The sequence below is a fragment of the Aliivibrio salmonicida LFI1238 genome (genome assembly GCF_000196495.1).
Lineage (GTDB): Bacteria > Pseudomonadota > Gammaproteobacteria > Enterobacterales > Vibrionaceae > Aliivibrio > Aliivibrio salmonicida.
In genome coordinates this window covers 2,072,316-2,129,986 of the sequence record NC_011312.1, presented here as the reverse complement: position 1 = coordinate 2,129,986, position 57,671 = coordinate 2,072,316, and the positions used below count along the sequence as shown (strand labels likewise).

Here is a 57,671-nt window from a genome sequence, read left to right as displayed (position 1 = left end):
TGTTCCATCTCTGAAGCCGTTAAATAACGCCATTCACCAGACGCAAGTGTGCCTAAGTCAATATTCATAATTCGAACGCGTTTAAGTTTAAATACTTCATAATCTAAGTATTCACACATACGACGAATTTGACGATTTAAACCTTGCGTTAACGTAATTCGGAAAACAAAACGTGATTCTTGTTTAACCTGACAAGGTAGCGTTACGGTATCTAAAATAGGAACACCCGCCGCCATTTGTGCTAGAAAGTCATCAGTAATAGGTTTATCAACACGAACGACATATTCTTTTTCATGCGCATTGCCCGCACGAAGAATCTTATTAACGATATCTCCATCACTGGTTAAGAAAATCAAACCATCAGACGGCTTGTCCAATCGACCAATAGGAAAAATACGCTGTTCGTGGTTAATATAATCAATAATATTACCTTCGACATGACGTTCGCTTGTACAGGTAATACCGACTGGCTTATTGAATGCAATATAGATACGTTCTTGCTTTGCTTTCAATGGTTTTCCATCAACCAGAACATCATCACCTTCAGCTACTTTTGTACCCATTTCAGGAACGTTGCCATTAATAGTAATTCGCTGCTGATCAATCAATTTATCAGCTTCTCTTCGTGAGCAATAACCCGTATCACTAATGTATTTGTTTAAACGAGTTAGTTTAGGTTCTGGTGATGTCATGGTGTACCTCAAAAAAATGAACAGCCGGAGTGTATCAGAAACTTTAAAAAATAAATAAAAAAAGCGCTCTAGACCGTAGTTTAGAACGCTTAATTATAATGACTAATGATTATTTAACCACTTATTCAGAAACAATCACGCCTTCATTCGTTGTCTCTTCATTTACTGCTTTCACAGCGACAGCGGCTTTAACTGCTGCTTCTTGAGTTTTTGGCTTTGTTACGACAGGAACCACTGCCACCTCTTCCGTACTTTTCGCCTTCACTTCATCGGCAATAATCGCCGTTTTTTCAGACTCAACAACAGGAAGCTCCACCTTCTCTTCGGCCACTTTTTCAGTCGCTTGTTCTTTCTCTTTAAACGATGCAATCACATCATTCAGATTTTTAATTAAATTATCGTTACGCTCTAATTGCTGCGTTAGAACTAACACTTGTTTTTGCACACCAGAACGGTCTTCAGTTTGGTTCTCAATGGTAAGCGCTTGACTTTTAATTTGTGCATTGAGTTCTTGTATTTTTTTCTCTAACACAACGGTATTATTTGCTTCGTGCATTTGCTGCACCGAATCTAAAATAGACGTTGTTTGAGTTCTTAATGGTTGATCACGGTAATCGTTCCCGTTAATCGCCTGAGATATTGATAATAATTTATTTTCAAACTCTAATACTGGCTGTTCAAATTGACCATTTTTAACCGCCTGCAGTAATTTTACTGCAGCCGCCATATTTTTAAGATGATCTAATTGAAAAACAGTACGATTTACAGCACTGCTAATTAGCGCTTCATCGCGGTTATTCGCTTGAACTGCTTTCTGAGTTTTGTCTAATTCGGCTTTCGCTTGGCCGTAACTAATAGCCGCGATGGTTTTAAACCCTTTTTGAGAGAGTTGATTAAATTCTTTTTCAAGAGGATAAACATAAATCTTTAACGTTGTATCTATTTCAATCGCTTTTGCATTCGTTAAAAAAGAAGCTTGCTCAGTTTGAGCCTCTGCAATATCGTCTTCAATCACCGTAATAAATAACGTTTTATATTGCGAATTTAGAGATGCAAACTCAGCAGGATAATAAGTATTTACATCAATAGATGTCATGTAATCCATTTGTGATATCGCGTCTGAAAGAACAACATCGGCTTGCTCTTTATACCTTTTAAGCTTACTAAGCTCTGCATCTGCTTTCGTTATATATTCGCTGTATTTAGTGGCATAAGATCCAGAAGAAAACATCGAATATTCTTCATTAATTAATCCTGGTTCTTTTTCTACCTCTAAATAAATCTCTTTAGCATCATTCCATGATTCGGTCATTATGTTGTAAGTTGGCTCAGAGTAGAGTCTAAACTGCTCAACAGAATCAAACGTTGCTTTGTCTAAAGTGTATTGTTTTTGTAATACATCAAATGTTGATACTGATGATACGGCTCTGTTTTTTTCTACAGCTACCGAAGTCTCCGTATTATTCGTACTTTGACAACCAACCACACTAGACAATGCCGTAGCAATTATTGCCATCTTAAAATATTGTTTCATTCTGAACCTATTTTTATTATATGAATAGACAAAGTGCGTGTGCACTTTTTTCGAATCCTACTACATAACAACAATTAAATCAGTATTTACAATGAGTTCACGATTAATTATAACGACTGCATTATAGGTATAAAAAAAGCCGCTCAAATAAGAGCGGCTTTAACATTATCTTTTTTATCGATGATTAAACTAAAATCAATCACCAGCAAACATGTACCCTTCGCCATGAACAGTAACAAATATTTGAGGATTTTTTGGATCCACTTCCATTTTGGCACGCATTCGCCTGATCAAAACATCAATCATTCTGTCATTTGGCGCATCAACACGGTGGCTAATCATATTTAAAATACGTTCACGTGATAATACCGTGTTCGGATAAGACGACAAAGCAACTAATAGCTCATATTCGGCTTTCGTTAACTTAACTGGCTCACCATTGTTCGATAAAGCACGACGTTGAATATCAAACGTCCATTCCCCAAAACGAATTAAATTTGATTCATCTAATTCTACGGGTTCATTTGCTAATGACATACGCCAAAATAGATTTTTAACTCGGACTAAAAGCTCACGTAACTCCACAGGTTTTGTTACGTAATCATCCGCACCCATCTCTAAACCTACGATGCGGTCAATACTATCAGTTCGTCCTGTAACTAAAATAATACCAATATTAGACTGGCTGCGTAATTCACGCGCCAATAATAAACCATCCTCTCCTGGTAGGTTTATATCAAGCATAATTAAATCAACTTTTTGTTCAGCCAAAACAGTTCGCATTTCTGCGCCCGTTTCAGCCTCGCTCACTTGATATCCCTCGGCTTCAAAATAGCCTACAAGCTTAGAGCGAGTTACCACTTCGTCTTCAACAACTAAAATGTGATAGCTCATAATTTTCTCTTTTTTTTATGGTTATTAGGATGGTTCTTATTACATTCTATTCATATATTGTAATAATGCCAATTCTCAATTGATATTTCTGTATATTATTTGATTCAGAACAAATCTTGTCGCGTATTAATCTTTGCTAATATCTTTATACACCCTGTTAATGATAGGTGCTATTCCTTTTCACACTTATGCCGTACAATTATTTAGTCAATTTTTTGGAGCTTATTTTACATGAACGAACTAAATGCATTTAATGAACAACGTGCTGAAATTTATTGGTGGTTATCTAGCCTATTTGCACACGAGCTAACTAAAGAGCAATTAGAGCAGTATAACAGTTTTGAGATTCGTACCTTTTTAACGAACCTTTCTGAAACTCCAGAGCTAACCGACTCTATTTCTTCAATTGTAACAAAATTGAATGAATTACAAACACGCGAAGATGCACAGCTTGAACTATCGGCTGACTTCTGTGAAGCGTTCTTAGGCTCTGATAAGAACAGTGCGCTTCCTTATGCTTCAATGTATTTAGATAAATCACGCCTTCTTAATGCGAAACCAGCACAAGATATGCGTGATTTATTAGAAAAATACAACATCACTCAAAAAGCTGAATTCAATGAACCTGCGGATCACATTGCTATTGAGTTAGATTTCTTAGGCAATCTAATTGTCATGACGAATCAGCAAACAACGGAACCAGAATTCGAGCAATTCATGGCCGCACAACTGCAATTTATTAACGAACAGTTATTATCTTGGGCGCCACGTTTTAACCAACTTTGTTCTGAACGAGATACATTTGGCTTCTATGCTGCCGTTACTCACTTCCTTGTTACGTTCTTAGAATTGGATGTAAAATTCCTAGCGGGCGAATAACAAAAGCATGTACAACTGGTAAGATAAGTTAACAATAGTGTGATATATGTCAAAACGACTATTAAAATTTATTAAATCAGCAATTGTTTGCGCTACGCTTTATAGATAAAATGTGACCGCAAACGATAAAATTTGAATATCAATGAAAACCGCATTTATCGCGGTTTTTTTCATTTATACCACTTAGATTATTCTCTAATCTACTATTGGTAATATACTCACAGGGCCTATTTACCTTCCAACAATCTTTATTAAAAAATAAAGAGAGACTTTGACACTATTGTTGGAACATAAATAGCCCCTTAATAAATTAAGGCTTTTAATATGGCTACCATTAAAGACGTTGCGAAACTTGCTTCTGTTTCGACAACCACCGTTTCTCATGTAATTAACAAAACTCGATTTGTTGCAGAAGCAACTCAAAAAAGAGTATGGGAAGCCGTTGAAGAACTAAACTATGCACCGAGTGCCGTTGCTCGTAGTTTAAAGTGCAACACAACTCGAACTATCGGCATGCTAGTTACCCAGTCCTTTAATCCATTTTTTGCCGAAATGATGCACGGTGTTGAGAACTACTGTTACAAGCAAGGTTACACATTGTTTATGTGTAATACCGAAGGTGATCTAGACAAACAAAAGCACTACCTTCGTATGCTGGCAGAAAAACGTGTCGATGGCTTATTAGTTATGTGTTCTGATCTAAATGAACAGTTATTAGCACAACTTGAAAAAAACACAGAATTACCAATGGTAATCATGGACTGGGGCCCAGATAGTCCTCATACCGACAAAATTATTGATAATTCTGAAGAAGGTGGTTATTTAGCAACAAAACACCTGATTGAAAATGGACACACAAAAATTGGCTGTGTTACCGGTCAGCTTGATAAAGCAACCTGTAAAGAACGAATTCATGGTTTCTACAGAGCCTTATCTGAAGCAAATTTAACGTCAAATCCAGATTGGATATTTGAAGGTGATTTTGAATGTTCTTCTGCCTCTAAATCTGTTGAAAAAATGCTACAGATGGAAGATAAACCAACTGCATTATTTTGTTTTAACGACATTATGGCATTAGCGGCTATCAGCAAAATTCAACAAACTGGCTTACGCGTACCTGAAGATATCTCAATCATTGGTTACGATAACATTGAACTTTCTGCATATTTCTCTCCACCATTGACGACGATTCACCAACCTAAACGTCGCGTTGGTAAGACCGCCGTTGAAATATTGTTGGAACGAATTAAAGATAAGCACCATGAAAGACGCATTTTTGAAATGCATCCAGAAGTGGTTACTCGGAAAAGTGTCCATAAGTTGTAACAATGAGTGATGTATTAATCATAAATATGCAAGTGAAAAAATATTTATTTATTTAAAACTTGAACTGGCATAACAGAAAATCACTCCTATTTTCTGAACCAATGTCACATAACTTGCAAGTGGACAACATTTCATCTTATTGATTACTATATCATCTTAACTGTCACGAACAGGGCAAACTGTGCGAAAGCTCAGGACGCAAAGCTTCCGGCCTACGTATTTATATAAGGTAGCAGGGTTGCCGATGGCAAGTATTTATATCTGCACATTGTTAATTTTTACTTAGAAATAACAATGTGTGGTTTTGAACTTGCTACTATTTCCTCGGGCTCAGTTGTTTAGTGACATAGACTTACTAACCGAGAATTATTGCAATGGATAAACCAATACTAAAAGATTCACTTCGATTACTTTCCTCTCTAGGAAAAATCACTTCACGCTCCATGTTTGGCGGCTTTGGTGTTTTTATTGATGACACAATGTTTGCACTTGTTGTTCAGGACAGACTGCATTTGCGAGCAAGCGATAACACTATTAATTTATTTAAAGACCAAGGTTTTGAACCTTACGTTTATAAAAAACGTGGTTTCCCCGTGGTAACTAAATATTTTGCTATTTCACCTGAATGTTGGGATGAACCTGATTCAATCCTAATTCAAGCTGTTGTTGCTTTAGATGTTGCTAAAAAAGACAAAGAAAAACAAAAAACAGCAGGTCCCTCTCGAATTAAGGATTTACCCAATCTAAGATTAGCGACAGAGAGAATGCTGAAAAAAGCAGGAATAACGACCGTAAAAGAATTAATGGACACGGGATCTGTAAACGCTTATAAAGCGATTCAACAGACTCATTCAAGTTCTGTTAGTGACGAACTACTGTGGTCGCTTGAAGGAGCGATTAAAGGTACTCACTGGTCTGTTATCTCTACTGATATTAGAAATGAATTAAGAAAACAACTTTAAATACATTTTCCTACATTTATTTTACATTCGCCCTACTCTTATGTTGTCTTTACCTGTATAAATTAAAGACAACATAAGGCTAGGAAATGAATTATGAATAAAAAATTACTCTTATTAATCACTCTTCTTACAGCCTTTGCTGTTATCTTTTTTAACTTTGGTCATCTATTTACTCTAGAGCAGGCTAAGGCATACCATCAAGCCCTTCAAAGTGACATCCAAGAAAACCTTTTCTTTTATAGCGCCCTTTATTTCTTTGGTTACATTACCGTCACGGCATTATCAATACCAGGCGCCGCAGTAGTCACATTACTTGGCGCGGCCTTATTTGGTTTTTGGTGGAGCTTATTGTTGGTTTCTTTTGCCAGTTCCATTGGTGCTACTATTGCCTTCCTAAGCAGCCGTTATTTATTAAGAGAATGGGTTGATCGTAAATTTGGGGACAAATTAATTTCCATCAATCAAGGTATTGAAAAAGATGGCGCTTTTTACTTACTGACTCTTCGTTTAATTCCTATATTTCCATTCTTTCTTATTAATTTAGTCATGGGATTAACAAAACTAACCGCCGCTCGGTTTTACTTATTTAGTCAATTAGGCATGCTGCCCGGAACCATGGTATTTTTAAATGCCGGAACTCAATTAGCTGAAATAACCTCACTATCAGGGTTAATATCACCAAATATACTCGGCTCTCTTGCTCTTCTTGGTTTATTTCCAATCGTTGCAAAATTTATTATTAGTTATGTTCGGAAAAAACGCACCTCTTAAAATAACGAATAAGAGATAGACATTATTCTGTCTCTTATCCCTTCTCTCACTGATTACCTGCAGGATTCATTTTACGTTCATGTTTAATAATTTATACTGCCTGTAGTTTAATTTTTAGAGTGCGTATTTATGTTTACTCGTCAGCCATTAGCTATACTTATATTTAGCCTCTCAATGTGTTTATCGCCATTGAGCTTTGCTCAAGATCATGCAATTCCCGCAGTTCAAGATATTATCCTCCCTCTCAATACAACCATTGAGTTTGATGAAGACCGTGATGAAATTATCATGGCTGTAGAACAAGGCCTTATTAAGCCCTTCTCAGCTCTTTATCAGACAGTAAACCAAGACCTTTATGGCAGAATCATAAAAGTTGAGTTAGAAGAAGACGATGATGAATGGACTTATGAGCTAAAACTTATCTACGAAAATCAGATCATAAAAGTTGAATACAACGCGTCTTCTCTTCAAATGCTAGAGCTTAAAGGCCGTCATCTACAAAAGGTTATAAAATAATAATATGAAAATTTTAGTTGTTGAAGATGACCAACGCTTAGGTCAACAAATTATTGACGCTCTCGAAGCAAACAACTGGACACCAGAGCTTTCTCAAGATGGCATTGATGCATTATACCGTGCAACGTCAGAATCTTGGGATGCCATTGTTCTCGATCTAGGTTTACCTAAATTGGATGGATTGACGGTACTTAAAGGCTTAAGAGATGAATCAGTCAATATTCCTGTCATTATTTTAAGTGCTCGTGATACGTTAACTCAACGCATTGATGGCCTTAATGCAGGGGCTGACGATTATTTAACGAAACCCTTTGAATTACCAGAGTTAATCGCCCGCTTACGCGTTCAACTTCGTCGCGCTTCAGGCAGTGCCTCTTCGGTATTAAAAATCGGTAATTTAAGCTTAGATACGTGTTCTTCTAAAATTGTTTGGTATGGTGAAACTATCGAATTAACCGCATTAGAATATAAAGTCGTTGCTTACTTTATGCACAACAAAGAAAAAGTCATTTCTCGAACAGAGTTAGTCGAACATATCTACAAACAAGATTTTGATCGCGATTCAAATACTATTGAAGTGTTTATTGGGCGAATTCGAAGAAAGTTATCGCCTTCCGTAATAAAAACAGTGCGTGGACTTGGGTACCAACTTAATGCCGAATAACAAAAGTAATTTCAAGCATTTAAGTTTAAAAAATCGCTTATTGTTAACGACTACCTTATGGTTAAGCCTGATGCTTGTCAGTGCTGGATTATTGATCCCTTATTTAATAAATGACTACTTAACCACAGATATAAAAAAGACACTCAGTCATTCAATGGATGAAATCATTGCGAATTTAGAAGTCGACAATAACGGAAAATTAGTTCAGTCCGGTCAATTATCTGATCCTCGATTTAAGCGTCCCTACAGTGGACTCTATTGGTATGCCGAAAGTAAAAAGCAAACCTTACGATCTCGCTCTTTATGGGACAGTTCCTTACAAGAAAAAAAACACCATTACCTTGGGCCTAATAATGAAGAACTGATCACGATTAAAAAATCGATTTCTTTGTTTGATGTAAAAGGCCCGGTCTCCATCATTGTTGGTATTGATAAAGCCCCACTATCTTCAACCATTGAGCAGGTAATGCAACGAATATGGCTATTATTAAGCCTCTTATTTATTGGCGTATTTACCTTAATCAGTTTTCAGGTTAAATGGTCTTTAAAGCCTTTATCTAAGCTGCAAACCGAGTTGCAAAAACTTCGTGATGGAGAACAAAACGCTTTAAAGCAATATTACCCTAACGAGATCCAACCACTCGTGACTGATCTCAATGCACTCGTCTTCCACTATCAAGAATTATTAGATCGTGCTCGTCATCATGCAGGAAATCTTTCTCATGCTTTAAAAACACCACTGTCCATTCTAAAAAATGAAACAGAAACACTGCCAGAAGAAAAAAAGAAACACTTTGAGCCCGCGTTATATGACTTACAACATCATATTGATTACCACTTAAATCAAGCACGTATGGCTGGCTCAAAACACATTTTATCAGCCAATAGCTCTCCCTCTAAGCGTATAGATAGCATGTCTATTGCCTTTGATAAACTGTACAGCCAACACTCTATTCTCGTTATTAACGAAATAGACTACGATCTTTTAGTCAATATTGAACAAACGGATTTAGATGAAATTTTAGGAAACCTACTTGAAAACGGGTACAAATGGGCGACATCGATTATCCGTATCACGGCTAATATTGTGGACGATTTTGTTGAAATAAATATTGAAGATGATGGTCTTGGTATTCCCGAAAATAAATTCAAAGAAGTACTTAAAAGGGGCATACGATTAGATGAATCGGTAAAAGGGACAGGACTCGGTCTTAATATCGTACAAGAAGTCATTCATAGTTATCGCGGAAAACTCAACATTTCGAGATCACATTTAGGCGGTGCTAAAATTACGGTTTACCTTCCATTATTTAAACAAAATTAATATATCGAGTATCAACCCATTACCAAAATTAAAACTCTGGTCTGTATTTTGCTTTACAAAAGTATAATGTCAATTTATCTAATACGTTACTAACAAATAACACTATTAAATTTAATGGGCATCAGATACTCTTGCATTTACATCAAACAGAACAACAGACGATTAATTTTTGGCAGTCCAATGAAAAAAATACCATCAGTAAAAAATGGCTATACTTCCCGATAATTAGCATGGTTATTTCTATGTTTATTGGGCTTTTCGTTTTTAATTCAACACTTTCGGATTGGCTAGAAAAGAAAGTTGAAGGGGGATTATCAAATGAAATCACAAGAACCATCAAAGACATTAATGAAGACCAAATCTCTTTTGATGATCCTGTTCAGCTCGATATCTATTTCAAAACACAAGTTGAAGTAGCAAAAGAAGACCACATTACTCTAATAAAAGAAGACGGTACTCCAATTGCGGATAGCGATATTTCTTTAGCCTCTGTGTTAGCACTTGAAAACCATTTAAATCGACAAGAAATTATTGATGCCAAAGATGGTTCGTACGGCACAACGACTCGTTTTAGTACCTCTCGCTTTAAAAATTTACTCTATTCAGCAAAATCATTTGAATACCAAGGACAAACTTACATTCTTCGAGCGGCAACACCATTAACTCGAATAGATGCCATGGTTGAAGAGTTAATGAATATTCTCATTGTTTTGATGGGAATTAACATTGTATTGGTTATTGGCTCTTCTTTGTTAAGTAACAAACTGATTCATCAACAAGTTAAGAATGAGCAAGACCAACAAGAAGAACGCATCGAACAAAGCACGCAAGAAATTGAATTGCTTCATCGCCTTGCCAACATGCTTGCTGCTTGTAATTCAATTACTGAAGCTCAAATGGTGGTTGAAGATATTCTTCCTCGTATTTTAGGCGACGTAAATGGCGTTGTTTCTCTCATCCGCTCATCACGCAATCAATTATTAGTTAAATTGGATTGGGGTGGCTCATGGTCAGGAAGTAAAACCTATGCTCCTGAAGAGTGCTGGGCATTACGAAAAGGCAAATTCCACCTAGCTAATGATAAATACACCACACTTCCTTGTTCACATATGGCCGCCACCGGTACTGATCAAACCCTATGTATCCCATTGATTGCTCATGGTAATACAATAGGAATGATGCATATTTATCTTGGTCCAAATAAAGACATTGAAGAAAAAACTCAAAAACTGGCATTTACAGTCGCAGAACATTTGGGTCTTGCACTTGCTAATCTCAACTTACAAGAAAAGCTTCGTGAACAAGCAATCAGTGACCCATTAACAGGGCTATATAATCGCCGTTATTATGAAGAAACCATTAATCAAGAATTGATGCGATCTAATCGACACAAACAAGAAATGTCGTTATTAATGCTCGATTTAGACCATTTTAAACGATTTAATGATAATTACGGGCATGACGCTGGTGATTACGTGCTGAAAACCATTGGTTCCTTACTGCTTAGTACCATGCGTGGAGAAGATACAATTTGTCGTCTTGGTGGCGAAGAACTCGCGATTATCTTACCCAATACCAGTGCTGAAGCGGCAACCAAGGTGGCTAACAGCCTATGTCAATCGGTCAGTGATTTACATCTAGCCATCAAAGATTTATCTCTTGGCAAGTTAAGCGTCTCTATTGGTATCTCAACTTACCCTGCGAATGGCCTGCAAGCCGATGACTTAACTAAATTGGCTGATATTGCTCTTTATGAAGCAAAAGGAAGAGGGCGAGATCAATCTTGCCATTATGATGATTTAACCCAAAACGCAGAAAGCATCATTGAAAATACAGATAAAAATACGTGTAACAATGAAAATGTGACCGCGATAAAACAGTAAGTGGACACAATAAAAGAGGTTGATAATTCGGCCTCTTTCATTTCTATTACACCTTAAATATTGGCGACATCCCAAGCACTTGAGAGTTAAGTAACAGCAATCCAAAAATCATTAAGACAATCCCCCACTTAGCTGCAACAGTGAATGAATCCGAGTTACGCGTGGTGCACTTTCACTCGCTACTTTTAAATAACGCTGCACAACTTTCTTTCCTGTAATCGTCATCACAGCGATCGTTGATGTTGTCAGTGCAGTGCCTATCGCCATAACAAAAGCACTTATCACCCCAAGCCAATAAATATTAATCATATTAGCAAAAAGTAAGACCATTATAGCCCCAGTACAAGGCCGCATGCCGATGCTAATAATAATACCGACGTATTCTCTCATAGAAGAAGCACGGTTCATTTCGTCTGCAGTAGCAAAATGTTTATGACCGCATGAACAAGAAGAGACCGCGGTATTATTTATATTTTCATTGTTCAATAAAGAAGACGACCTGATCCTCACTGCCCCTTTTATTTTAAATCCCCCTTCTTTTTGGTTGTTCAAAGAACGCCATAATTGCTTTAATGATCGAATCACAATTAAGCCACCAAGAATCAACACAATATAAAAACTCAATCTAATGAATTGGTCTGCTTGCGCATTGACTTCATGCATTGACGCTTTAAATAAAACCAGAAGCACAGAGACTAAAGTAACCGCGACAAGCGCCTGCACCATTGAGGATAACAAGGTTAAAAGTAAACTGGTGTTCACCTTGGTTGGATGAGTGACCAGATAAGTCGTTACGATCATCTTTCCATGTCCAGGACCTAATGAATGAAACATCCCATATAAAAAACTTAAGCCAATTAACATCAACCCCGAAGCTACATTATCTGCCTTTGCTTCATAAAGAAGATCACTTAATTCAGCATAAATATCTCGCTGCATATGAATACTGGTTATCACCAAAGAAGGCCACTCCTGCCATAAAACATCCAGAGCAATAATACTTACCGTAATAAAAACTAAGATATTGATAACCGGTTTCATTGCCTGTTTGAACATTTTTGAACTTATCATTTTATTCACTCACTTCACCTTTTTGATTCATATCTGCTTTGCAATGAACAACCGCACGTTGTGTAAACAGTTGCCCCAATGCATTATCAGGGGCGGCATCTTGAGGCAATGACATCGCGTAAGCCATCTGTTTTGCGGTTGGATGAGGGGTTATGATTTCAACCCGACATTGTTGAGATAATGCTTTCGAAAGCGTAATTGATGTCTCATTTTTCCATGCCATATCAACATAAAAACTGGGCTCAAAAACCCTTAAGTTAAGCGACGATGATGTGATTTTTTGAGGTTTATCCAAGCGTAAATCAAAAGAAAGCGTTAGTTTCCCTTTCTTTTGAGTTAATCGCCCATGCTGATGCAGTGTAAATTTTATCGGTGTTTTATTCTCATCAAAATAGGTGTAATAATGTGAACCTGAAACATTATTTATCATTGAATCAGCCAATTTTCTCATCGTTTCCACTCTATTCTCAGAAGATAAATCCTCCCCATCAAGAGCATATGCAGATGTCATTGCATCAAACGTCCAATTCATTGCTAAACCAGTAATTGTATTTTCGGTACCTTCAATTGTTGTTGTCATATCAACCCAAGAATGAGGATGAGCAAACACAATACAAGGAAAAAACGCCGCCGCTATCAAGATCGTTTTTGCCCACTTAGGCATTTTATTACTTTCATTTTTTTCTGATTCTTTTACTTTACTCTCTCGGTTATCCATTAAATCTAATACCTCGTATTACCCTCTCTTATTACGTTTAATATAAATGAAGGCTTGCATTAATGTTATGTTATAACATAACATAACATAACATAACATCAAAAGCAACAGAACACTTATTCACTCATGGCCTTAAAATGAAAAAAAGAGTTCCAAAATTACAAAATAAATCGTGGTTATTTTCCAGTGCTATTCAACGATTAACCATCGTTATATTCATAATATCAATATGTTACTTTGTCTTAATTTCGTTGCTGTAGAGAGAAAATAATGATTAAAATTGACTCTTTAACGGTCTATTACAATGATAATCTCGCACTTGATTCTGTTTCTGTCGATATTCAGCCACAAGATTTCATCGCTATTATTGGTCCAAACGGCGCAGGTAAATCGACGTTATTAAAATCGATTATGCGCCAAATAAAGCCAGTTTCTGGCTCTATTAGTCACCCAAAAGAACACAAAAAAATAATGGCTTATCTACCGCAATCACATCAAATAGAACGTAACTTCCCAATTTCAGTAGAAGAATTTATTTCAGCGGGTGCTTGGTTACGAACCAGTTTCTGGCGTCATTTTTCTCACAAAGAACATACTCGCCTGCATGAGGTACTTAGGACAGTAAAGCTAATAGGAATGGAGAAACGACAAATAAGTGAATTATCTGGAGGACAATTTCAGCGCATGTTATTTGCAAGAATGCTAATGCAAGATGCGTCAATATTACTGCTTGATGAACCCTTTACCGCCATTGATAGCCAAACCGTTTTTGACTTAATGCAGGTTCTTCGTGACTGCCAGAAACAAGGTAAAACCATCATTGCAGTCGTTCATGATCTTTCTCTTGTTCAGCACTATTTTGATAAATCCATATTAATGGCCACTGCATTAATTAAAGCAGGTACCACAAGTGATGTTCTTCAACCCACTTGGCTCTCTAAGGCGGGCTATCAACATGGTTGTGGGGTAATCGAATAATGACGTCATATCACTTTTTAATTGACCCTTTTATCGAGTTTTCGTTTATGCAACGCGCATTATGGGGCTGTGTTGTTCTTAGTTTAAGCGCTACGCCTATCGGGGTATTTCTTACATTAAGAAAAATGAGCCTAACCGGAGATGCAATGTCTCACGCTATTCTTCCTGGAGCCGCTATCGGTTTTCTTATTTCAGGTGTATCGGTTATTGCTATGACGATTGGGGGGGTAGTTGCAGGATGTATTGTTGCCGGATTATCAGGTCTAGTCGCTCGCCATACGAAAATTGGAGAAGACTCCAGCATGGCAGCCTTTTATCTAATGTCACTCGCGTTAGGCGTTATTATTATTTCGTCTAAAGGCAGTAATTTAGATCTACTCCACGTTCTTTTTGGTTCGACACTTGCTCTTAATAACGATGCGCTGATTTTAATCACGATCATTGCTAGCGTCACATTGTGTATTCTTGCGATTCTCTATCGCCCTATCGTCCTTGAATGTGTTGATCCCGCTTTTTTTAAAACCATAAGTCGTTTGAGTAGTGTTGCTCATTTCAGTTTTTTATTTTTACTGGTCTTAAATCTTGTTGCCGGATTTCACGCATTAGGAACCTTAATGGCGGTAGGGCTGATGGTATTGCCGGCCACTATTGCTCAATTTTGGTCCAAACAATTACGATCAATGTTAATCATTGCTTTCATTATTGCCGCATTAAGTTGTTACCTCGGCTTAATTCTTTCTTATTACTTCAGTTTTGCCACCAGTCCCGCCATCGTTCTCGTTATGGGAGTATTTTATTTGCTCTCTTTATTCTTCGGTTCACAAAGCGGCTTTATTTCTAATCACGTACTCAAATTACAAACAGGGAAAAAACATGTCTAATACATTGTTCACAATACCAGTATTAGCCCTCACTCTAGGGCTTAGCCACTCAGCCATCGCGTCAGAGCAAATGCCAGTGATCACTAGCTTTTCTATTTTAGGCGATATCGTATCTCAAATAGGAGGAGACCATATTGCGATAACTAATCTAGTCAAAGCCAATGGGGATGCCCATGTTTATCAACCAACCCCTATTGATGCAAAAGAAATTTCACAGGCGAAATTAGTCATTATGAATGGCTTGGGATTTGAAGGTTGGATGCCTCGTTTAATCGAATCCTCCAATTTTAAAGGAATCGAAATCATTGCATCAAATGGAATAACGCCGTTAACAAGGGAGGAGGAAGATCATCATCATGAAACTGATCATCAACATGGAAACTACGACCCACATGCATGGAACAGTGTTAAAAATGTGAAAATTTACGTTAAAAATATAGAAGCGGGATTAATCAAAGCGGACCCTAAAAACAGCAATGATTATAAGAGAAATGCAGATAATTATTTACAAAAACTGGATAAGCTAGAGATCACCATTCATCAAGAATTGGATCAAATACCACAATCCAAAAGAACCATAATCACACCGCATGATGCATTTGGTTATTTTTCTCGCGATTACAATGTCACGTTCTATGCACCTCAAGGAACAAGTACCGAATCGGAAGCCAGCGCTGCGGATGTTGCAACCATAATTCGACAAATAAGAAAGGACGATATCCAAGCCGTCTTTATCGAAAATATTACTGATAACAGAATGATCGAACAAATAAGTAACGAAACACACGCTCACATTGGTGGAAAGCTGTATTCAGATGCACTTTCAGGCCCCGATGAGCCCGCAACAAGCTATATAAAACTAATGCAGCACAATGTAAATACCATTACTCAAGCCCTAAAATAACCATTAATCGATTATGTAACTAAAGGCCCTCAAAAAGCCTTTAGTTACATAAAGAACACTAATAAATAAGATTAAAGCCATTTAATCTGGCGTTTCTTCTTCATCGACTTGAAGCATGAAATCCGTAACCCAACCGATCAAAAGAATCATCACCCACGACACCATTATCGAATTGGGTACTTCAAATTGCGGTGAAATAATTAATGTTGCAAAACCTAGCACTGGCAATACCCAAGAAAGCATTGATAACCAACTGTGGTATTTTGAACGCCCTACACTTTGTAAACAAACAATCAATCCAGTGATCGATAATGCGACAAGTGCAGCATGCTGCAAACCACCAATCCATAAAGGAATAACAAGGACTATCGGCCACCATGCGTTCTTATTCACCGGTTTCCAACTTCTCGCGGCAACCCAAACTAAAATTACACTAATAATTTGAGTCAACGTCGCCCACGCACTTCCTAGTAATTTTCCTTCATACTGCAACGCCATGATCCCCGCTTCCATAGCAATAACCACTGACGCAACAAAAACAATCAAGTGAATACTTTTACGATGAGAAAAGATAACGATAAGAAGCGGAAACAAAGTCCAAACAGAAATAGACAAGGGAAAAGGTTGGTAACTTAACGTTAAACCAAATAAAGACAAACCCGCAATTAAAATCCAAGTCGCGACTCCTCCTTGTGGCAACAACCATAAAATAGGGATCGCTAAGGCTAATAATGGTAAATCGCCACCACTGACCCCAAAAGCCAATACACCAACAACAACAAGAACCAAACTTAACAAAATATTCAATACAAACAAAAACATCGCTTCCCCTCCATGGTTTAGCTTAAGGGTGTTACCCTTGTTATCGTTTTAGTTTAGCGGCAATATAGGGTTTTATCACTGATTCACCTCACTTTAATTAAAAGGTTGTTACGTCAATGAATGACTTTGTTCAAAGTATTTACACGAACCTTCTTCATGTCCCAAAAGGACAAGTGATAACCTATGGGCAACTTGCCAAACTTGCAGGGTACCCAAACCATTCAAGACAGGTAGGTAAATTACTCGCAAAACTGCCTAACGATACAAAACTGGCTTGGTATCGAGTGATCAATTCACAAGGAAAAATATCATTGACTGGAGAACGTTTTTTCGTACAAAAAGAGAAATTAGAAGAGGAAGGGATTAGCATTAAAGACGATGGAAGAATTGAACATTTTAAGAAAGTAATAATGCGCTAATCTAAAGCACATTATTACTTCATATCACTTATAATAACGACTTACTGACGTACACCTTTTAGCAATAGGTCTTGAGTCATTGTTTTTTCTTGGTCAGTAATCACCGCATAATTGGTATCCGTTGTAAAACGTAATTTACCATCAACCATAATCGTTGCTCGTACTGAATAACGGTGATTCGCTTTAATATCTGCTGTTTTGAAATCCAGAGCGTAATTAAATGGCGATGATTTGTCAGCCGCTTTAAATGTTTGCTCAGAAATCGTTTTCGATGGTGCATCAGCTAAAGATACATCCGCCAAAGTTACGGTAATAACAGCCGTTGGTGGCAATGCAATACGCTCACGATAGCCAACTGAACCCGTTACAGTCTGCGTAACTACCGCTTGAGGTTCTTCTACCTGAGTGGTATCAACTTGAACAGCCACTTCAGAAGCAACAGGCGCTTTCGCTGTTTTTTCTGTTGAATTACAACCAACCATAACAACACTCGTAACCACTGATAAAGCAATTAATAATGACTTTTTCATTGTTTTACTCTCTTTTAATTATAAATATGTGTCGATGTTCTGACGTACAACTCCATCCGACTAACAACAAATATAAACCCAATAATCGACGCTGTCTTCCTCCTTACTTCATCTTTGACAAAACGCTGACTCAGTATAAGATTTCATAACACAACCTTGATATAGATCTTCCTCCTATTAACACCCTATTTAACTTATTGAACTCAAACTGAATCTATTTCACAATAGAGCGATAACGTTAGAATTTAAAAGGCATTCTTGATGAACAAACCACTTAATGAATTATTAACCCTGTTGCAATTAGAGCAACTCGAACAAGGGCTATTTAGAGGACAAAGCGAGAACCTAGGCTTACCTCAAGTATATGGTGGTCAAGTCGTTGGACAGGCTTTATCGGCCGCTCGCTATACCGTTGATAACGCCAGAACAGTGCATTCTTTTCACAGCTATTTCCTTTATCCTGGCGATCCTGAAAAAGCCATCATCTACGATGTAGAAAACCTACGAGATGGCAGAAGTTTCAGCACTCGTCGAGTGAAAGCCATTCAAAATGGTCGCCCTATTTTCTATTTAACGGCGTCTTATCATGGTGATGAACCTGGATTTGAGCATCAATCAAAAATGCCAGAAATTGCGGGCCCTGAAAACTTCGCCTCTGAAACTCAACTTGCAGAAGCAATTAAGCACGTACTTCCACCTCAAATACAAAAAATATTCTGCAGCGAAAAACCGATCGAAGTTCGCCCAGTAAATATCATTAATCCATTAGCCCCTAAAAAAGCAGCGCCAACACAACATTTATGGATCAAAGCCAATGGTGATTTACCTGATATCCAGTTGATCCATCAATATATATTGGCTTATGCGTCTGATTGGGGATTCTTAACGACGGCACTTCACCCGCACGAAGTCAGCTTGCTCACTCCCAATTTTCAAGTGGCAACCATTGATCATTCAATGTGGTTCCACCGCCCATTCAAAATGGATGAATGGTTGCTTTACTCAATTGAAAGCACCAACGCCAGCGGTTCTCGTGGCTTAGTTCGTGGCGAGATATTCAACCAAAAAGGCGAACTTGTGGCATCTGCAATGCAAGAAGGCTTAATGAGAATGAAAAACAAATAAGTACTTAATCTGTTTAAAAACGCGTAAGGCGCATCAATTGCTCTTGCGCATTTTTGATCTCACTTTTATTACAGAGGTAATTCCGTTGTGTATTTCAATGGTTCCATAGCGAAGGTACTGGTCACATTGGATATACCATCTACACTATTAACCAATTTCTTATAGAAGCTATCGAAAGCTTTCATGTCTTCAGCTAAAACTTTCATCATATAATCATATTCACCAGCCATACGATAAAACTCCATGACCTCGGGAAAGTCAGACACCGTATCAACAAATTTTGAATACCATTCATGCGAATGATTTGATGTTTTTATTAATACAAACGCATTAAAACTCAGTCCCAATTTCTCAGGATTTAACAAGGCCACTTTTTTCTCAATAACCCCATCCTCTTCTAAGCGCTTTAATCGCTTCCAACAAGGGGTTGTCGTTAAGTTTACCGCCTCAGCAAGTTCACTCAGAGAAATCGTACTGTCTTTTTGTAGTAAAGAAAGTAAGGTAATATCCACTTTATCCAGTTCATGCTTTCCCATTCATTCCCACCTGTAGAATTTATTTCTCTTTAACTGCTAATATACAGTAAATATAGCAAAGTTTTTCTCAAGTAACAGAGGTAAATTATTCACATCGCCCATATTTAAGGAAAAGAATTATGTGTACAGATCATAACTGGATTAATAACGCTATTCGTAAAATTGAAGCGGACTACCAACGCTCTGCAGATACCCATCTCATTAAGCTTGATTTGCCAATGCTTAATGGTATTTATGTTTACCTAAAGGATGAAAGTACGCATCCAACAGGGTCACTTAAGCATCGCTTAGCCCGATCTCTTTTCCTTTATGCCATCTCAAATGGATGGATTGGCCCTAACACCCCGATTATTGAATCCTCATCAGGCAGTACTGCGGTATCTGAAGCCTATTTCGCACGTCTTTTAGGTCTTCCTTTTATTGCTGTCGTGCCTCGCTGTACCGCGAGTAAAAAAATAGAAATGATTCAGTTCTATGGCGGTAAAACGCATTTTGTCGAACGTTCTGATGAAATTTATGCAGAATCTCGCCGTTTAGCGCAAGAGTTAGATGGTCATTATATGGATCAATTTACTTACGCAGAGCGAGCAACGGATTGGCGTGGCAACAATAACATCGCTGACAGTATATTCAGTCAAATGAAATTAGAAGATCACCCTGAACCAACATGGATCGTAATGAATCCAGGGACTGGCGGAACGTCAGCAACCATTGGTCGCTTCATTCGATATCAAAAATACCACACGAAATTGTGTGTGGTTGATCCTGAAAATTCGGTATTCCATGATTTCTATAAAACAGGCAATAAAGACCTAACATTAGAATGTGGAAGTAAAATTGAAGGAATTGGGCGTCCGCGAGTGGAACCTAGCTTTATTCCGGGCGTCATTGATGAAATGCGCACCATTCCTGACGCAGCAAGTGTTGCAACAGCACGTTGGCTAGAAGGCATTCTAGGCAGAAAAGCAGGGGCTTCAACAGGAACCAATTTACATGGCGCATTACAATTGGCTTGTGAAATGGAGCAACGTGGTGAAAAAGGATCTATTGTGACTTTATTGTGTGACAGTGGTGACCGTTATTTGGATACATACTATAACGATGAATGGGTAGCTAAACATATTGGCGACCTAACACCTCATCTCTCTCAGTTAAAAAACTTCGAACGCACAGGTCAGCTGTAACCCTACGAGTAAACCCCATAATCAAAGCCATCATTAACGTGATGGCTTTTTTATCTATTCTTCCTTACTATGCTCACTAATTACAAAACTTGGAGTTAATGACCTATGTCTACAGCTATTGTTGTTTTTAGTGGCGGTCAAGATTCGACCACTTGTTTAATTCAAGCACTTACCCATTATGATCATGTTCATTGTATTACTTTTGATTATGGCCAACGTCATAATCAAGAAATTGAAGTAGCTAAATCTGTCGCTTTAGACTTAGGGGCAACCTCTCACAAAGTCATGGATGTGGGTTTATTAAATGAATTGGCCGTCAGTTCGTTAACTCGCGATAACATACCGGTTTCTCATGAACTGCAAGAGAATGGTTTACCGAATTCATTTGTTCCTGGTCGTAATATTTTATTTTTAACTCTTGCTGGTATTTATGCATACCAATTAGGTGCAGAAAGCGTTATCACGGGCGTATGTGAAACTGACTTTTCTGGTTACCCTGATTGTCGAGATGAATTTGTAAAATCGATTAATCAATCTCTTGTATTAGGAATGGATCGTAAACTAAAAATCGATACTCCTTTAATGTGGCTAAATAAAGCGGAAACGTGGGCATTAGCCGATAAGTACGGCAAGTTAGATTATGTTCGTAATCAAACATTAACGTGCTATAACGGCGTTATTGGTGATGGCTGTGGTGATTGCCCATCATGTGACTTACGCAAAAATGGTTTAGACGACTATTTAGCAAATAAAGAATCAGTAATGGCTGACTTAGAGTCAAAAATTTAATACTGATGTTTGCTTTATTCATGCATAAAAAAACCGCAAAGTAATCGTATTACTTTGCGGTTTTTTATATCAATCACATCTATGTACTTAGTGTGATATTCGTCCTTTGATGTCGTGATCTAATTCTCTATTCAACAACTCTTCTACATGACCTGGGGAATGTGTTTTACCTGAGATCAATCGATACATCGCAGGAATAACAAATAACGTCACCAAGGTGGCAAAGGCCATACCAAAGAAGATAACCGTACCTACAGCAACTCGACTTTCATAGCCTGCCCCTGTTGACATAATTAACGGTATAGCACCAGCTAGTGTTGTAAACGCCGTCATTAAAATAGGGCGTAAACGACGAGCAGAAGCATCAACAATTGCTTGCTCTAGCTCAACGCCTTTATCACGAAGTTGGTTGGCAAATTCAACAATCAAAATACCGTTCTTAGTCACCATGCCTATCAACATGATCATACCAATTTGACTGTAAATATTTAAACCTTGCCCCATAACCACTAAGCCTAAGAAGCCACCAAACACCCCCATAGGTACGGTAAACATAACGACCATTGGGTTAATAAAGCTTTCAAACTGAGCGGCAAGAACAAGATAAGCCACCAATAGCGCCAAGCCAAAAACAACTAAAATACTGGATTGATTCTCTTTAAAGTCTTTTGATTCCCCCGTATAAGCAACTGAAATATCACTTGGTAACATTTCAATGGCTTTCGCATCTAAATAATCCAATGCATCACCTAATGTTGATCCATCTTTTAAGTTTGCCGTTAACGTAATCGACTTTTGCTTATTGGTGTGAGACAAACGGATCGCTGAGGCGACTTCGTTTATCTTGGTAACCGTATCTAAGGTAACCAATTCACCACTGGAGGTTCTCATGTAAATTTGGCTAAGATCGGCCGCATTATTGAAGTTATTTTCATCGCCGCGTAAATACACATCGTATTCTTCACCACGCTCAATAAAGGTTGTTTCACTCTTACCGCCTAACATGATTTCAAGCGTATCTGAGATGTCTGAAATCTTAATACCTAATTCTGAGGCGCGATCACGATCAACTGAAACAACCAATTCAGGCGTTTTTTCAGAATAGTTAATATCCGCGCCTTCCATTAATGGGCTATTATTTGCTTCCGCTTTTAATATCTCACCCCATTGTTGTAACTCTTTATAATCAGAACCACCAAGTACAAATTGAACCGGTTCACTTGAACCACCACGAAAACCTGGCATCATTGGAAATACGCGCGCATCAGGAATATCAGCCAGTGCTTTTTTAATGACACCTAGCCCTTCTTGAGCCGTCAGTTCTCGATCCGCCCAATCTTCTAAGATCATGATAACAAAGCCCGTTTGATCCCCTGCATTACCACCAAAAGCAGGTGATTGAACGCTGAATGATTTTAAGAACCCTTTGCCTAGTAAAGGCATCAATCGTTCTTCAACAATATCCATGTTCGCACTCATGCGGTTATAACTGGTTGCATCAGCACCACGCACAAACGCAAACAACACACCGCGATCTTCTTGTGGGGTCAATTGTGATGGTACTTGCTGCATTAAGCCGTAACTACCGCCAATACACGCAAGAATAACCACAGGAGCAAGTAAACGCCATGCAACCGCTTTAGTGACAGACTTTCGATAACCACGCTCTAAAGAGGCAAACATCTTATCAACGAAAATATTAAAACGATTTGGTTTTACATTCGCTTTTAAAATCTTACTACCTAGAACAGGGGTTAGCGTCAATGCGATTAACGAGGAGAACAACACCGACATAGCCAGTAAGACTGAAAATTCAGTAAACAATAACCCCACCATTCCTTCCATAAAAGAAATGGGTAAGAACACCATCACCAACACTAACGTCGTTGCAATAACAGCAAAACCAACCTCTCTTGTGCCTTTGTATGCAGCAAGCAATGGCGACTCTCCCTTTTCTAAATGATGGAATATGTTCTCAACAACAACAATGGCATCATCAACCACCAAACCGATGGATAAAATTAACGCCATCAAGGTGATTAAGTTAATCGAAAATCCAAAATAGTAGGCCGCAATAAAAGAAGAGATTAAAGAAACAGGCACAGTAACCGCAGGGATCAACGTGGCACGAGCTTGCCCAATAAAGATATAAAGAACCAAAATAACCAAGCCGCCCGTAATAAAGAGCGTGCTATATACTTCTGAGATCGACCGTTCGATAAATACGGTAGAATCATAATCAATCGCTAATCGAGTCCCCTCAGGTAAAAACTGTTGGATCTTTTCGACTTCCTCATGAACTAGCGTTGCCATTTCTAGCGGGTTCGCATCAGATTGAGGAACAATGCCCATACTTACATTGACAATACCGTCACTTTTAAACGTCGAGTTTTCGTTCTCTGCACCAATATAAACATCAGCCACGTCTTTTAAATAAATAGGCGTACCATCACTCGCCGTTTTCACAACAAGATAGTTAAAATCATCCGCTTTGTTATAAAGACGCTCAGTTCGAACCGACATTACGATGGCATCATTTCGAACTTCCCCCCGGGGCTTTCATATTTTCAGAACGAAGCGCGGCAGTAATATCTGAAGCAATAACACCACGTCCAGCCATAAGCGCGGGCTTTAGTTTAACGTACATAACCTTGTACAAACCACCCGAGATATCAACCGAACTGACGCCATTAATTAAACTAAAACGGTCAATCAGCACACGCTCGGTATAATCCGTTAATTCAGTTCGATCCATTACGCTTGAACTTAAATTAATATAAACCGACGCTTCACCACTCCCATTGTTTTTAAATACAATCGGATCATCCGCTTCATCAGGTAATCCACTTTGAGCACGAGCAACGGCATCACGGACATCACTCACCCCTGTATTTAAGTCATACCCTAAATCAAACGTAATCGTAATACGTGACATGCCATTTCGAGTCGTTGATTCGATCTCATCAATGCCACTAATACCGGATAATTGATCTTCCAATAGTGAGGTAATTTGGTTTTCCATAATGGTCGCAGAAGCGCCATCATAAGTCGTGCTAACCGACACGACGGGACTTTCAATATCCGGCATTTCACGGACGGCTAACTTGCTAAAAGACACCGCACCAAACACACACAACAACAAACTTAGAACAATGGCAACTACCGGTCTTTTTACTGACGTATCAGATAACCACATTATTGAACCTCAGCTTTTATCGTCTCAGCATCTGTTGAGATCATTTTAACCGTTACACCATCACGCATATTGACAAGACCTTGAACAACAATGTCTTGGCCTATATCCAAGCCTTTTTCAATAACCACTCGGTTTTCTACACGAGCACCTAAAACCACTTCCGTACGAATCACTTTATTATCATCACCAATGACATACACATAACGTTTTGTACCTGAATACTCAAGTGCTTGAACAGGAATAATCGGTGCATTAATAGCAGGAAAATCCAACGTTGCGGCCATTAACATACCCGGCTTCATTTTTAGTTCTTTATTAGGAAAATCAATTCGAATGCGTAAATTAAGTGTTTCTGCATTTATACGAGAATCAATACCAACCACTTCACCAGAGAACTCAAGATCTCCCCATGCTTGGCTCTTAGCCTCGACTTTCATCCTTGTTGATAGCATTGATAAATAACGCTCAGGCACTTGTAAATCCAATTGCATTAAAGAAAGGTTGTCCAATGTAAGTAATTCACTACCAACACTGACCATTTTACCTAAGCTAAAATCAATAAAACCAACCGTTCCGGCAAAAGGCGCTGAGATATGTAAGTCACGTAATTCAGCATTTGCGGCTTCTAAACGTGCCTGTGCAATATTTACACTGGCTTTTTGCCCATCAATCTCAGTTTGAGTAATCGCATTCTTTTTCGACAAACGCTGAAACTCTTTTAATTTACGTTGTTCATCATGTAAATACGCTTGAGCCTCTTTTATTACCGCTTTTGCTTTATCATCATTTAACTGAATCAATAGCTGACCTTTTTTCACCGTTTGATTGGCCTTAATCGCAATACGATCGACTTTTCCTGAAACTTCAGGTGAAATAATGACGGATTCTGCGGCTTCAAGCTTTCCAATTAACGATAAAGACTGAGATATCTCATGAGTTGCTACTTCTTCAGCAACAACAGCAACAGATTCATTACTGGTTGGTCTTTTAGCATAAGAAAGTGTAGATAAAGTACATGCTAATAAAACGGCAAGGGCGATAGACTTTGTTTGATTCATACTGTGACTTATTTTAATTATGGAATTCAGTGAGTGAACATAGTTTACCAAGTGAAAAGGCATTTGTTCGTCAATGAATGTAAAGATGACGCAATAAACTGTAAAAACAATCACTTCAATCTATCTACTATTCACTCATTTAGTTCATAAATGGTGATTTTTAACCCTTTATGACGAAAAAGTCAGCATTCAAATCAAAAAACACATAAAAGTGCTTTACAGAAAAACGAAGTTTGCTATTATTCGCTCCGAACTTGGCAAGGTCGTTGGGAAAACTCTTGTTAAGTATAAAAATCTCTCGTTGGGGGGGTTCCCGAGTGGCCAAAGGGAGCAGACTGTAAATCTGCCGCGTAAGCTTCGATGGTTCGAATCCGTCCCCCCCCACCATATTTTTCTTAATTGTTTGAATTAACGATTAGGATAACTTGATTGCTCCGTTGGGAAACGAGTTAATTAAGTATAAAAATCCCCGTTGGAGGGGTTCCCGAGTGGCCAAAGGGAGCAGACTGTAAATCTGCCGCGTAAGCTTCGATGGTTCGAATCCGTCCCCCTCCACCATTATTCTTCTTGATTGTTTGAATTAACGATTAAGATAACTTGATTACTCCGTTGGGAAACGAGTTAATTAAGTATAAAAATCCCCGTTGGGGGGGTTCCCGAGTGGCCAAAGGGAGCAGACTGTAAATCTGCCGCGTAAGCTTCGATGGTTCGAATCCGTCCCCCCCCACCATTATTTATCTCGTAAGAGATCGAAAAGTCAATTCAGAAATGAGTTGGCTTTTTTTGTGCTTGTTAAAAAAATAAATCATATTCTCCTCTTTTTAGCCTTGCCAAAAGAACTGTATAAATATACAGTTAATAATATATTTCATATTACCGCCCCATTAATTAGATTCTCAAGCCAATTAATGCCGTTGGTATACATAGAGACCATTGAAATGCACATTGCAGAAGTACAAAAAAATCAAGAACAACCTTCACAATGGAAAACATGCAGTTTATGTAATAAAGAAGCGTTTTGTTCTCCTTCCACAAGTGTAACAATGGCGTGGATCAAAGCAGGATTAGGGCAACAAAAATGCACATGGCGTTGTGAAACTTGCCAACCGACAGCCCGGTTAATGAATTAAACTTTATCGTAAATTAGTGGTAATATCATTGTATTAAAAGATCCTCGCTCAACTAGGATTATAAGAAAAACAAGGACTTTAACCACTATGAAAGTAATTAGCTTCAATATAAATGGCCTTCGTGCTCGTCTTCATCAATTACAAGCTATCATTGATAAACACAACCCTGATGTTATTGGTCTTCAAGAGATCAAAGTACATAACGACATGTTTCCAGTCGAAGCCGTTGAAGCCATGGGTTATAACGTGTATTTCCACGGCCAAAAAGCGCACTACGGCGTGGCAATGCTTTGTAAAAAAGAACCAATTTCTGTTCAATATGGGTTTGATACCGATACTGAAGAGCATCAAAAACGCATGATCATGACAACACATGAACGCGATGATGGCTCAAAAGTAACCGTGATGAATGGCTATTTCCCACAAGGTGATAGCATTAAGCACGAAACTAAATTTCCATATAAACGTCAATTTTATAAAGATTTAATGATTCATCTGAATACTCATCATACTAATGATGAAGAATTGATCATTATGGGTGATATTAATATTAGCCCAATAGATGCAGATATCGGTATTGGCGAGCCCAACGCAAAACGTTGGTTGAGAACTGGGAAATGTTCTTTCCAACCTGAAGAGCGTGAATGGCTACAAGCGCTAAAAGATTGGGGATTTGAAGATACTTTCCGCAATCTTCATCCTGAAGTAACCGATCAATTCTCTTGGTTTGATTATCGTTCAAAAGGCTTTGTTGATAATCGTGGCCTTCGTATTGATGTTGTAATGGCTACCCCCTCATTAGCAGGTAAGTGTACTGAAGCGGGTATTGACTACGAATTACGTGCAATTGAAAAACCGTCTGACCACGCACCAATCTGGTCTACTTTTAAATAGTATTAAGCTCTCACCTTTTTAAGGGGGAGCTTTTTTATTGCGTTGCTGTTACGAGTAAAAATAAGCTAGCCCAAAATATTCATTCGCTCCCTATTTAATGATTTTGGTTATAGAACCATCGCTTATTTAAACGAGTATTATTGAGGAAATACAATGAAATTATTCATCTTTGATCACTGTCCGTTTTGCATGAAAGCAAAAATGGTCGCAGGAATAAAAAATCTTCCTGTTGAATTTACTTACCTTCAAAATGATGATGTCGATACGCGTATCGAAATGGTGGGGGCAAATATGGTACCTATTTTAGAGAAAGACGACGGCACCTACATGGCTGAAAGCCTTGATATTGCAAAATACCTCGACGAAAACGACCATTATCCGGTCATTGAACAAGGTACTTGTGCTGATGATATTTCAGAATGGTTAAGTAACGTTCGTCCTTTATTTAATAAATTGACCTTTCCTCGTTGGACTAAATTTGATTTACCAGAGTTCGAACGTCCTGAAGCCGTTACTTGGTTTACGGACAAAAAAGAAGCATTTATTGGGATGAGTTTTGACGACGCTTTTGCCCAAAGCGATAAGTTTATTAATGAATTAACACCTTTATTGGTTGATGTTAACTTCATCACTTTACCTTCAGAGAAAGGAAATAAGATCACTTGGGATGACATCAATTTTTTCCCATTCCTGCGTAATCTGACGGTAGTAAAAGGATTGGACTTCCCTCCTCATCTAAAAAACTATTTAGAAGAGATCAGTGAGCTTACCGGTGTGAATCTATACTTAGATATTGCGGTATAGCATTAATGCTAATCAGTAATTATAGGATCAAAAAAGAGCACATAAAAAGTGCTCTTTTCTTATCATTACGACTACAACCAGCGTTGATACCAAAGAATTTTACCATATTCAATGAAATCAAAAACACTCAAAAATAATGCACAAATCAGTGCGAATTTAACTAGCCTTACTAATAAAAATGATAAGCCCATAACGACCTCCTCAAAGAGTATAATCTGGCTATACTACATTAAAAAAAAAGAGCACAGTTCTGTGCTCTTTTTGATTATAACTTAAAATACAATTAACTTAATGGTCTCATAAATCTAAGCATTCGTGTTTCTAACTGTTTAAATACAAAAATAATAATGAACGTTAGACACATGTAAAACAAACCTGCCGCAATATATGACTCAAAAGGTGCGTAGTAACGAGAATTCACTAATCGTGCTGCGCCAGTCAAATCCATCAAAGTTACAATGCCTGCAATCGCAGAACCATGTAACATGAAAATCACTTCATTACTGTATGCTGGCAACGCTCTGCGTAATGCACTCGGTAAAATAATGCGTTTATAAGTTTGAAATTGACTCATGCCATACGCTTTTGCCGCTTCAATTTCACCTTGAGGTAAGCCATTAATAGAGCCTCGAACGATCTCCGAAGTATAAGCGCCTGTATTTAATGCAAACGCAACCAATGCACAAAATGATGCATGTTCCCATACCGTGTCTTTCACGGGATAAAACTGATCCATTCCGTAATAAATCAGATACAGTTGGATCAGTAATGGTGTACCGCGAAAGAAATAAATATAGGCCCACGCAGGAACCCAAATTAATGGATTATTGCTGTTTCTAGCAATCGCGGTAGGGACGGCAATGCACAACCCAATAATAAGAGATAAAGCGACTAACCAAACAGTAGTCCAAAGGCCATCCAAATAAACGGGTAGGCTCTCAATAATAATTGAAAAATCCATGCTTACCTCGTATGAATACTAAATTTACGCTCAACCAGTTTTAAAGCACCAGTCGACACGGCAGTGAATAATAAGAAAATACAAGCAACGGTCATATAAAAAGTAAACGGCATTTTGGTTGTACCAGCTGCCATAGAACTAACACGAACCATGTCTTCTAATCCAATGATTGAAACTAAAGCGGTCGTTTTTAATAACACTAACCAGTTATTACCAAAACCCGGTAACGCATGCCTAATCATCTGTGGAAACAAAATACGACGGAAGGCCATTGGACCACTCATACCATAGGCTTTGGCTGCTTCCATTTCGCCTCGGTCAACAGCCATAATCGCCCCACGAAACGTCTCTGCCATATAAGCACCAAAAATGAAACCTATCGTAAGAACACCAGCAATAAATGGACTAATTTCTATATAATCAGGAAGATAGGCAACCCATTCATGATTTGGGTCTGAACTTGTCATCCATTCGTTGATCCATTCATTTGACTCATACAGGCCATTATTCAATAGCATCTGTCCGCCAAAAAATAGCAACATCATTAAGACAAGATCAGGAATACCACGAACAACGGTAGTGTAGACTGTCGCAATAGATCGAGCCCAGCGATACGGCGCTAATTTAGCTAACGCACCTAACATCCCTAAAAACACGGCTAAAATGAGTGATAGCAGTGCGACTTGTAACGTAACTAATGCCCCATCTAAAATCGAGGACTCATATCCTTGCAAATCTAACATACTGCTTCCAAGCTTTCGCTTTAACTATTAGAAAATTGAAAGAGGCTATAGACTACGGCCTCTTTCATATGAATTAGTACTTTTTGTACTTATTCACCATATACATCATAGTTGAAGTATTTTGCTGCAATTTCTTGATAAACACCTTTTTCACGAAGTGAATCAATTGCGGCATTCAATTGTTTTGTTAAATCTTTATCTTGTTTGCGAGTTGCGATACCAAACCCATCACCAAACCATTTTGGATCCGTTAGCGAAGGACCAACAAATTCGTATTCTTTACCGCCAGGTTTGTTTAGTAACCCTTCTTCTAATGCTGATGCATCACCAAGAACAGTATCAATACGACCCGCTTTAAGATCTAGATATGCTTCATCAAATGAGCCATAACGCTTAAGCTCAACACCAGAACCAAAGTTGTCTGTCAAATATTTATCGTGTGTTGTCGCGCGTTGAACACCAACGGTTACCCCTTTTAGACCTTCTTTAGTCATGACTAATTCTGTGCCTTTTTTAGCAACAAATTTATTCGGGATCAGTGCGTATTTCTCAGTGAAATCGATTTTTTTCTTGCGCTCTTCTGTAATAGACATTGCTGCAATAATCGCATCATATTTACGAGCCAATAGTGATGGGATAATACCATCCCAATCTTGAGCAACGATCTTACAACGAGCTTCCATCTCTTTACATAGTGCGTTAGCGATATCGACATCAAACCCTTTCAGTTCACCTGATGGTTCAGTCCAACTAAATGGAGGATATGCCCCTTCAATACCAAATCGAATTTGCTTCCATTCTTTTGCTTGAGCTGCGCCAGTAACGGCTGTAGATGCAACAATTGCTGCTAATAACCACTTCTTCATTTCCTTGCTCCTGTAACTAACTTCATTTTTATTGATTTAATACACTGCGTTATTTCGGTATTGCTTAAAACATCAATAAACCAATCAGTATATTGACGAAATAAATTGCTGTAATCGTTCGGATTCTGGTTCAGTAAAGAGTTTCTTTGGATCCCCCTGCTCTTCGACCAAACCTTGATGTAAAAACATGACATGATTTGATACATCACGAGCAAAAGCCATTTCATGGGTGACAACTAACATGGTTCGTCCTTCTTCTGCCAAGTCACGCATTACGCCTAAAACCTCACCAACCAATTCAGGATCTAAGGCTGAGGTTGGTTCATCAAATAACATGACTTCAGGATCAACGGCGAGTGCTCGGGCAATGGCTGCACGTTGTTGTTGGCCACCAGATAGATGTCCTGGGTAATAATCGCGACGCTCATATAACCCAACTTGCTTTAAAATTTGTTCTGCTTTCTCAATCGCTTCTGCTTTTGGTACACCAAGAACATGTATTGGTGCCTCTATTACATTTTGTAAAACCGTCATATGAGACCAAAGGTTAAATCCTTGAAATACCATAGCGAGGCGTGAGCGAATTCGTTGGACTTGTTTTTCGTTAACTGGGATGGATTCACCAAGGCGGTTATTCTTCATCTCAATCAATTCACCATTAACCCAAATTTCGCCTTTGGTCGGTGTTTCTAATAAATTAATACAACGTAGGAAGGTACTTTTACCTGAGCCAGATGAACCAATAATAGAGATTACGTCACCTTTGTTGGCTTCCAGTGATATCCCTTTTAATACTTCATTTTTCCCAAAGTGTTTATGTAAATCTTTCACTTCTAGCGCGACAACATCCTTCATGCGCCATAACTCCTAATTTGTCAGTATTGTTATTATATTGAGATCTTTAATACAAACAAAACATAACACCGAGCAACCAAAGTAGCAACAAATCATCAACCAAATATGACATGTGAAACACTTAATTATAAAAATTAGAACCTTCAAATCGATTACTCTAATTTGATTTTAATGAAATTAAATTACAGCTTTTTATCTAATCACAGAAAAAAATACAGGAAACTGTCATTTTATTTCACTAAATAACATAAAATGATCGAGATCAATCACCTTTGAAACATATCTGATAAGCTTCAATCGTTAGTTAAATACAAGACAAATCATTACCTATTTTTGCAATTCAGGTAATAAATGTATCGTGATTTGTGACGACATATAAAGGCATACTGTGACCTCGCTAACGTTAATTGATTAACGATTTCTCCATGCTCAAAATTTATGTCACAAATAAATTATATTCGTATAATGATAAACAGACCCTAAAACTGAATGGTTTTATATTTCATATCATTACAAAGGACATCTGCTCGTGAAAAAAGAATACAACCAATTCGATGCTATCGTTCCACCAGATATGGCTAAAAAAGCCGAAGATGTTGGTACTTATAAAGCCACTAAAGCCCCTTTCCAATCTTTTTACCTTGCAATAACTGCTGGTGTATTTATTTCTATCGCCTTTGTATTCTATATTACCGTAACAACGGGTGCTGGCGATGCACCTTGGGGCATGGTTAAACTGGTTGGCGGTCTTGCCTTTAGCTTAGGTCTTATTCTTGTTGTTATCTGTGGTGGTGAACTATTTACCTCATCAGTATTAACTACCGTTGCAAGAGCAAGTAATAAAATCACAACGAGCCAATTATTAAAAAACTGGTGCATTGTGTATTTTGGTAACTTCATTGGTGCTATGTTTTTTGTTGCAATGATTTGGTTTGCTAAAATGCATTTACTGGATAATGGACAATGGGGTCTTACTGCAATGAAAGTAGCGCAACACAAGCTACACCATACTTTTGGTCAAGCAGTCGCTTTAGGTACATTGTGTAATCTGATGGTTTGTTTAGCGACTTGGATGACTTTCTCTTGTCGTAGTAACTCTGATAAAGTACTTGTGATGCTATTACCAGTTGCAATGTTTGTTGCGGCAGGCTTTGAGCACAGTATTGCAAACATGTTTATGGTTCCACTAGGCATCGCAATTCATGCTTTTGCTAGTCCTGAATTCTGGACAGTAATCAATATTGACCCATCAGCATTTGCTGATTTGACAATAAGTAATTTTGTAGTAAATAATTTAATTCCAGTCACCATTGGTAATATTCTTGGTGGCGGACTTTTAGTCGGTATTACTTATTGGAATATTTATTTAAAACCAGACGCACGTCATTAATTCTTAATACAGAGATCAATGACTGAGCCTATTGTGATTGTTGTTTATTTCATCACAATAGATGTTATAGGAATGCTTGAAACCCAGTACGGCATCCCTTCTTTACTTTAACAAGTAAGCGTCAGTATAATACTTCTTGGGTAGCGTCAACCGCTACCCAAACTTTATTAAAAAAATTGAAGATTTATTGATTTAGTTTAAGGTTTACAAAAAAAGTTTAAGCTATGATTGAAAAATCGAAACGTTAGTCGCAATATGAATGCTTATAGACTCGTTTTTATAACCATTCATATTGTTATTAAATATAGAGTGTACTATTTGCCCATACGGGTTGTGGTCTATTCATAACACCACTGAAAATAGTACGTATTTTTTCTACTAAAAAGGTAGGTATATCATGGCAGAGCAATTTGCTAAAGCTTGGACAGGTTTTGCAGACGGTGAGTGGCAAAACGAAGTTAACGTTCGCGATTTCATCCAAAAGAACTATGCACCTTATGAAGGTGATGAAGAATTCTTAGTTTCTGAAGGTACTGAAGCAACTAACAAGCTTTGGGCTAAAGTAATGGAAGGCATCAAGCAGGAAAACGCAACTCATGCGCCTGTTGATTTTGATACTTCTCTTATCTCTACCATCACATCTCACGATGCGGGCTACATCAACCAAGACCTAGAAACAATCGTTGGTCTTCAAACTGATGCTCCTCTAAAACGTGCAATCATCCCTAATGGTGGTGTACGTATGGTAGAAGGTTCTTGTAAAGCATACGATCGCGTTCTTGATCCTATGGTTTCAAAAATCTATTCTGAATACCGTAAAACACACAATGCTGGTGTTTTCGATATCTACACTAAAGACATTTTAAACTGTCGTAAATCAGGTGTTCTAACAGGTCTTCCTGATGCTTACGGCCGTGGTCGTATCATTGGTGATTACCGTCGTGTTGCACTTTACGGTATTGATTTCCTTATCACAGACAAACTGGCTCAATTCGCTTCTTTACAAGAACGTTTTGAAAAAGGCGAAGACCTAACAGCAACAATGCAACTTCGTGAAGAAATTGCTGAGCAACACCGCGCTCTAGGTCAAATCAAAGTGATGGCAGCTAAATACGGCTGTGATATTTCAGGTCCTGCTACAACTGCTCAAGAAGCAATTCAGTGGACTTACTTCGGTTACCTAGCTGCTGTTAAATCTCAAAACGGTGCTGCAATGTCTCTAGGTCGTACTTCGACTTTCCTAGACATATACATCCAACGTGATATCGAAGCAGGTCTTCTAACTGAAGAGCTAGCTCAAGAAATGATCGATCACTTCGTAATGAAGCTACGTATGGTTCGTTTCCTACGTACTCCTGAATACGATGAATTGTTCTCTGGTGACCCAATCTGGGCAACAGAATCTATGGGTGGTATGGGTCTTGACGGTCGTACACTAGTTACACGTACTAACTTCCGTTTCCTAAACAGCCTATACACAATGGGTCCTTCTCCAGAGCCAAACATCACTGTTCTTTGGTCTGAGCAACTGCCTGTAGGCTTCAAACGTTTCTGTGCGAAGGTATCTATCGATACATCTTCTATCCAGTACGAAAATGATGACCTAATGCGTCCTGACCTAGGTTCTGATGATTACGCAATCGCTTGTTGTGTATCTCCAATGATCGTTGGTAAGCAAATGCAGTTCTTCGGTGCTCGTGCTAACCTTGCGAAAACAATGCTTTACTCTATCAACGGCGGCGTTGATGAGAAACTGAAAATCCAAATTGGTCCTAAAGAAGCACCAATGACAGATGAAGTTCTTGATTACGCTAAAGTAATGGATCGCCTAGATCACTTCATGGATTGGTTAGCAACTCAATACGTTACAGCATTGAACTCTATCCACTACATGCACGACAAATACAGCTACGAAGCGTCTCTAATGGCTCTTCATGACCGTGACGTTCGTCGTACAATGGCGTGTGGTATTGCTGGTCTATCTGTTGCAGCCGATTCACTATCTGCAATCAAATACGCGACAGTTAAACCAATTCGTGACGAAAACGGCATTGCTATCGATTTCGACATCGAAGGTGACTACCCTAAATTTGGTAACAATGACGCTCGCGTTGATGATATCGCATGTGAACTAGTTTCTACGTTCATGGGTAAAATCCGTAAGCTTACTATGTACCGTAATGCTATCCCTACTCAATCAATCCTTACTATTACATCTAACGTTGTATACGGTAAGAAAACGGGTAACACACCAGATGGTCGTCAAGCAGGTGCTCCTTTTGCTCCTGGTGCTAACCCAATGCACGGCCGTGATGAGAAAGGTGCAGTAGCATCACTTACATCAGTAGGTAAACTACCGTTTGCTGATGCTCAAGATGGTATCTCTTACACATTCTCTATCGTACCTAACGCACTAGGTAAAGACGATGACAACCGTCGTTCTAACCTTGCTGGCCTAATGGATGGTTACTTCCACCATGAAGCTAACGTAGAAGGTGGTCAACACCTTAACGTTAACGTTCTTAACCGTGAAACTCTAGAAGACGCAGTTAAGCACCCAGAGAACTACCCACAACTGACTATCCGTGTATCGGGTTATGCTGTGCGTTTTAACTCTCTAACGACAGAGCAACAAGCTGATGTAATCGCACGTACTTTCACTGCGACTCTATAATTCAGCACTAAGTAAGTCATATTTAAGCCCTGCCATTTGGTGTAATGCCGATCATTTAAGGTAAATATGATCGGTTGACCGATCCTTTTTAGATGTCAAAATCCAAGTGTATTTTATGCACTTGGATTTTTTTATGGATGTTTCTCAAGCTCTAAACATAATCAATGACTGGAAACCTAGCAACGTAGAGACTCTCGCTGATTTACTTCCAATCCATCTGATTGATGAGGCTTATTCTCTCACTGATACGGTGACGATGAGGAAGCGAAAGCTTACTCTTGAATCAATGGTATGGTTACTTGTTGGTATGGCTATCTATAACAATAAATCCATGAAGGATTTAGTTAATCAGCTTGATATTGTAGACCGTACAGGTAAAGCTTTTGTCGCTCCTAGTGCCCTTACTCAGCGCCGAAAAAATCTAGGTGAAGCAGCAATGAAAGCAGTCTTTGAGCGAATGACAAGTTCCTGGCTTAAGAGTGCTAATCTTCCTAAATGGAATGGACTAACTCTCTTAGGCGTTGATGGTGTTGTATGGAGAGCACCTGATAACCAGAAAAATGAAGAGGCTTTTTCTCGCCAAAAAGGAACTCAATATCCACAGGTAAGAATGGTTTGCCAAATGGAGCTAAGCAGTCATCTTATTACAGCGAGCGCTTTCGATAATTACAATACAAATGAAATGATATTGGCAGAGAAGTTAATAGATAGTACACCTGACCATAGCGTAACTATGTTCGATAAGGGGTTCTATTCATTAGGATTACTACATAAATGGCAGATGACAGGCTCAGAGCGTCACTGGCTTATTCCCCTTAAAAAAAATACTCAATATGAAATAATTCGATCGCTAGGTCGTAATGACAAACTTGTTATTCTTCGGAGTAACCCAAGAGCAAGAAAACTGTTTTCTAATTTACCTGAAACGATGACTGCTCGTCTCGTGACTCGAAAAATTAAAGGAAAAGATTATCAAGTTCTGACGTCAATGATTGACCCATTACGTTACCCATTGAAAGATATAGTCGGTCTTTATGAGCATCGTTGGGAAATAGAATTGGGTTACCGAGAGCAGAAACAATACATGTTAGGAAATCGCTTAACACTACGAAGCCGTCTGCCTGAATTAGTGAAACAAGAACTATGGGGTATCTTGTTGACTTATAATTTAATTCGCTACCAAATGGTAGAGCTTTGCTTTAATTTAAAAGGAAATTATCTCCCTTATCAATTGAGTTTTAATGGGACACTTGCTCATGTATCTGCATTATTAGTTGGTTTACCATACTCAACGCCAGGAGCGATCCCTCGACAATTAAAAGGCTTCCACCAGATGGCTGAAAGCTTAATACTTGATAGGCGAAGGGAAAGAACATTCCCTCGAATGGTAAAACCAAGACCTCAACGATATGCCAGAAACAAGAATGCCATTCACCCTTAAGTGAACGGCATTACTGCCATTTGGTGGGGCTTTTTTATTTCCACAAATCCCCTCTTAAATCCCCTAATTTCTCTGTGGTTTGCCCTACTTAATTATCCGAAAGTGTAATAAAATGGCCTCATAATTATAGTTCGGAGAAATGTCGTCATGTCTGTAGGTCGTATTCACTCTTTTGAATCTTGTGGTACCGTTGATGGTCCTGGTATTCGCTTTATCATTTTTTTACAAGGCTGCTTAATGCGTTGTATGTATTGCCATAATCGCGATACTTGGGATACACATGAAGGCAAAGAAGTCTCTGTGACTGAATTAATCGAAGAAGCCAAAAGCTACCGTCACTTTATGAAAGCGTCAGGTGGCGGCATTACCTGTTCTGGTGGTGAAGCCATGCTTCAACCAGAATTCGTACGTGATTTCTTTCAAGCAGCACAAGCCGAAGGCATGCACACGTGTTTAGATACCAATGGCTATATTCGTAAGCATACTGATGTCGTTGATGAAGTTCTTGCTGCTTCTGATCTTGTTATGCTTGATATTAAGCACATGAAAGATGAAATCCACCACGATTTTATTGGTGTATCAAATAGACGAACATTGGACTTTGCTCGTTACCTGCATAAGATCGGTAAAAAAACATGGATCCGTTACGTAATTGTTCCTGGCTACACTGATGATGAAGAATCAGCACACATGCTAGGTGATTTCATTAAAGATATGGATAACATAGAGAAAGTAGAATTACTTCCATACCACCAACTTGGTGCCCATAAATGGGAAGCAATGGGTTTAAAATATCCGCTTGATGGTGTTAATCCTCCTTCAAAAGAGACAATGGAAAAAATGGTTGCTATCCTAAGCCAATATCACGATAACGTTAGATACTGATCGTCGTCTCACCCCTAAATTTATACAAAATGCCCGACGACGGGCATTTTTATTGGAATAAATAATGTATCAATTAAGCTTTTCACTACAAGAATTTCTCTCGGAATATTGGCAGAAAAAACCCGTCATCATCAAAGGTGGTTTTGAGAACTTTCAAGATCCAGTCACACCTGAAGAATTAGCAGGTTTAACACTAGAAAACGAAGTGGACTCAGGCTTTGTTTCTAACTTAAATGGCGAATGGAAAGCAGAACACGGCCCATTAACTGAAGAACTATTTGATACACTGGGCGAAACTAACTGGTCTATTATCGTTCAAGCCGCTAACCATTGGCATGAAGGTGCAGCTGAGTTGTTTAAACCATTTAAACAAATGCCAAATTGGTTATTTGATGATGTAATGATCAGCTATTCAGTACCCGATGGTGGCGTAGGCCCGCACATTGATCAATATGATGTTTTTATTATTCAAGGCCAAGGTAAGCGTCATTGGCGTGTGGGTGATATCGGCGAATACGAAGAAGAACATCGTCATGGTACATTAAAGCAAATTACAGGTTTTGATCCGATCATTGATCAAATCTTAGAACCGGGTGATATTCTTTATATTCCACCAGGCTTTCCACACGATGGCTACGCACTAGAGCCATCAATGAGTTACTCTGCCGGCTTCCGCTCTCCAAAAGAACAAGAGCTAGTGAGTAATTTTGCGGATTTCATTATTGAAAATGAAAAAAATGATGTGCATTACCATAATCCAGATCTTAAAGCGCAAACACATGGCACAGAGATCACCACACAAAGTTTTGAAGATTTAAAAGCCATGATGCTAAATGCGTTGTCGGATGAACAGAGCCTTAAGCAATTTATGGGAGAGTATTTAAGTAACTCTCGCCATCATTTGAACATTTTGCCTGATACTGAGAAGTGGACAACAGAAGAGTTATTGGCTTATCTACAATCAGGTCAAGCTCTGATTAAAGTGGCCGGTGTTCGTGCTTTCTATCATGAAGAAGAAGCATGTGAAGACAACATGACACTTTATATTGATGGTGAGAGCTATGTGTTCCCACTAACAGTAAAAGAGGATGTGATTGCTTTATGTGAATCATCAGAATTTACACTACTTGATATTGAGAACTTACTGCAAGATCCGCACTCAGTGGCTAACCTGCTGCAATTTGTCAACACAGGTTACTGGTTCGTAGAATCAGACGAAGACGAAGACGAAGAATAAACGATCATATAATCAATACAATCACAATGAATTGTACGGATTAAATAATAACGCCCATAGGTTTCATCCCATGGGCGTTTTTTATTTACACCGTTTCGACAGTTAAACTTTAAATTGGGACATCAATTGTTTTTGTTGCGTTGATAACGATGAAAGCTCTAAACCTACCGCTTCACCAGAATTGGCTTGTTCTAACATCTTATGGCTTGAATCTCGGATATTACTGACACTTTGATTCACTTCATTAGAAACGGCTTGCTGCTCTTCTGCGGCTCTCACAATTTGCATATTCATGTCCTGTATTGTCACAACAGCCGCACTGATTTGTTGCAGGCTTTCTACCGACAATTTAATCGTCGATGCGCCATCCAGTGCAATCGTATTTCCCTCAGTGATTGCAGTTACAACCGATTTAGTTCCTGATTGTAACTTCTCAATCACTATGCGAATTTCATCCACAGAATCTCCGGTACGTCTTGCTAACTGACGAACTTCATCAGCCACAACAGCAAATCCTCTTCCTTGCTCCCCCGCTCTCGCTGCTTCAATCGCCGCATTCAATGCAAGTAAGTTAGTCTGTTCAGATATTCCCTCAATAACCGATAATATGGCGGTTATATTTGAGCTATTACACTCTAATTCCTGAGCAACAGGGACCGCTTTTTCCATATTACTGACTAAAAATTGAATAACGGACTCAGTCGTCAATATTAATTCTTTTCCTTCATTAGAAGCCGATTCTGCTTGCTTTGCAGCATCAGCGGCGAGTGTTGAATGATCAACCACTAAGCTTGCCGTTTGTGTTAACTCTTCCACCGCAGTAGCAACCATATCGACTTCTCGAAATTGAACATCGCTGCCTTCTTTAGATTGGCTCGCAATAGAACTTGATCGCGCAGCTACATTCGATAATTCATCACTGCTTTGAGCCACATCTTTAATTGTTAATTGAAGTTTTTCTAAAAAAGCATTAAACCAATGCGCCAATTGCCCTACTTCATCTTTACTTTGTACAGCCAAGCGTTGGGTTAAATCCCCTTCACCAGAAGCGATATCTTTTAAACGTAAAGCCACTAATGAAATAGGTTTTACAATCTGTTTCGTGGCAAACCATAAAGCAGTTAACACTAAAACGGTTAAGACTAAACCAACCATTCCTTGCATTAATAAAGATTCACTCCCATGTTCAATAAGTAAACGGTCTAATTTATTGACATCTGCAAACACCGTTTCTCTATCGACTTCAATAATGACTCCCCAACGCTGTGTTTTTAAATTGATTGGCACAAACACAAACAACTTATTTTTATTATCAGACCATATTAATTGTGAGTTTCCAGCAGAGACCCACGAAGGTACCATTGATAATGTATTATTATGTGAATCTAAAGATTGGCCAAAAGAGGTGTTTTTCTGATCTGATAATATGAGTTTTCCTTTTCCATTGACGACATAAATCGCACCATCACCATTGAAAATAGCGTTATCAGCTTGAGTGACTAGGTCAGAAAGACGACCTATATCAAGGTCAATACCAATAATTCCTATTGTTTGTCCTTCTTTTATCAAAGGAGTGGTAATAGAACTGATAAGTGTCGTTACCCCATTATTTTCATAATAATAAGGATCAATAATGCACAAACGGCTTTCTTTTAAACTACACGTAAACCAGTAATTCGACGCATCTCCGCTCGCTTCTCTTTCTGTGTTACTCAGCTCTTTTTCTGTAAAGACACGCATTTCAGCTTCTTTGGTTGCTGATTTAAACCAATAAGGAGCAAAGCGCCCTATTTTATTTGAACTCGCATAACCTGCATCATGATAATTAAAATCTTCTCCATCTAACATATCTGGTTGATATACGCTGTATGCACCATAAATATTAGGGTATTTCTGTACTGGTCTCTTCATCATGTCACTTAAAGACTGGCGTAAGTCACCACTGTCCATAAAGGTATCTTCAGCACTTTGTTGAAAAAACAGCGCACTTTCAGCAAGCATTTCAGCTCGATAAATCGCTTCATCTAAGTAAGTTTGAATTTGTTTTGATTGATTTTTTGCTTCTGCCATTAATAGCGTTTGAGTTTGCTTAATAACAGAATCTGACGTCTGCTTTTGAACAACCACTTGATTTTCAATCGAGGAATAAATGGAAAAACCAATGAGCGAAGAAGCAAGAGTAATAAGCCCAATGGCTGCCGCGATGGTTATTTTCCACTGAAGAGAAAGTGACTGCATACAATATCCTTCTATATATGAGTTCATTAAAATCTATTTATTTTTTAACTAAAATAGCCAATTAAAATACTTACCTTTCTTTATCGACAGTTTGCTAATAATATTTAACCAAATTTAAACATTTAGATTTTAGGTATAAAAAAAGCGCGATATAAAAAATTATCGCGCTTAAGCCTGTCACAGGCTGAATTACTTTATATAGGAAACTTAGCTAGTTACCGCTAAACAAGAGACAGCATGAACATCAGTGCCTTTAAGCTCAGGTTTTGTTTGTGCACATATTTCCGTTGCTTGTGGGCAACGCGTTCTAAACACGCACCCTGATGGCGGATTGATTGGAGAAGGAAGATCCCCTTCTAGCATATCAATCACCTTTGCTCTTTCAAGTTTAGGATCTGGGATTGGTACCGCTGACATTAATGCTTTTGTGTACGGGTGTTTAGGATCGCTAAACAAAGCATCAGATTCACCTAACTCAACTTCGTTACCTAAATACATAACAAGTACGCGATCAGAAATGTGCTTAACCACAGAAAGGTCATGAGCAATAAAAACTAAGCTTAAACCTAATTCTTTTTGTAACTCTTTAAGTAAGTTAACAACTTGAGCTTGAATAGAAACATCAAGCGCCGATACTGGCTCATCACAGATGATCATTTTTGGTTTAAGTATCAAGGCTCGTGCAATTCCGATGCGCTGACATTGACCACCAGAGAATTCATGTGGATAACGGTTAATGACGTTTGGTAACAAACCAACCTTCATCATCATCTCTTTTACTCGATCCTTCACCTCTTCTTTCGTAAGTTTAGGATAAAACGTTTGCAGAGGTTCAGCAATGATATCACCAACAGTCATTCTAGGATTCAAAGACGCCAGCGGATCCTGGAAGATCATTTGAATCTCTTTTCGTTTTTGGCGTAAAGGCTCATCATCCAACTTCGTCAAATCTTGACCAAGCCAAAGAACTTCACCCTCGGTGGCTTCAACTAAACCGATAATCGCTCGAGCAAAAGTAGATTTACCACAACCAGATTCACCAACAACACCTAGAGTCTCACCTTCATACAAGCGAACATTCACCCCATCAACCGCTTTTAAGTTGGCTGGTTTTACCCATGGCCACACTGATTTAGATGCAATACTAAAATGAACTTTTAAGTTTTTGACTTCCAAAAGAAGTTTTTTATCTGCTGACATTACCACGCCCCCTGATCAGAAAAACAAGCACGTAAGCGACCATCACCAAATGGCAGAAGAATCGGCGCTTCTTGCTTACAACGGTCCATAACACGATGGCAGCGCTCTTGATAAGGGCAGCCAGTAGGTAAACGCAGTAAGTTCGGTGGATTACCAGGAATCGTTGGTAGTATATCGCCAACTTGATCTAAACGAGGGATCGCTTTTAGCAAACCTTCCGCATATGGATGACTTGGTTCGTAAAATATTTCATTAACGGTACCGTACTCCATCGTGCGTCCAGCATACATCACTAATACTTTGTCACAAGAACCAGCAACAACACCTAAGTCATGAGTAATCATGATAATTGCCGTATTAAATTCGCTTTTCAACTCATTCAACAACTGCATGATTTGAGCTTGAATAGTTACATCCAAAGCCGTTGTTGGTTCATCTGCAATCAATAATTTTGGTCTGCATAATAAGGCCATTGCAATCATTACTCGTTGGCGCATACCGCCGGAGAACTCATGTGGGTACATCGTTATACGCTTACGAGCTTCAGGGATTTTAACCGCTTCTAACATTCGAACTGATTCTTCAAATGCCTCTGCTTTTCCCATGCCTTTGTGAAGCATTAATACTTCCATTAACTGAGCACTGACTTTCATGTAAGGATTTAATGATGTCATCGGGTCTTGGAAAATCATTGCCATTTGTTCTGCACGAATTTTATTCAATTCATGTTCTGGTAAATTTAAAACTTCTTTACCTTCAAATTTAGCACTGCCCGTAATAATACCGTTTTTTGCTAATAGACCCATTAATGCGAAAACAGTTTGAGATTTACCCGAACCAGATTCGCCAACAATGCCTAATGTCTCACCTTGCTCTAGTGAAAAATTTAAATCATTTACTGCGGTGACATTGCCATCTTGAGTTGTAAACTCGACACGCAGATCTTTTACATCTAATAAACTCATAATTCTTTCCTGCTTAAATCCGTTAAATAATTAGCTGTCCATACAGAGGATTATCTGTCTTTTGGATCCAGCGCATCACGTAAACCATCACCTACATAGTTAAAACAGAACAAGGTAACAACCATAAATAACGCAGGGAAAATGAGCTGCCAAATAGCCACTTCCATGGTTTGAGAGCCTTCTTGGAGTAAAGCCCCCCAACTCGTCATTGGCTCTTGCACCCCTAAGCCAAGGAAAGATAGGAATGATTCAGTTAAGATCATGCTTGGGATAAGTAACGTTGAATATACCGCAACAATACCCAGTACATTAGGCACGATATGACGAGTAATAATTCCCCACTTACTCACACCACAAACGTGTGCCGCTTCAATGAACTCTTTACTTCGTAAACTCAATGTTTGTCCACGAACTATACGTGCCATATCAAGCCAAGCAATGGCACCGATCGCAACAAAGATCAGGATAATATTTCGACCAAAAAACGTCACTAGTACAATAACTAAGAACATGAATGGAACCGCGTATAGGATCTCAATAAAACGCATCATAACTCGGTCGATTTTACCACCGACAAAACCAGAAGTTGCGCCATAAAGCGTACCGATAACTACCGCTACCAGTGCTCCTAAAATACCCACCATCAAGGAGATTCGACCACCAACCAAGGTACGTACAAAAAGGTCACGCCCTAAACTATCGGTGCCAAAAAGATGCGTAAGGCTTGGTGCTTCGTGCAATGCATACCAATCCGTATCATCATAAGCGTATTGACTAAACATCGGTAAAAAGACAACAGCAAGTGTCATTATAGTTAATACACATAAGCTGATCATCGCGGCTTTATTTCTCATAAAGCGTAAACGGGCATCCTGCCATAAACTACGACCTTCTATTTCTAGATTTTCAGAGAAACTCTCGATCGCTTCTAAATTTGCTTTTTTCGTTAACATGCGTCCGTTCCCCTATTAATAACGAATTTTCGGGTCAATTATTGCTAGCAATACATCAACGATGGCGTTGAAAAGAATGAATAGAAAACCAATCAAAATGGTGATCCCCATTACTAGTGAATAATCACGGTTAAACGCAGCATTCACAAACAATTTACCAATACCCGGTAAACCAAAAATGGTTTCAATAACTACCGAGCCTGTAATAATGCCCACAAATGCAGGTCCCATATAAGAAACAACCGGAAGTAATGCAGGCTTAAGTGCGTGCTTTAACACAATGTAACGGTAGCTTAATCCTTTCGCACGAGCGGTGCGGATAAAGTTACTGTTCAATGTTTCAATCATACTGCCGCGAGTAATACGAGCAAACGTCGCTATATATAAGAATGACATACCGAGAATAGGCAATAGCATGTATTTAAACGAGCCATCATGCCACCCACCAGCAGGGAACCAACCGAGTTCAATAGAGAATAAATAAATTAGTGCGGGGGCGAGTACAAAGGAAGGCATCACCACCCCAATCATCGCGGTGGACATAATACTGTAATCAAGCCAAGTATTTTGCTTCAATGCCGCTAAAGTACCAATTGAGACACCAAATACCACCGTAAAAATAAAAGCAAAAAAGCCGATCTTAGCCGATACAGGTAACGCTGCCTCAACCAGTTCGTTTACGGTGTAATCTTGATATTTAAATGATGGACCAAAATCGCCTTGAATAATATTTCCAAGGTAAGTCGTATATTGCTCAAAAACAGGTTTGTCTAAACCATATTTAGCATTGATGTTCGCCATGACTTCCGGAGGAAGTGGACGTTCTGTGGAAAATGGGTTGCCGGGAGCAAATCTCATTTAAAAAAATGAGATAGTGATCAATACCAACATTGTTGGAATGGCTTCAAGTATCCGTTTGATAATGAATTGAAACATAATTCATACTTCCAGTGTCTGTGACAAAAATAATTAAAAGGTGGATCTAACCACTACATACATGAACTGTATGCAGTGGCTTATACTTATAGTTTTTATTTGCTAAGTTTATTTAGCTTTTATGTATAGGTCTTTCGAGTAGATTTTTTCTTCCGCATTTTCAACAGGGAAGCCACCTACTTGTGGAGATAATAGACGAGATTTTACATACTGATAGATAGGAGCAATTGGCATATCTTTCGCCAATAGCTGTTCAGCTTGTAGGTAGATAGCTGTACGTTCTTCTTCTGATGTTGATGCTAATGCTTTTTCAATCAATGCATCATATTCAGCACTTCCGTAATGTTGACCACCCGTGGTGTTTTTACTCACCATTAATGTCAAGAAAGCAGACGCTTCATTATAATCGCCACACCATCCAGCACGCGCTACTTCAAATTGACCTTGGTCTTTTGAATCTAGGTACGTTTTCCATTCTTGATTTTCTAGTACCACTTCTAGTCCTAGTGTTTTTTTCCACATAGAACCCGCTGCAACCGCAATTTTCTTATGGTTTTCAGACGTGTTGTATAAAAGGGTAAATTTCAGTGGGTTTTCAGGACCAAATCCGGCTTCAACAAGTAAGCGTTTCGCTTCAGCATTACGCTCATCTTGAGTCATTTTACCGTAAGCTGGTAGCTCAGGATTAAAGCCAGCCGTGATCTCTGGTGTTAAGAAATACGCAGGTTTTTGGCCTTGACCTAAAATAATGTCAGATATAATTGGGCGGTCAATTGCGTAAGAAATCGCTTTACGAACTCGAACATCATCAAAGGGTGCTTTCTTCGTATTAAATGAATAATAGTAAGTACATAGACTACCCACTACCGACACTGATTCTGGTTCTTCTTTTTTCAAGCGCTTAAAGTGTTCAACTGGTAATTCATTAGTAAAGTCGAGTTCACCAGAAAGAAAACGGTTCATTTCCGACACTTGGTTTTCAATCGGTAAGAACGTCACTTTCGTTAATTTTGTATCGGCATTATCCCAATATTGCTCGTTACGAGTTAATTCTAAACGTTCGTTCACAACCCATTTATTTACAACAAATGCACCGTTACCAACGAAATTACCCGGCTTAGTCCACTGATCACCAAATTCTTCGATTGTGGCTTTATGAACAGGCATCATTGTTGTATGACCCATCATCATCACAAAATAAGGAACGGCAGTATCAAGTTGAACTTCTAATGTATTTGCATCAATCGCTTTAACACCTAGCTCACTTTTGTCTTTTTTACCTGCAACGATGTCTTTTGCGTTCGCCATCTTAGTATATTCCATATACCAAGAGTATGGAGAAGCGGTTGCTGGATCCACTGCACGTTGGAAGCTGTATACAAAATCATCCGCAGTGACAGGATCACCATTTGACCACTTAGCGTCTTTACGTAAATGGAAAGTGAATTTTTTATTATCGGTCGTTTCCCAACTCTCAGCAACGCCAGGAATGGTATTACCTGCCGCATCTTGATTAACAAGACCTTCAAGTAAATCACGAATAACGTGAGACTCAGGGACACCTTGAGATTTGTGGGGGTCAAGAGTGGCTACTTCTGTTCCATTACCACGAGTCAGTTCTTGAACGTCGGCATAAACAGAGTCAGTTGATACTGCTTTTTCAGCAGGTTTTGTTTCTTTTACTGGTTGCTCTGCGGTTTTATCTCCACAGCCAACAAGTGTTAGTGACAAGCCACCAAGCAAAATTGCTTGTGTAATTTTATTTTTATACATGCATTAACTCCAATACATTTTTTGCATCCATGACAATCTTCGGACAAAGCGATTTGCCAATCATTTTAATGTTCTAAAAAACGTTAAATACGTCTAAAAAACATAAAATCCTTCGAAGAATCGTGGGCAACATTATCAATCATCGAAGTAATTTGCCACATTTTTGTCACAAAATGCCCGATAATTTTTAATATCATCACAATTAGCAGAATAAAACTCCAATAAAGGAAGAGTAATTGATGGCTTAATATACAAAAACTAAATAAGCGAGCATTAATTATCTATTCAACTGTTTTTTAATGAAAAATTAGAGTTTAACTCCAATTAACCACACAAAAAGTAAACATATAGCCACATAAAAAAGAATAAAATTAGCTTTTATTAGCTTTAGTTCCTACGCGTATACCACTCTACATTTTATAAATCAATATTCAATATATAAAAATTCGCGTCACTATTAAGTTCACTCGACCTCATTTCATACAACTATCAATATTGTTTTAGTTTGCTGCAAAACTCAGAAAATCGAATTGAACTATCAAAAACTTCAGTAACACTGGGGGTAATGCTGATATTTACAGCAGATATTTATATCCATTTATGGATAATTTAATCAAGGATGTTACTTTATGTTTAAAACTAAACTTGGGTTTTGCACTGCGGCAATCACACTTGCCCTCTCCGCCCCTACGTATGCAGCCGTTCCTGGCCAAGCCATTATTTCTTGGATGGAAACGGATTTTTCAATCATCGATGTAGATCAAGCCGCCACTTCTTATAAAAATCTCGTTACCGTTAAAGAGTTTGCTGAAGTTCCTGTTACTTGGGATCGCTGGTCTGGTGAATCCGCTGAAACATGGAAAGTCTTATTGAATGGACAAATCGTCCATGAAGAATCTATTTCTGCTACTGCCTCTCAAAAAGCCTCTACTGTCCTTCAAGTCAGACAAGGCGGCCAATACTCAATGACAGTTCAGCTGTGTAACGGCACTGGTGCAGTAGAAGAATGTAGTACAAGTGCGCCAAAAGACATTGTTGTCGCTGATACTGATGGCAGTCATTTAGATCCATTACCAATGAATATCGATCCTGCAAATGGTAATTACACAACCCCTGAAGGTATGGTCTCTGGTGCTTACTTTGTTGAATGGGGCGTTTACGGTCGTAAATTTGCCGTAGACCAAATACCTGCACAAAATCTAACTCATATTCTTTATGGCTTTATTCCTATTTGTGGTCCTAATCCCTCTTTAGGTGAAATCGAAAACGGAAACAGTTTAGCGGCTCTAAACCGTGCGTGTGCTGGCACTCCTGATTATGAAGTTGTTATTCATGACCCATGGGCTGCGGTTCAAATGCCTCAGCCGCAATCAGGTCATGTACATAGCACGCCATATAAAGGAACCTATGGTCAAATGATGGCTCTTAAACAACGCTATCCTGATCTGAAAATTGTTCCATCAATTGGCGGTTGGACTTTATCTGACCCTTTCTATGACTTTGTTGATAAATCTAAACGTGACATTTTCGTTACTTCGGTTAAGAAATTTCTTAAAACATGGAAATTCTATGACGGCGTTGATATTGATTGGGAATTCCCAGGCGGTGATGGCGCAAGCTCGACCGGTGGTGACCCTGTAAATGATGGCCCAGCTTATGTTGCTTTAATGCAAGAGCTAAGAGCAATGCTTGATGAGTTAAGTGCGGAAACAGGAAAAACTTATGAACTAACCTCTGCGATTGGTGCTGGTTACGATAAAATTGAAGATGTTGACTATGCAGCAGCCTCTCAATACATGGACTACATTTTTGCCATGACTTATGATTTCTTCGGTGGCTGGAATAACGTCGTTGGACATCAAACTGCGGTTTACTGTGGCTCACATATGTCACAAGGTGAGTGTGATGGCACAGGGTTAGACGATAAAGGCGAACCTAGAAAAGGCCCAGCTTATACCATATCTAATGCTATCGATTTACTGCTAGCGCAGGGTGTTGATGCTAAGAAACTGGTTGTTGGTGCTGGTATGTATGCTCGTGGTTGGACTGGCGTGACACGTGAAAGCATGACTGATCCAACAAACCCAATGACAGGCGTTGGTAATGGTAAAGTTGCGGGTTCTTGGGAAGCTGGCGTTATTGATTACAAAGATGTCGTCACTAATTACGTAAATAAAGCAGGCGTAGAAGTAGGTTACGATGATGTCGCACAAGCAGCTTTTGCTTATGACCCAAGTAATGGCGATCTAATTACTTATGATAATAAACAATCTGTATTAGCAAAAGGGGAATACGTTCGCTCTTTAGGCTTAGGGGGGTTATTCGCATGGGAAATAGATGCTGATAACGGTGATATTCTTAATGCAATGCAAGAAGGCCTTGCTGGTGGAACGGTAACCCCTCCGGCGAATAAAAAACCAATTGCTAATGCTGGCGTCGATATTGCGGTAACCGCTCCAGCAACAGCTCAACTTGATGGTTCATTATCATCAGACAGTGATGGAACAATCACATCTTATGCTTGGACTCAAGTCTCTGGACCAGCTGTAGTGTTAAGTAATCAAAACACGGTTAATGCTAGTTTTGTAACTGATGGTTTTATTCAATCTGAAACTCTTCAATTCACCTTAACGGTAACGGATGATAAAGGCGCAACAGCTTCTGATTCAGTCTCTGTAGTCGTAACGGTTAAAGGAACTGATCCTGTTAATACCCCACCAGTAGCCGTGATTATTGCACCAAGCTCGGTTAATAAAGGGGATATAGTGACGCTAGACGCCTCTTCTTCGTAAGCGTGCGGGGAACTACACCTTGTCTTTTACATTCCAAGGTAAAAGTGAATCGATATCTGGCGATCCAACACATAAACGATCTAGACAATACCTAATATAATCGTAAGGGATTAATCCGTTTGCCTTTGCTGTTTCTACAATGCTGTAAAGCATTGCACTTGAATCTGCACCAGCCGTTGAACCCGAAAATAACCAGTTTTTCCGGCCGATAACAAACGGTTTAACCGCTCGCTCTGCTCGATTGTTATCAATAGATAACAATCCATCATCAATATAACGAACTAATTTATCCCATTGATTTAATGTATAGCTAATCGCCTCACCTAATTTTGTTTTAGGTGATACTCGACTAACTGCGCTATCAAGCCAATCACGGAGCTCTTTAAGTAAATCGCGGGCTTCTGTCTGCCTAGCAACATACTTGGCTTCAGGGGAAGCCTCTTTTAATAACGATTCGATCCGGTATAGCTTTTGGATTTTACTCAATACCCAATCTGCACTCCCTGTTTTCCCTTTTACTTGAACACGTTGAGCCTCAATAAATCGTCGACGTGCGTGTGCCCAACAGCCAACTAAAATCGCTTCAGTTTGTTCATAACCTTGGTAACCATCGGTATGTAAATACCCGTTATAACCTTTTAAAAAGTTAACTGGATGGTAGCCATGCCTGCTAGATTGATAATCATAAAATACAATTCCAGGCAAAACACCAGAGCCTGGAGAATCATAGCCAGAGCAGTAGACCCACATATAACATTTTGCTTTTTCAACATCCAACACATTTACCGTTGTTTCATCACAATGCAGAGTGGGTTGTTCAAGCAAAATACGATGTAACTCGTTATTAAGAGGGGTAAATAGTACCGAGCATTTTATTAACCAATCCGCCATCGTTCGCCGTCCAATAATGATACCCCATTGCTGAAATAACGTTTCTTGACGATAAAGTGGAAGACTGTATTGAAATTTAGCCGTAATAATTTGAGCAAGTAAACTTGCGGTCGCAATCCCTTTAGGGATTGGTGACGCTGGCATTGGGGCTTATTTAATGTCTACTGAAGTATTGTTTTTTTCACAATTTCGGCAAGCATATTTAGGACGAACATGTTGAATAACTTCCACTTTAGCTGGTACAAATTCCAACTTTTCACTGATGTCTTTACCCATCGCATGCATCTCTAGACCGCAACACTTACAAGTTTTATCTTTTATGTCGTGGATAATAACAGTACGCGGTAAGTCTTCAGGTAAGCGTTGGCGTTTTGGCTTTTGACGAGTGTAGGTAATCGTTTGTGTGTCATCATTTTCAATGATGATTTCTTCTTCTGTTTCATTGAATAAATCAAATTGAGTCGAGTCAGATTCACTGCTTTTACCAAAGCGCTGATGTTGAGCCAGTCGAAATTGCTCTAGAAGACGGTTATATTTATTTTCAAGCTGAAGCACAAGTGCTTTCAGCTCGTCAATGGTATCAGGAAGTGGTTTTATTTTATCAGTCATGTAGATGACTATATAACGATAATACAGGTAATCAATCGGTTGCCTCCTATTCTTGACTGAGAATCAACTATTTAAAGGGTTGTTTGATAATGTACCGGTTGATGTCCTAAGATATCAAAACCTTGTAATAGCAGTGTCAGTTGCTGCTCTGATAATGCTAACGTATCGTTATTTATATTTCGTGGCCATTTGAAGCGGTCTTCATCTAATCGCTTGTACCATAAAGCGAATCCTGTTTTATCCCAATACAATATTTTGAGTTTATCACGAGGCTTATTGCAAAATATAAATAGAGCATCACTAAACGGTGATAGTTGCATTTCTTGCTCAACAATCACGACAAGGCCATTAATGGCCTTGCGAAAATCGACAAAATCACGATGAAGATAAATGGTGGAAACATCAGTAAATACATTCATGATTGATACCCTTTTAATAAGAGTCCTATCCAGTGAGGTTCAGTATTAGCTGGCAATGTTAATCGCAATTTTCCGATAGAAAGTTGAATATCTGGTAATTGTGGAGTGGCGATGATAGTTGATGTTAACGCTTCTACTTTCAAGAAAGTAGAAGCGTTAATCTTTTGTTTCCATCGTGCTTTACGTGCACTAAATGTCTTTGGCAGAATATTATGGTTACGACAAAATTCAGCGGCACTAAGCTTGCTAGATTGCTGAGATTCAAATAGAGCGTGCCATTGCTCTGGTGTTCTCTTTTTATCTTTTTGCATAATTACGTTCTCGTTAAATGAAAGATCGTAAGATACGCATAATGAATTTTATTTGTTAGGTGTAGTTCCCCGCACGCTTACTCTTCTTCTACTGATGCTGATAGTGATCCTCTAACGTTTACGTGGGCTGTTCCATCAGGAATCGATGCTACGGTTACAGGGTCTACAATCACCTTTATTGCTGATTCTTATACGGTAGATACTCCACTATCATTCTCTGTCACAGCAAATGACGGACAAGCATCAAATACAACAACAGTAAGTGTTACTGTGCTAAAAGATGCAGGAGATCCGCCTGTAACTTGTGACAATGCATGGGATGCATCCGCTGTTTATAATGGTGGTGACCAAGTTTCTAACTCAGGTAAAGTATGGGAAGCGAAATGGTGGACTCAAGGTGATGATCCATCAACCTCTGGTGATTGGGGAGTATGGAAAGAAGTAGGTATCTCTACTTGTAACTAATACCAACTTATTATAACCAGTATAAAAAAGGCCAAGTTCATGACTTTGAATTTGGCCTTACTTTTTATCAATTAGAACTAAGTGTAATTACTTACCTAGTGCTTCTTTATAATGGCTTCGGCAAACGGATACATATAATTCATTACCACCAATAGCAACTTGATCACCATCAGCAATAGCAACACCATGCTCATCAGTACGAATAACCATGTTCGCTTTACGACCACAATGACAAATGGTTTTTAACTCAACCAATTTATCAGCCCATGATAATAAATATTTACTGCCTTCAAATAGCTCACCTAAAAAGTCAGTACGTAACCCATAACATAACGCTGGGATATGCAATTTATCGACGACTTCTGTTAATTGGTAAACTTGCTCTTTCGTCAAAAACTGGCATTCATCGATTAATACACAGTGTATTTTTTTTGCTTCATGCAGCGTTTTAATCGTTTCGAACATATCCATGTCTGTATGAAATAAATGCGCATCGGCATCTAGACCAATACGAGAGCTCACTTTTCCTACACCGTAACGATCATCAATAGCCGCAGTGAAAATCACAGGATTCATTCCGCGTTCTTGGTAATTAAAAGACGATTGAAGAAGTGTTGTTGATTTACCCGCATTCATTGCTGAGTAATAAAAGTACATTTGAGCCACAAATGTGTCCTCTATTAAAGTTTAAAAATTTGGTAATAAAAAGGCTGGAAAGACCAGCCCTTTACATAAAACGGTTTATATTATTTACGACGCCAAGTTGTTCCTTCTGGGCCATCTTCTAATACAATATTTAACGCTGTGATGGCATCACGAGCGGCATCGGCTGCTGACCAATCTTTTGCTGCACGAGCATCGTTACGCGCTTTGATCAATGCTTCTATTTCAGCAACTTCATTATCACTGCCGCTATCACCTTGTAAGAAAGCTTCTGGTTCTTGTGACAATAAACCTAATACCTCAGCCAATTCACGCATTAATGCACCAAGTTTCGATGCGGCTTCGATATTTTCGGTTTTTAAACGGTTTACTTCGCGTGCCATTTCAAACAACACTGAATAAGCTTCTGGTGTATTGAAATCATCATTCATTGCCGTAGAGAAACGAGTAACAAACGTTTCACCACCCGCAGGTGTCACCGTTAAATCAAGGCCACGTAACGAAGTATATAGACGCTCTAATGAAGAACGAGCTTGATTTAAATTTTCTTCGCTGTAGTTCAATTGACTACGGTAATGGCCAGACATTAAAAAGTAACGAACCGTTTCTGAATCGTAATGCGCTAATACGTCACGGATAGTAAAGAAGTTGCCTAATGACTTAGACATCTTTTCACGATCAATCATCACCATACCACTGTGCATCCAAGTATTTACGTACTTAGCGTCATGCGCACAACATGATTGAGCGATTTCATTCTCATGATGTGGGAACATAAGATCAGAACCCCCACCATGTATATCAAAATGATTACCTAGAATAGAAGAGTTCATTGCAGAACATTCAATGTGCCAACCTGGACGACCTGGACCCCAAGGAGATTCCCATGTTGGCTCACCTGGTTTAGACATTTTCCATAAAACAAAATCCATTCCACTGCGCTTAACACTTGTTTCTTCAAGAGTCACACGAGAGCCCGCTTGAAGCTGTTCAAGATCTTGACGAGAAAGACGACCATATTCATCAAATTTCTTTACTTCAAACATTACATCGCCATTTGAAGCAACGTATGCAAAACCACGTTCAATTAAGCGCTCAACTAATTCTACAATTTCCGTAATGTATTCAGTCGCTCGTGGTTCAACATCTGGACGTTTCATTTTCAAAGCATCAAAATCCGCATGCATTTCTGCAATCAAACGTTCAGTTAGTGCTTCACAGCTTTCGTTGTTTTCAGCAGCACGTTTAATGATTTTATCGTCAATATCAGTGATGTTACGAACAAATGTAAGATCGTAGCCTAAAAAACGTAAGTAACGAGAAATCACATCAAAAGATACAAAAGTACGACCATGGCCAATATGACACAAATCGTAAATCGTAACCCCACACACATACATACCGACTTTACCTTCGGTAATTGGTTTAAATTCTTCTTTTTGGCGTGTTAGGGAATTATATATTTTCAACATGTTCTTTTTTTACTCGTTATTTGTTTTAAGGATATATAAAGGCTATTAAACCTATAATAAGTAATGATAGCAAGAAAATTCCCTGTAGATCCGACTTAATCTTAGGTAAAATAAAATTCTATTTAAATACAATTACAAAGGTAATTCCATGATCATCCTTCACACTTCTTTTGGTGACATTACAGTTAAACTTCATGAAGACAAAGCACCAGTAACTTGTGCTAACTTCCTACAATACTGTCAAGATGGTTTCTACGACAACACACTTTTCCACCGTGTAATTGATGGCTTTATGGTTCAAGGCGGCGGCATGACTGCGGGTCTTGAAGAAAAAACAAGCCGTGCAACAATCAAAAATGAAGCAAACAATGGCCTAAACAATAAAGTAGGTACATTAGCGATGGCTCGTACTATGGAACCGCATTCTGCAAGTTCTCAGTTCTTCATCAACGTTAATGACAACAAATTCTTAGACTTTAAATCAGAGTCTGTAGATGGTTGGGGTTACTGTGTATTTGCTGAAGTTGTTGACGGCATGGACGTAGTAAACAAAATCAAAGGTGTTGCAACTGGTAACTACGGTTACGTACACCAAGATGTACCTGTTGAAGAAGTATTCATCACTGGTACAACAATTACAGAATAATTGTTCTTTTTATGCCAGCGTTAATCGCTGGCATTTTATCTACTACAATGTGACTTATGACTATCCTATTTATCTCCGATCTGCACCTCTGCCCTACTCGCCCTGAAATCACAACCTGCTTTCTTGATTTTATGGAGAATGAAGCCGTACACGCTAAAGAGCTGTATGTCTTAGGTGATCTCTTCGAATTTTGGATTGGTGATGATGATAACTCTTCATTTAGTTCATTAATTAAAAATGCCTTTACGACATTAACCAACCAAGGTGTCCATTGTTTTTTCATCCAAGGAAATCGTGACTTTTTATTAAATAAACGATTCTGTAAAGAAACGGGCATCACCTTACTTGCCGATCATACCGTAATTGATGTTGATGGAAAAAAAGTGCTGATCATGCATGGTGACACGCTTTGCATTGACGACGTTAAATATCAAGAATTCAGAGCAAAAGTTCATCAACCGTGGCTACAGTGGATTTTCAATCGTATCCCGTTATTTATTCGCCAGCATATTGTCAAAAATGTACAAGATAAAATAAAAGAAAAAAAACAGCATAAAACATTATCAATAATGGATGTCACCCAAAGTGAAGTCGAAAGAGTCATGCATGAAGAAGGCGTCAACCTATTAATTCATGGTCATACTCATCGTCCAGACACTCATTCTTTCACAGTAAATGATAATCAAATGACAAGAATTGTGCTTGGCGATTGGTACACGCAAGGCTCAATACTTACCTATAAAGACAATACATTTACACTTTTAAATAAAAGCTTTAAATAACTCACAGTTATAAGCGTTCATTTGGTGCTTAATCATTATTGAGACATGGTTTTTTTGTGTAAATACGATTATCATTAAAACTCATTGATCCAGTATGCTGTAGAGAAAATAACTCATGTATTCATACGTTGCTCGTCAACCTATTTTAGACCTAAAAAAGAACACGATTGGGTATGAACTCTTATTTAGAGACGGGCCTAAAAATACATTTCCTGCAGTAGAAGCTGAAGAAGCAACGAGTCGTCTATTATCAGACCATTTTTTGAGTTCCCATTGCAATGCGACCAATGACAAATTAGGTTTTGTAAACTTTCCACAACAAAGTTTATTAAACTTAGTGCCTACATTATTTAATGCTAGCAACCTCGTTATTGAAATTCTTGAAGATTGCATTCCTACCCCCGAATTGCTTGAAGCGATTAAAACGCTATCCGAACGAGGGTATAAGCTTGCTTTAGACGATTTTGAGCCAAGCCCTCAATGGACGCCTTTCTTACCTTATATCGACATCATAAAGTTTGATATGCGTGTAACTCCGGTTCTAAAAGCAAAACTATTTATACGACACTGTGCAAAATACAACATTGTATTTTTGGCTGAAAAAGTAGAAACATACGAAGAGTTCGAGCAAGCAAAAGAAGCTGGGTTTACGTATTTTCAGGGATATTTCTTTAGTAAACCTGAAATGTTGCAACAACGTGCGATTCAACCCAATCAACTGTCAATAATACAGTTGTACCAAGAAATATCTGCTCCTACTGTTAATTTTGTAGCGGTTGAAAAACACATTGCTCAAGATGTTTCGTTATCTTATAAATTGCTGAGATTTGTCAACTCATCATCAGTAATAGACAAGCCTATCACGTCATTCAAGCAAGCTTTAGTCTATCTTGGTGAAACCAAATTACGTCAATTCGTATCTTTGGTTGCTGTCGCTCATGCAACCCAGCATAAGCCTCAATCTCTTTATACATTGTCGATCCATCGCGCTAAATTGTGCGAATTGATCGTTAATAAAAC

The 57,671-nt window shown here is 38.6% G+C and carries 49 protein-coding genes, 3 tRNA genes, 4 pseudogenes and 1 riboswitch (2 of these 57 cut by a window edge); of the genes and pseudogenes, 31 read left to right on the top strand and 25 right to left on the bottom strand.

The window, feature by feature from the left end; all coding sequences use genetic code 11:
• The 3 genes from rluF to torR form a co-directional block, all read right to left on the bottom strand.
• On the bottom strand, positions 1 to 692 hold the 5' portion of the coding sequence (gene rluF / locus VSAL_RS10460) for a 23S rRNA pseudouridine(2604) synthase RluF (RefSeq protein ID WP_012550547.1). Its footprint begins 253 nt before the window's first position; only the first 692 of its 945 coding nucleotides appear in the window; it begins with the start codon at positions 690 to 692; its stop codon lies off the left edge, out of view.
• Between the two features lie 121 nt (positions 693 to 813).
• Positions 814 to 2,226 (bottom strand): hypothetical protein, encoded by a 1,413-nt coding sequence (locus tag VSAL_RS10455; RefSeq protein WP_012550546.1) that lies wholly within the window; start codon positions 2,224 to 2,226, stop codon positions 814 to 816.
• Positions 2,227 to 2,421: 195 nt separating this feature from the next.
• Positions 2,422 to 3,120, bottom strand: a complete 699-nt coding sequence (gene torR, locus VSAL_RS10450; protein ID WP_012550545.1) for a two-component system response regulator TorR — start codon at positions 3,118 to 3,120, stop codon at positions 2,422 to 2,424.
• A 231-nt stretch (positions 3,121 to 3,351) separates the two neighbouring features.
• Here torR and torD point away from each other — a divergent pair, with 231 nt between their 5' ends.
• The 8 genes from torD (at position 3,352) to VSAL_RS10410 (ending at position 11,445) form a co-directional block, all read left to right on the top strand.
• Positions 3,352 to 3,999: a molecular chaperone TorD gene (torD, locus tag VSAL_RS10445; RefSeq protein WP_012550544.1), complete on the top strand. Its 648-nt coding sequence runs from the start codon at positions 3,352 to 3,354 to the stop codon at positions 3,997 to 3,999.
• Positions 4,000 to 4,323: 324 nt separating this feature from the next.
• Positions 4,324 to 5,325 carry an HTH-type transcriptional repressor PurR gene (gene purR, locus VSAL_RS10440; RefSeq protein WP_012550543.1) on the top strand — a complete coding sequence of 334 codons (1,002 nt, stop codon included), beginning with the start codon at positions 4,324 to 4,326 and terminating at the stop codon, positions 5,323 to 5,325.
• Positions 5,326 to 5,488: 163 nt separating this feature from the next.
• Positions 5,489 to 5,571: riboswitch (cyclic di-GMP riboswitch) on the top strand.
• Positions 5,572 to 5,699: 128 nt separating this feature from the next.
• Positions 5,700 to 6,287: a TfoX/Sxy family DNA transformation protein gene (locus tag VSAL_RS10435; RefSeq protein ID WP_012550542.1), complete on the top strand. Its 588-nt coding sequence runs from the start codon at positions 5,700 to 5,702 to the stop codon at positions 6,285 to 6,287.
• A 93-nt stretch (positions 6,288 to 6,380) separates the two neighbouring features.
• Positions 6,381 to 7,058 (top strand): TVP38/TMEM64 family protein, encoded by a 678-nt coding sequence (locus VSAL_RS10430; protein ID WP_012550541.1) that lies wholly within the window; start codon positions 6,381 to 6,383, stop codon positions 7,056 to 7,058.
• Between the two features lie 129 nt (positions 7,059 to 7,187).
• Positions 7,188 to 7,574 (top strand): PepSY domain-containing protein, encoded by a 387-nt coding sequence (locus VSAL_RS10425; protein ID WP_012550540.1) that lies wholly within the window; start codon positions 7,188 to 7,190, stop codon positions 7,572 to 7,574.
• Positions 7,575 to 7,578: 4 nt separating this feature from the next.
• The gene (locus VSAL_RS10420) at positions 7,579 to 8,238 is read left to right on the top strand and encodes a response regulator transcription factor (protein WP_012550539.1); all 660 of its coding nucleotides are present in this window, start codon (positions 7,579 to 7,581) and stop codon (positions 8,236 to 8,238) included.
• Positions 8,228 to 9,562 (top strand): ATP-binding protein, encoded by a 1,335-nt coding sequence (locus VSAL_RS10415; RefSeq protein ID WP_012550538.1) that lies wholly within the window; start codon positions 8,228 to 8,230, stop codon positions 9,560 to 9,562. Before VSAL_RS10420 ends, VSAL_RS10415 begins: the two co-directional genes overlap by 11 nt.
• Before the next feature lie 242 nt (positions 9,563 to 9,804).
• Positions 9,805 to 11,445, top strand: coding sequence for a bifunctional diguanylate cyclase/phosphodiesterase (locus VSAL_RS10410; RefSeq protein WP_197535563.1), 1,641 nt, complete (start codon positions 9,805 to 9,807; stop codon positions 11,443 to 11,445).
• 111 nt (positions 11,446 to 11,556) lie between these two features.
• On the opposite strand, the gene VSAL_RS10405 is transcribed toward VSAL_RS10410, so the two are convergent.
• Both VSAL_RS10405 and VSAL_RS10400 read right to left on the bottom strand, forming a co-directional pair.
• Positions 11,557 to 12,516: a nickel/cobalt transporter gene (locus VSAL_RS10405; RefSeq protein ID WP_012550536.1), complete on the bottom strand. Its 960-nt coding sequence runs from the start codon at positions 12,514 to 12,516 to the stop codon at positions 11,557 to 11,559.
• Between the two features lies 1 nt (position 12,517).
• Positions 12,518 to 13,234 (bottom strand): DUF1007 family protein, encoded by a 717-nt coding sequence (locus tag VSAL_RS10400; RefSeq protein WP_083799295.1) that lies wholly within the window; start codon positions 13,232 to 13,234, stop codon positions 12,518 to 12,520.
• 270 nt (positions 13,235 to 13,504) lie between these two features.
• On the opposite strand from VSAL_RS10400, the gene VSAL_RS10395 reads away from it, so the two are divergent.
• From VSAL_RS10395 to VSAL_RS10385, 3 genes are read left to right on the top strand one after another with little or no spacing between them, the layout of a single operon-like run.
• Positions 13,505 to 14,212, top strand: a complete 708-nt coding sequence (locus tag VSAL_RS10395; RefSeq protein ID WP_012550534.1) for a metal ABC transporter ATP-binding protein — start codon at positions 13,505 to 13,507, stop codon at positions 14,210 to 14,212.
• Positions 14,213 to 14,259: 47 nt separating this feature from the next.
• The gene (locus VSAL_RS10390) at positions 14,260 to 15,093 is read left to right on the top strand and encodes a metal ABC transporter permease (protein WP_231850833.1); all 834 of its coding nucleotides are present in this window, start codon (positions 14,260 to 14,262) and stop codon (positions 15,091 to 15,093) included.
• Positions 15,086 to 15,997, top strand: coding sequence for a metal ABC transporter substrate-binding protein (locus VSAL_RS10385; protein ID WP_012550532.1), 912 nt, complete (start codon positions 15,086 to 15,088; stop codon positions 15,995 to 15,997). The genes VSAL_RS10390 and VSAL_RS10385 overlap by 8 nt, the downstream gene beginning before the upstream one ends.
• Before the next feature lie 81 nt (positions 15,998 to 16,078).
• Here VSAL_RS10385 and VSAL_RS10380 read toward each other — a convergent pair whose 3' ends face one another.
• A complete protein-coding gene (locus VSAL_RS10380; protein ID WP_012550531.1) occupies positions 16,079 to 16,819 on the bottom strand; it encodes a VP0952 family biofilm-associated protein in 741 nt (246 codons plus the stop codon).
• A gap of 116 nt (positions 16,820 to 16,935) precedes the next feature.
• On the opposite strand from VSAL_RS10380, the gene VSAL_RS10375 reads away from it, so the two are divergent.
• Entirely contained in the window at positions 16,936 to 17,238 is a 303-nt protein-coding gene (locus tag VSAL_RS10375; RefSeq protein WP_012550530.1) for an MGMT family protein, read from the top strand.
• A 41-nt stretch (positions 17,239 to 17,279) separates the two neighbouring features.
• On the opposite strand, the gene VSAL_RS10370 is transcribed toward VSAL_RS10375, so the two are convergent.
• On the bottom strand, positions 17,280 to 17,768 hold the full coding sequence (locus tag VSAL_RS10370) for a YbaY family lipoprotein (protein WP_012550529.1): 489 nt from the start codon (positions 17,766 to 17,768) through the stop codon (positions 17,280 to 17,282).
• A gap of 261 nt (positions 17,769 to 18,029) precedes the next feature.
• On the opposite strand from VSAL_RS10370, the gene tesB reads away from it, so the two are divergent.
• Positions 18,030 to 18,893, top strand: a complete 864-nt coding sequence (tesB, locus tag VSAL_RS10365) for an acyl-CoA thioesterase II (RefSeq protein ID WP_012550528.1) — start codon at positions 18,030 to 18,032, stop codon at positions 18,891 to 18,893.
• Positions 18,894 to 18,961: 68 nt separating this feature from the next.
• Here tesB and VSAL_RS10360 read toward each other — a convergent pair whose 3' ends face one another.
• On the bottom strand, positions 18,962 to 19,429 hold the full coding sequence (locus tag VSAL_RS10360) for an Lrp/AsnC family transcriptional regulator (protein ID WP_012550527.1): 468 nt from the start codon (positions 19,427 to 19,429) through the stop codon (positions 18,962 to 18,964).
• A gap of 119 nt (positions 19,430 to 19,548) precedes the next feature.
• On the opposite strand from VSAL_RS10360, the gene VSAL_RS10355 reads away from it, so the two are divergent.
• Together VSAL_RS10355 and queC are read left to right on the top strand one after the other, a co-directional pair.
• Positions 19,549 to 20,613: a PLP-dependent cysteine synthase family protein gene (locus VSAL_RS10355; RefSeq protein ID WP_012550526.1), complete on the top strand. Its 1,065-nt coding sequence runs from the start codon at positions 19,549 to 19,551 to the stop codon at positions 20,611 to 20,613.
• Between the two features lie 105 nt (positions 20,614 to 20,718).
• Positions 20,719 to 21,402: a 7-cyano-7-deazaguanine synthase QueC gene (queC, locus tag VSAL_RS10350; RefSeq protein ID WP_012550525.1), complete on the top strand. Its 684-nt coding sequence runs from the start codon at positions 20,719 to 20,721 to the stop codon at positions 21,400 to 21,402.
• Between the two features lie 87 nt (positions 21,403 to 21,489).
• Here queC and vexH read toward each other — a convergent pair.
• Both vexH and VSAL_RS10340 read right to left on the bottom strand, forming a co-directional pair.
• A pseudogene (gene vexH / locus VSAL_RS10345) lies at positions 21,490 to 24,598 on the bottom strand (vibriobactin export RND transporter permease subunit VexH).
• Entirely contained in the window at positions 24,598 to 25,656 is a 1,059-nt protein-coding gene (locus VSAL_RS10340; RefSeq protein ID WP_044583292.1) for an efflux RND transporter periplasmic adaptor subunit, read from the bottom strand. The pseudogene vexH and the gene VSAL_RS10340 overlap by 1 nt, the downstream one beginning before the upstream one ends.
• A gap of 303 nt (positions 25,657 to 25,959) precedes the next feature.
• Between VSAL_RS10340 and VSAL_RS10335 the strand changes: the two genes are divergently transcribed.
• The 6 genes from VSAL_RS10335 (at position 25,960) to grxB (ending at position 28,484) form a co-directional block, all read left to right on the top strand.
• Positions 25,960 to 26,043 (top strand) — tRNA-Tyr (locus tag VSAL_RS10335).
• A gap of 87 nt (positions 26,044 to 26,130) precedes the next feature.
• Positions 26,131 to 26,214, top strand: a tRNA-Tyr gene (locus VSAL_RS10330).
• A gap of 88 nt (positions 26,215 to 26,302) precedes the next feature.
• A tRNA-Tyr gene (locus VSAL_RS10325) sits at positions 26,303 to 26,386 on the top strand.
• 208 nt (positions 26,387 to 26,594) lie between these two features.
• On the top strand, positions 26,595 to 26,786 hold the full coding sequence (locus VSAL_RS10320) for a hypothetical protein (RefSeq protein ID WP_017020736.1): 192 nt from the start codon (positions 26,595 to 26,597) through the stop codon (positions 26,784 to 26,786).
• An 87-nt stretch (positions 26,787 to 26,873) separates the two neighbouring features.
• Positions 26,874 to 27,680: an exodeoxyribonuclease III gene (xthA, locus tag VSAL_RS10315; RefSeq protein WP_012550523.1), complete on the top strand. Its 807-nt coding sequence runs from the start codon at positions 26,874 to 26,876 to the stop codon at positions 27,678 to 27,680.
• Positions 27,681 to 27,833: 153 nt separating this feature from the next.
• A complete protein-coding gene (gene grxB / locus VSAL_RS10310; protein WP_012550522.1) occupies positions 27,834 to 28,484 on the top strand; it encodes a glutaredoxin 2 in 651 nt (216 codons plus the stop codon).
• A gap of 283 nt (positions 28,485 to 28,767) precedes the next feature.
• Here grxB and VSAL_RS10305 read toward each other — a convergent pair whose 3' ends face one another.
• The 4 genes from VSAL_RS10305 to VSAL_RS10290 all read right to left on the bottom strand — a co-directional run bounded on the left by VSAL_RS10305 (position 28,768) and on the right by VSAL_RS10290 (position 31,909).
• Positions 28,768 to 29,445, bottom strand: coding sequence for an ABC transporter permease (locus tag VSAL_RS10305; RefSeq protein WP_012550521.1), 678 nt, complete (start codon positions 29,443 to 29,445; stop codon positions 28,768 to 28,770).
• 2 nt (positions 29,446 to 29,447) lie between these two features.
• Positions 29,448 to 30,188, bottom strand: coding sequence for an ABC transporter permease (locus VSAL_RS10300; RefSeq protein ID WP_012550520.1), 741 nt, complete (start codon positions 30,186 to 30,188; stop codon positions 29,448 to 29,450).
• Between the two features lie 89 nt (positions 30,189 to 30,277).
• Complete coding sequence (locus tag VSAL_RS10295; protein ID WP_012550519.1) at positions 30,278 to 31,054, bottom strand: ABC transporter substrate-binding protein; 777 nt, start codon at positions 31,052 to 31,054, stop codon at positions 30,278 to 30,280.
• A gap of 84 nt (positions 31,055 to 31,138) precedes the next feature.
• A complete protein-coding gene (locus VSAL_RS10290) occupies positions 31,139 to 31,909 on the bottom strand; it encodes an ABC transporter ATP-binding protein (RefSeq protein WP_012550518.1) in 771 nt (256 codons plus the stop codon).
• Between the two features lie 574 nt (positions 31,910 to 32,483).
• On the opposite strand from VSAL_RS10290, the gene focA reads away from it, so the two are divergent.
• The 5 genes from focA (at position 32,484) to VSAL_RS10265 (ending at position 39,536) form a co-directional block, all read left to right on the top strand.
• Entirely contained in the window at positions 32,484 to 33,299 is an 816-nt protein-coding gene (gene focA, locus VSAL_RS10285; RefSeq protein WP_044583466.1) for a formate transporter FocA, read from the top strand.
• Between the two features lie 397 nt (positions 33,300 to 33,696).
• Positions 33,697 to 35,973, top strand: coding sequence for a formate C-acetyltransferase (gene pflB / locus VSAL_RS10280; protein ID WP_012550516.1), 2,277 nt, complete (start codon positions 33,697 to 33,699; stop codon positions 35,971 to 35,973).
• Between the two features lie 133 nt (positions 35,974 to 36,106).
• Positions 36,107 to 37,414: an IS4 family transposase gene (locus tag VSAL_RS10275; RefSeq protein ID WP_012549425.1), complete on the top strand. Its 1,308-nt coding sequence runs from the start codon at positions 36,107 to 36,109 to the stop codon at positions 37,412 to 37,414.
• A 147-nt stretch (positions 37,415 to 37,561) separates the two neighbouring features.
• Complete coding sequence (gene pflA, locus VSAL_RS10270; protein ID WP_012550515.1) at positions 37,562 to 38,299, top strand: pyruvate formate lyase 1-activating protein; 738 nt, start codon at positions 37,562 to 37,564, stop codon at positions 38,297 to 38,299.
• Positions 38,300 to 38,363: 64 nt separating this feature from the next.
• On the top strand, positions 38,364 to 39,536 hold the full coding sequence (locus tag VSAL_RS10265; protein WP_012550514.1) for a cupin domain-containing protein: 1,173 nt from the start codon (positions 38,364 to 38,366) through the stop codon (positions 39,534 to 39,536).
• A gap of 102 nt (positions 39,537 to 39,638) precedes the next feature.
• Here the strand turns inward: VSAL_RS10265 and VSAL_RS10260 are convergent, their stop codons facing one another.
• From VSAL_RS10260 to VSAL_RS10235, 6 genes are all read right to left on the bottom strand, one after another.
• On the bottom strand, positions 39,639 to 41,774 hold the full coding sequence (locus VSAL_RS10260; RefSeq protein WP_044583291.1) for a methyl-accepting chemotaxis protein: 2,136 nt from the start codon (positions 41,772 to 41,774) through the stop codon (positions 39,639 to 39,641).
• Between the two features lie 207 nt (positions 41,775 to 41,981).
• The gene (gene oppF, locus VSAL_RS10255) at positions 41,982 to 42,974 is read right to left on the bottom strand and encodes a murein tripeptide/oligopeptide ABC transporter ATP binding protein OppF (RefSeq protein ID WP_012550512.1); all 993 of its coding nucleotides are present in this window, start codon (positions 42,972 to 42,974) and stop codon (positions 41,982 to 41,984) included.
• On the bottom strand, positions 42,974 to 43,939 hold the full coding sequence (gene oppD, locus VSAL_RS10250) for an ABC transporter ATP-binding protein (protein WP_012550511.1): 966 nt from the start codon (positions 43,937 to 43,939) through the stop codon (positions 42,974 to 42,976). The genes oppF and oppD overlap by 1 nt, the downstream gene beginning before the upstream one ends.
• 50 nt (positions 43,940 to 43,989) lie before the next feature.
• Positions 43,990 to 44,892: an oligopeptide ABC transporter permease OppC gene (oppC, locus tag VSAL_RS10245; RefSeq protein ID WP_012550510.1), complete on the bottom strand. Its 903-nt coding sequence runs from the start codon at positions 44,890 to 44,892 to the stop codon at positions 43,990 to 43,992.
• Between the two features lie 15 nt (positions 44,893 to 44,907).
• Positions 44,908 to 45,750 carry an oligopeptide ABC transporter permease OppB gene (gene oppB / locus VSAL_RS10240; RefSeq protein ID WP_044583290.1) on the bottom strand — a complete coding sequence of 281 codons (843 nt, stop codon included), beginning with the start codon at positions 45,748 to 45,750 and terminating at the stop codon, positions 44,908 to 44,910.
• Positions 45,751 to 45,936: 186 nt separating this feature from the next.
• Positions 45,937 to 47,601: an ABC transporter substrate-binding protein gene (locus tag VSAL_RS10235; protein ID WP_012550509.1), complete on the bottom strand. Its 1,665-nt coding sequence runs from the start codon at positions 47,599 to 47,601 to the stop codon at positions 45,937 to 45,939.
• 629 nt (positions 47,602 to 48,230) lie between these two features.
• Here VSAL_RS10235 and VSAL_RS10230 point away from each other — a divergent pair.
• Positions 48,231 to 50,390: pseudogene (locus tag VSAL_RS10230) on the top strand (glycosyl hydrolase family 18 protein); the annotation flags it as partial.
• A gap of 15 nt (positions 50,391 to 50,405) precedes the next feature.
• On the opposite strand, the pseudogene VSAL_RS10225 reads toward VSAL_RS10230, so the two are convergent.
• From VSAL_RS10225 to tnpA, 3 genes and pseudogenes are all read right to left on the bottom strand, one after another.
• Positions 50,406 to 51,893 (bottom strand): annotated as a pseudogene (locus VSAL_RS10225) (IS66-like element ISVsa2 family transposase).
• Positions 51,894 to 51,964: 71 nt separating this feature from the next.
• Positions 51,965 to 52,312, bottom strand: a complete 348-nt coding sequence (gene tnpB, locus VSAL_RS10220; RefSeq protein WP_012548924.1) for an IS66 family insertion sequence element accessory protein TnpB — start codon at positions 52,310 to 52,312, stop codon at positions 51,965 to 51,967.
• Positions 52,309 to 52,623: an IS66 family insertion sequence element accessory protein TnpA gene (gene tnpA / locus VSAL_RS10215; RefSeq protein WP_012548925.1), complete on the bottom strand. Its 315-nt coding sequence runs from the start codon at positions 52,621 to 52,623 to the stop codon at positions 52,309 to 52,311. Before tnpA ends, tnpB begins: the two co-directional genes overlap by 4 nt.
• 81 nt (positions 52,624 to 52,704) lie before the next feature.
• Here tnpA and VSAL_RS22845 point away from each other — a divergent pair.
• Positions 52,705 to 53,088, top strand: a pseudogene (locus VSAL_RS22845) (carbohydrate-binding protein); the annotation flags it as partial.
• A gap of 87 nt (positions 53,089 to 53,175) precedes the next feature.
• Here the strand turns inward: VSAL_RS22845 and VSAL_RS10205 are convergent.
• Positions 53,176 to 53,754 carry a thymidine kinase gene (locus VSAL_RS10205; protein ID WP_012550508.1) on the bottom strand — a complete coding sequence of 193 codons (579 nt, stop codon included), beginning with the start codon at positions 53,752 to 53,754 and terminating at the stop codon, positions 53,176 to 53,178.
• A gap of 80 nt (positions 53,755 to 53,834) precedes the next feature.
• Positions 53,835 to 55,223, bottom strand: coding sequence for a cysteine--tRNA ligase (gene cysS / locus VSAL_RS10200; RefSeq protein ID WP_012550507.1), 1,389 nt, complete (start codon positions 55,221 to 55,223; stop codon positions 53,835 to 53,837).
• A 148-nt stretch (positions 55,224 to 55,371) separates the two neighbouring features.
• On the opposite strand from cysS, the gene VSAL_RS10195 reads away from it, so the two are divergent.
• From VSAL_RS10195 to VSAL_RS10185, 3 genes are all read left to right on the top strand, one after another.
• Positions 55,372 to 55,869, top strand: a complete 498-nt coding sequence (locus VSAL_RS10195; RefSeq protein ID WP_012550506.1) for a peptidylprolyl isomerase — start codon at positions 55,372 to 55,374, stop codon at positions 55,867 to 55,869.
• A gap of 56 nt (positions 55,870 to 55,925) precedes the next feature.
• Positions 55,926 to 56,651, top strand: a complete 726-nt coding sequence (gene lpxH, locus VSAL_RS10190; protein ID WP_012550505.1) for a UDP-2,3-diacylglucosamine diphosphatase — start codon at positions 55,926 to 55,928, stop codon at positions 56,649 to 56,651.
• A 115-nt stretch (positions 56,652 to 56,766) separates the two neighbouring features.
• Positions 56,767 to 57,671, top strand: the 5' portion of a protein-coding gene (locus tag VSAL_RS10185; RefSeq protein ID WP_012550504.1) for an EAL and HDOD domain-containing protein. The gene runs 298 nt beyond the window's last position; 905 of the gene's 1,203 nt are visible here — the first part of the coding sequence; its start codon is at positions 56,767 to 56,769; the stop codon falls past the right edge of the window.

What these genes read in the sequence shown, in the direction of transcription:
- VSAL_RS10455 (WP_012550546.1), bottom strand. Translation starts at nt 2,226, where the DNA reads ATGAAACAATATTTTAAGATGGCAATAATTGCTACGGCATTGTCTAGT.
- torR (WP_012550545.1), bottom strand. Translation starts at nt 3,120, where the DNA reads ATGAGCTATCACATTTTAGTTGTTGAAGACGAAGTGGTAACTCGCTCT.
- torD (WP_012550544.1), top strand. Translation starts at nt 3,352, where the DNA reads ATGAACGAACTAAATGCATTTAATGAACAACGTGCTGAAATTTATTGG.
- purR (WP_012550543.1), top strand. Translation starts at nt 4,324, where the DNA reads ATGGCTACCATTAAAGACGTTGCGAAACTTGCTTCTGTTTCGACAACC.
- VSAL_RS10435 (WP_012550542.1), top strand. Translation starts at nt 5,700, where the DNA reads ATGGATAAACCAATACTAAAAGATTCACTTCGATTACTTTCCTCTCTA.
- VSAL_RS10430 (WP_012550541.1), top strand. Translation starts at nt 6,381, where the DNA reads ATGAATAAAAAATTACTCTTATTAATCACTCTTCTTACAGCCTTTGCT.
- VSAL_RS10425 (WP_012550540.1), top strand. Translation starts at nt 7,188, where the DNA reads ATGTTTACTCGTCAGCCATTAGCTATACTTATATTTAGCCTCTCAATG.
- VSAL_RS10420 (WP_012550539.1), top strand. Translation starts at nt 7,579, where the DNA reads ATGAAAATTTTAGTTGTTGAAGATGACCAACGCTTAGGTCAACAAATT.
- VSAL_RS10415 (WP_012550538.1), top strand. Translation starts at nt 8,228, where the DNA reads ATGCCGAATAACAAAAGTAATTTCAAGCATTTAAGTTTAAAAAATCGC.
- VSAL_RS10410 (WP_197535563.1), top strand. Translation starts at nt 9,805, where the DNA reads ATGTTTATTGGGCTTTTCGTTTTTAATTCAACACTTTCGGATTGGCTA.
- VSAL_RS10405 (WP_012550536.1), bottom strand. Translation starts at nt 12,516, where the DNA reads ATGATAAGTTCAAAAATGTTCAAACAGGCAATGAAACCGGTTATCAAT.
- VSAL_RS10400 (WP_083799295.1), bottom strand. Translation starts at nt 13,234, where the DNA reads ATGGATAACCGAGAGAGTAAAGTAAAAGAATCAGAAAAAAATGAAAGT.
- VSAL_RS10395 (WP_012550534.1), top strand. Translation starts at nt 13,505, where the DNA reads ATGATTAAAATTGACTCTTTAACGGTCTATTACAATGATAATCTCGCA.
- VSAL_RS10390 (WP_231850833.1), top strand. Translation starts at nt 14,260, where the DNA reads ATGCAACGCGCATTATGGGGCTGTGTTGTTCTTAGTTTAAGCGCTACG.
- VSAL_RS10385 (WP_012550532.1), top strand. Translation starts at nt 15,086, where the DNA reads ATGTCTAATACATTGTTCACAATACCAGTATTAGCCCTCACTCTAGGG.
- VSAL_RS10380 (WP_012550531.1), bottom strand. Translation starts at nt 16,819, where the DNA reads ATGTTTTTGTTTGTATTGAATATTTTGTTAAGTTTGGTTCTTGTTGTT.
- VSAL_RS10375 (WP_012550530.1), top strand. Translation starts at nt 16,936, where the DNA reads ATGAATGACTTTGTTCAAAGTATTTACACGAACCTTCTTCATGTCCCA.
- VSAL_RS10370 (WP_012550529.1), bottom strand. Translation starts at nt 17,768, where the DNA reads ATGAAAAAGTCATTATTAATTGCTTTATCAGTGGTTACGAGTGTTGTT.
- tesB (WP_012550528.1), top strand. Translation starts at nt 18,030, where the DNA reads ATGAACAAACCACTTAATGAATTATTAACCCTGTTGCAATTAGAGCAA.
- VSAL_RS10360 (WP_012550527.1), bottom strand. Translation starts at nt 19,429, where the DNA reads ATGGGAAAGCATGAACTGGATAAAGTGGATATTACCTTACTTTCTTTA.
- VSAL_RS10355 (WP_012550526.1), top strand. Translation starts at nt 19,549, where the DNA reads ATGTGTACAGATCATAACTGGATTAATAACGCTATTCGTAAAATTGAA.
- queC (WP_012550525.1), top strand. Translation starts at nt 20,719, where the DNA reads ATGTCTACAGCTATTGTTGTTTTTAGTGGCGGTCAAGATTCGACCACT.
- VSAL_RS10340 (WP_044583292.1), bottom strand. Translation starts at nt 25,656, where the DNA reads ATGAATCAAACAAAGTCTATCGCCCTTGCCGTTTTATTAGCATGTACT.
- VSAL_RS10320 (WP_017020736.1), top strand. Translation starts at nt 26,595, where the DNA reads ATGCACATTGCAGAAGTACAAAAAAATCAAGAACAACCTTCACAATGG.
- xthA (WP_012550523.1), top strand. Translation starts at nt 26,874, where the DNA reads ATGAAAGTAATTAGCTTCAATATAAATGGCCTTCGTGCTCGTCTTCAT.
- grxB (WP_012550522.1), top strand. Translation starts at nt 27,834, where the DNA reads ATGAAATTATTCATCTTTGATCACTGTCCGTTTTGCATGAAAGCAAAA.
- VSAL_RS10305 (WP_012550521.1), bottom strand. Translation starts at nt 29,445, where the DNA reads ATGGATTTTTCAATTATTATTGAGAGCCTACCCGTTTATTTGGATGGC.
- VSAL_RS10300 (WP_012550520.1), bottom strand. Translation starts at nt 30,188, where the DNA reads ATGTTAGATTTGCAAGGATATGAGTCCTCGATTTTAGATGGGGCATTA.
- VSAL_RS10295 (WP_012550519.1), bottom strand. Translation starts at nt 31,054, where the DNA reads ATGAAGAAGTGGTTATTAGCAGCAATTGTTGCATCTACAGCCGTTACT.
- VSAL_RS10290 (WP_012550518.1), bottom strand. Translation starts at nt 31,909, where the DNA reads ATGAAGGATGTTGTCGCGCTAGAAGTGAAAGATTTACATAAACACTTT.
- focA (WP_044583466.1), top strand. Translation starts at nt 32,484, where the DNA reads ATGGCTAAAAAAGCCGAAGATGTTGGTACTTATAAAGCCACTAAAGCC.
- pflB (WP_012550516.1), top strand. Translation starts at nt 33,697, where the DNA reads ATGGCAGAGCAATTTGCTAAAGCTTGGACAGGTTTTGCAGACGGTGAG.
- VSAL_RS10275 (WP_012549425.1), top strand. Translation starts at nt 36,107, where the DNA reads ATGGATGTTTCTCAAGCTCTAAACATAATCAATGACTGGAAACCTAGC.
- pflA (WP_012550515.1), top strand. Translation starts at nt 37,562, where the DNA reads ATGTCTGTAGGTCGTATTCACTCTTTTGAATCTTGTGGTACCGTTGAT.
- VSAL_RS10265 (WP_012550514.1), top strand. Translation starts at nt 38,364, where the DNA reads ATGTATCAATTAAGCTTTTCACTACAAGAATTTCTCTCGGAATATTGG.
- VSAL_RS10260 (WP_044583291.1), bottom strand. Translation starts at nt 41,774, where the DNA reads ATGCAGTCACTTTCTCTTCAGTGGAAAATAACCATCGCGGCAGCCATT.
- oppF (WP_012550512.1), bottom strand. Translation starts at nt 42,974, where the DNA reads ATGTCAGCAGATAAAAAACTTCTTTTGGAAGTCAAAAACTTAAAAGTT.
- oppD (WP_012550511.1), bottom strand. Translation starts at nt 43,939, where the DNA reads ATGAGTTTATTAGATGTAAAAGATCTGCGTGTCGAGTTTACAACTCAA.
- oppC (WP_012550510.1), bottom strand. Translation starts at nt 44,892, where the DNA reads ATGTTAACGAAAAAAGCAAATTTAGAAGCGATCGAGAGTTTCTCTGAA.
- oppB (WP_044583290.1), bottom strand. Translation starts at nt 45,750, where the DNA reads ATGAGATTTGCTCCCGGCAACCCATTTTCCACAGAACGTCCACTTCCT.
- VSAL_RS10235 (WP_012550509.1), bottom strand. Translation starts at nt 47,601, where the DNA reads ATGTATAAAAATAAAATTACACAAGCAATTTTGCTTGGTGGCTTGTCA.
- tnpB (WP_012548924.1), bottom strand. Translation starts at nt 52,312, where the DNA reads ATGAATGTATTTACTGATGTTTCCACCATTTATCTTCATCGTGATTTT.
- tnpA (WP_012548925.1), bottom strand. Translation starts at nt 52,623, where the DNA reads ATGCAAAAAGATAAAAAGAGAACACCAGAGCAATGGCACGCTCTATTT.
- cysS (WP_012550507.1), bottom strand. Translation starts at nt 55,223, where the DNA reads ATGTTGAAAATATATAATTCCCTAACACGCCAAAAAGAAGAATTTAAA.
- VSAL_RS10195 (WP_012550506.1), top strand. Translation starts at nt 55,372, where the DNA reads ATGATCATCCTTCACACTTCTTTTGGTGACATTACAGTTAAACTTCAT.
- lpxH (WP_012550505.1), top strand. Translation starts at nt 55,926, where the DNA reads ATGACTATCCTATTTATCTCCGATCTGCACCTCTGCCCTACTCGCCCT.